53 protein-coding genes, 1 tRNA gene and 1 pseudogene (1 of these 55 running past the window's edge) are annotated in these 57,671 nt (G+C 29.0%); 34 read left to right on the forward strand and 21 right to left on the reverse strand.

From position 1 onward, the window contains the following. On the forward strand, positions 1-951 hold a 951-nt coding region (locus L8X28_RS06330), incomplete at its 5' end, for a hypothetical protein (protein ID WP_263665841.1). A gap of 49 nt (positions 952-1,000) precedes the next feature. Next, positions 1,001-1,273, forward strand: coding sequence for a hypothetical protein (locus L8X28_RS06335; protein WP_133319257.1), 273 nt, complete (start codon positions 1,001-1,003; stop codon positions 1,271-1,273). Positions 1,274-1,298: 25 nt separating this feature from the next. On the opposite strand, the gene L8X28_RS06340 is transcribed toward L8X28_RS06335, so the two are convergent. Then, positions 1,299-1,375, reverse strand: a tRNA-Ile gene (locus tag L8X28_RS06340). 52 nt (positions 1,376-1,427) lie between these two features. After that, on the reverse strand, positions 1,428-2,537 hold the full coding sequence (locus L8X28_RS06345) for an FtsW/RodA/SpoVE family cell cycle protein (RefSeq protein ID WP_263665842.1): 1,110 nt from the start codon (positions 2,535-2,537) through the stop codon (positions 1,428-1,430). A 72-nt stretch (positions 2,538-2,609) separates the two neighbouring features. Between L8X28_RS06345 and L8X28_RS06350 the strand changes: the two genes are divergently transcribed. The 16 genes from L8X28_RS06350 (at position 2,610) to L8X28_RS06425 (ending at position 20,608) form a co-directional block, all read left to right on the forward strand. After that, positions 2,610-3,572, forward strand: coding sequence for an RluA family pseudouridine synthase (locus tag L8X28_RS06350; RefSeq protein ID WP_263660618.1), 963 nt, complete (start codon positions 2,610-2,612; stop codon positions 3,570-3,572). Continuing rightward, entirely contained in the window at positions 3,526-4,734 is a 1,209-nt protein-coding gene (locus L8X28_RS06355) for a ferrous iron transporter A (RefSeq protein WP_220566341.1), read from the forward strand. The genes L8X28_RS06350 and L8X28_RS06355 overlap by 47 nt, the downstream gene beginning before the upstream one ends. Beyond that, complete coding sequence (trmB, locus tag L8X28_RS06360) at positions 4,734-5,924, forward strand: tRNA (guanosine(46)-N7)-methyltransferase TrmB (RefSeq protein WP_263665843.1); 1,191 nt, start codon at positions 4,734-4,736, stop codon at positions 5,922-5,924. The genes L8X28_RS06355 and trmB overlap by 1 nt, the downstream gene beginning before the upstream one ends. A 46-nt stretch (positions 5,925-5,970) precedes the next feature. Further along, positions 5,971-6,627: a cell division ATP-binding protein FtsE gene (locus tag L8X28_RS06365; RefSeq protein WP_039625813.1), complete on the forward strand. Its 657-nt coding sequence runs from the start codon at positions 5,971-5,973 to the stop codon at positions 6,625-6,627. Further along, on the forward strand, positions 6,614-7,420 hold the full coding sequence (locus L8X28_RS06370) for an ABC transporter permease (protein WP_263659928.1): 807 nt from the start codon (positions 6,614-6,616) through the stop codon (positions 7,418-7,420). Before L8X28_RS06365 ends, L8X28_RS06370 begins: the two co-directional genes overlap by 14 nt. Beyond that, the gene (locus L8X28_RS06375; protein ID WP_263665844.1) at positions 7,417-8,592 is read left to right on the forward strand and encodes a murein hydrolase activator EnvC family protein; all 1,176 of its coding nucleotides are present in this window, start codon (positions 7,417-7,419) and stop codon (positions 8,590-8,592) included. The genes L8X28_RS06370 and L8X28_RS06375 overlap by 4 nt, the downstream gene beginning before the upstream one ends. Before the next feature lie 55 nt (positions 8,593-8,647). Then, a complete protein-coding gene (pyrH, locus tag L8X28_RS06380) occupies positions 8,648-9,373 on the forward strand; it encodes a UMP kinase (protein WP_133319251.1) in 726 nt (241 codons plus the stop codon). 9 nt (positions 9,374-9,382) lie between these two features. Further along, positions 9,383-9,601 carry a DNA-directed RNA polymerase subunit omega gene (locus L8X28_RS06385; protein WP_133319250.1) on the forward strand — a complete coding sequence of 73 codons (219 nt, stop codon included), beginning with the start codon at positions 9,383-9,385 and terminating at the stop codon, positions 9,599-9,601. After that, positions 9,585-11,774 carry a RelA/SpoT family protein gene (locus L8X28_RS06390; protein WP_133319249.1) on the forward strand — a complete coding sequence of 730 codons (2,190 nt, stop codon included), beginning with the start codon at positions 9,585-9,587 and terminating at the stop codon, positions 11,772-11,774. The genes L8X28_RS06385 and L8X28_RS06390 overlap by 17 nt, the downstream gene beginning before the upstream one ends. A 13-nt stretch (positions 11,775-11,787) precedes the next feature. Next, positions 11,788-12,990, forward strand: a complete 1,203-nt coding sequence (gene tyrS, locus L8X28_RS06395) for a tyrosine--tRNA ligase (protein ID WP_220566337.1) — start codon at positions 11,788-11,790, stop codon at positions 12,988-12,990. After that, positions 12,990-14,087: a nitronate monooxygenase gene (locus L8X28_RS06400; RefSeq protein ID WP_263665845.1), complete on the forward strand. Its 1,098-nt coding sequence runs from the start codon at positions 12,990-12,992 to the stop codon at positions 14,085-14,087. Before tyrS ends, L8X28_RS06400 begins: the two co-directional genes overlap by 1 nt. Further along, on the forward strand, positions 14,080-16,020 hold the full coding sequence (locus L8X28_RS06405) for an N-acetylmuramoyl-L-alanine amidase family protein (protein WP_263665846.1): 1,941 nt from the start codon (positions 14,080-14,082) through the stop codon (positions 16,018-16,020). The genes L8X28_RS06400 and L8X28_RS06405 overlap by 8 nt, the downstream gene beginning before the upstream one ends. Beyond that, positions 16,017-17,852 (forward strand): bifunctional tRNA (5-methylaminomethyl-2-thiouridine)(34)-methyltransferase MnmD/FAD-dependent 5-carboxymethylaminomethyl-2-thiouridine(34) oxidoreductase MnmC, encoded by a 1,836-nt coding sequence (mnmC, locus tag L8X28_RS06410; RefSeq protein WP_263665847.1) that lies wholly within the window; start codon positions 16,017-16,019, stop codon positions 17,850-17,852. The genes L8X28_RS06405 and mnmC overlap by 4 nt, the downstream gene beginning before the upstream one ends. Positions 17,853-17,911: 59 nt before the next feature. Next, complete coding sequence (locus L8X28_RS06415) at positions 17,912-18,418, forward strand: PAS domain-containing protein (RefSeq protein WP_220566630.1); 507 nt, start codon at positions 17,912-17,914, stop codon at positions 18,416-18,418. Between the two features lie 550 nt (positions 18,419-18,968). Beyond that, positions 18,969-19,766, forward strand: coding sequence for a methyl-accepting chemotaxis protein (locus L8X28_RS08450; protein WP_263662238.1), 798 nt, complete (start codon positions 18,969-18,971; stop codon positions 19,764-19,766). An 11-nt stretch (positions 19,767-19,777) separates the two neighbouring features. Beyond that, the gene (locus tag L8X28_RS06425; protein WP_133319242.1) at positions 19,778-20,608 is read left to right on the forward strand and encodes a hypothetical protein; all 831 of its coding nucleotides are present in this window, start codon (positions 19,778-19,780) and stop codon (positions 20,606-20,608) included. Here the strand turns inward: L8X28_RS06425 and rseP are convergent. Genes rseP through murJ form a run of 9 tightly spaced genes read right to left on the reverse strand, consistent with a single transcriptional unit; the run spans position 20,605 to position 30,899 of the window. Beyond that, on the reverse strand, positions 20,605-21,711 hold the full coding sequence (gene rseP, locus L8X28_RS06430) for an RIP metalloprotease RseP (RefSeq protein ID WP_263665848.1): 1,107 nt from the start codon (positions 21,709-21,711) through the stop codon (positions 20,605-20,607). The genes L8X28_RS06425 and rseP overlap by 4 nt on opposite strands. Beyond that, the gene (pgsA, locus tag L8X28_RS06435; RefSeq protein ID WP_133319240.1) at positions 21,708-22,244 is read right to left on the reverse strand and encodes a CDP-diacylglycerol--glycerol-3-phosphate 3-phosphatidyltransferase; all 537 of its coding nucleotides are present in this window, start codon (positions 22,242-22,244) and stop codon (positions 21,708-21,710) included. Before pgsA ends, rseP begins: the two co-directional genes overlap by 4 nt. A 38-nt stretch (positions 22,245-22,282) precedes the next feature. Then, complete coding sequence (locus L8X28_RS06440; RefSeq protein WP_263665849.1) at positions 22,283-23,062, reverse strand: enoyl-ACP reductase; 780 nt, start codon at positions 23,060-23,062, stop codon at positions 22,283-22,285. Continuing rightward, positions 23,062-23,958 (reverse strand): 4-hydroxy-tetrahydrodipicolinate synthase, encoded by an 897-nt coding sequence (dapA, locus tag L8X28_RS06445; RefSeq protein ID WP_133319239.1) that lies wholly within the window; start codon positions 23,956-23,958, stop codon positions 23,062-23,064. The genes L8X28_RS06440 and dapA overlap by 1 nt, the downstream gene beginning before the upstream one ends. Further along, positions 23,948-25,201: a M16 family metallopeptidase gene (locus L8X28_RS06450; protein ID WP_263665850.1), complete on the reverse strand. Its 1,254-nt coding sequence runs from the start codon at positions 25,199-25,201 to the stop codon at positions 23,948-23,950. Before L8X28_RS06450 ends, dapA begins: the two co-directional genes overlap by 11 nt. Next, a complete protein-coding gene (locus L8X28_RS06455; RefSeq protein ID WP_220566636.1) occupies positions 25,198-26,256 on the reverse strand; it encodes a quinone-dependent dihydroorotate dehydrogenase in 1,059 nt (352 codons plus the stop codon). The genes L8X28_RS06450 and L8X28_RS06455 overlap by 4 nt, the downstream gene beginning before the upstream one ends. 50 nt (positions 26,257-26,306) lie before the next feature. Beyond that, complete coding sequence (locus L8X28_RS06460; RefSeq protein WP_133319340.1) at positions 26,307-28,070, reverse strand: ABC transporter ATP-binding protein; 1,764 nt, start codon at positions 28,068-28,070, stop codon at positions 26,307-26,309. Further along, positions 28,063-29,445, reverse strand: a complete 1,383-nt coding sequence (gene cysS / locus L8X28_RS06465; RefSeq protein ID WP_263665851.1) for a cysteine--tRNA ligase — start codon at positions 29,443-29,445, stop codon at positions 28,063-28,065. The genes L8X28_RS06460 and cysS overlap by 8 nt, the downstream gene beginning before the upstream one ends. Continuing rightward, a complete protein-coding gene (murJ, locus tag L8X28_RS06470; protein WP_263665852.1) occupies positions 29,445-30,899 on the reverse strand; it encodes a murein biosynthesis integral membrane protein MurJ in 1,455 nt (484 codons plus the stop codon). Before murJ ends, cysS begins: the two co-directional genes overlap by 1 nt. Before the next feature lie 124 nt (positions 30,900-31,023). Here murJ and L8X28_RS06475 point away from each other — a divergent pair, with 124 nt between their 5' ends. From L8X28_RS06475 to L8X28_RS06500, 6 genes are read left to right on the forward strand one after another with little or no spacing between them, the layout of a single operon-like run. Further along, positions 31,024-32,880 carry a FapA family protein gene (locus L8X28_RS06475; RefSeq protein ID WP_263665853.1) on the forward strand — a complete coding sequence of 619 codons (1,857 nt, stop codon included), beginning with the start codon at positions 31,024-31,026 and terminating at the stop codon, positions 32,878-32,880. Further along, positions 32,877-33,428, forward strand: coding sequence for a Holliday junction branch migration protein RuvA (gene ruvA / locus L8X28_RS06480; protein ID WP_263665854.1), 552 nt, complete (start codon positions 32,877-32,879; stop codon positions 33,426-33,428). Before L8X28_RS06475 ends, ruvA begins: the two co-directional genes overlap by 4 nt. Before the next feature lie 16 nt (positions 33,429-33,444). Next, complete coding sequence (locus L8X28_RS06485) at positions 33,445-34,485, forward strand: D-alanine--D-alanine ligase (RefSeq protein ID WP_263665855.1); 1,041 nt, start codon at positions 33,445-33,447, stop codon at positions 34,483-34,485. A 2-nt stretch (positions 34,486-34,487) separates the two neighbouring features. Beyond that, positions 34,488-34,703 carry a type II toxin-antitoxin system Phd/YefM family antitoxin gene (locus tag L8X28_RS06490; RefSeq protein WP_087699049.1) on the forward strand — a complete coding sequence of 72 codons (216 nt, stop codon included), beginning with the start codon at positions 34,488-34,490 and terminating at the stop codon, positions 34,701-34,703. Positions 34,704-34,705: 2 nt separating this feature from the next. Continuing rightward, positions 34,706-35,449 (forward strand): alpha/beta fold hydrolase, encoded by a 744-nt coding sequence (locus tag L8X28_RS06495; protein WP_263665856.1) that lies wholly within the window; start codon positions 34,706-34,708, stop codon positions 35,447-35,449. Beyond that, positions 35,442-36,842, forward strand: coding sequence for a Mur ligase family protein (locus tag L8X28_RS06500; RefSeq protein ID WP_263665857.1), 1,401 nt, complete (start codon positions 35,442-35,444; stop codon positions 36,840-36,842). The genes L8X28_RS06495 and L8X28_RS06500 overlap by 8 nt, the downstream gene beginning before the upstream one ends. Positions 36,843-36,853: 11 nt before the next feature. Here L8X28_RS06500 and flgH read toward each other — a convergent pair whose 3' ends face one another. Further along, positions 36,854-37,555, reverse strand: a complete 702-nt coding sequence (gene flgH / locus L8X28_RS06505) for a flagellar basal body L-ring protein FlgH (RefSeq protein ID WP_133319229.1) — start codon at positions 37,553-37,555, stop codon at positions 36,854-36,856. 85 nt (positions 37,556-37,640) lie between these two features. Here flgH and pta point away from each other — a divergent pair, with 85 nt between their 5' ends. Next, positions 37,641-39,110 (forward strand): phosphate acetyltransferase, encoded by a 1,470-nt coding sequence (gene pta / locus L8X28_RS06510; RefSeq protein WP_318529638.1) that lies wholly within the window; start codon positions 37,641-37,643, stop codon positions 39,108-39,110. 8 nt (positions 39,111-39,118) lie between these two features. Next, complete coding sequence (locus L8X28_RS06515; protein ID WP_263665858.1) at positions 39,119-40,300, forward strand: acetate kinase; 1,182 nt, start codon at positions 39,119-39,121, stop codon at positions 40,298-40,300. Positions 40,301-40,331: 31 nt separating this feature from the next. Here L8X28_RS06515 and L8X28_RS06520 read toward each other — a convergent pair whose 3' ends face one another. The 9 genes and pseudogenes from L8X28_RS06520 to aspS form a co-directional block, all read right to left on the reverse strand. Then, positions 40,332-41,102 carry a MetQ/NlpA family ABC transporter substrate-binding protein gene (locus tag L8X28_RS06520; RefSeq protein WP_263665859.1) on the reverse strand — a complete coding sequence of 257 codons (771 nt, stop codon included), beginning with the start codon at positions 41,100-41,102 and terminating at the stop codon, positions 40,332-40,334. Between the two features lie 72 nt (positions 41,103-41,174). Further along, positions 41,175-42,380, reverse strand: coding sequence for a glycosyltransferase (locus L8X28_RS06525; protein WP_263665860.1), 1,206 nt, complete (start codon positions 42,378-42,380; stop codon positions 41,175-41,177). Between the two features lie 9 nt (positions 42,381-42,389). Next, positions 42,390-43,046 (reverse strand): annotated as a pseudogene (locus L8X28_RS06530) (methionine ABC transporter permease); the annotation flags it as partial. 2 nt (positions 43,047-43,048) lie between these two features. Further along, positions 43,049-44,005, reverse strand: a complete 957-nt coding sequence (locus tag L8X28_RS06535) for a methionine ABC transporter ATP-binding protein (RefSeq protein ID WP_263665861.1) — start codon at positions 44,003-44,005, stop codon at positions 43,049-43,051. 3 nt (positions 44,006-44,008) lie between these two features. After that, positions 44,009-46,621, reverse strand: coding sequence for a valine--tRNA ligase (locus L8X28_RS06540; protein ID WP_263665862.1), 2,613 nt, complete (start codon positions 46,619-46,621; stop codon positions 44,009-44,011). A 74-nt stretch (positions 46,622-46,695) separates the two neighbouring features. Further along, positions 46,696-47,733 carry a hypothetical protein gene (locus L8X28_RS06545; RefSeq protein ID WP_263665863.1) on the reverse strand — a complete coding sequence of 346 codons (1,038 nt, stop codon included), beginning with the start codon at positions 47,731-47,733 and terminating at the stop codon, positions 46,696-46,698. Between the two features lie 36 nt (positions 47,734-47,769). Beyond that, positions 47,770-48,288, reverse strand: a complete 519-nt coding sequence (gene ppa, locus L8X28_RS06550) for an inorganic diphosphatase (protein ID WP_220566652.1) — start codon at positions 48,286-48,288, stop codon at positions 47,770-47,772. Positions 48,289-48,298: 10 nt separating this feature from the next. Then, on the reverse strand, positions 48,299-48,871 hold the full coding sequence (locus L8X28_RS06555; protein ID WP_263665864.1) for an adenylate kinase: 573 nt from the start codon (positions 48,869-48,871) through the stop codon (positions 48,299-48,301). Further along, complete coding sequence (gene aspS, locus L8X28_RS06560; RefSeq protein WP_263665865.1) at positions 48,868-50,619, reverse strand: aspartate--tRNA ligase; 1,752 nt, start codon at positions 50,617-50,619, stop codon at positions 48,868-48,870. The genes L8X28_RS06555 and aspS overlap by 4 nt, the downstream gene beginning before the upstream one ends. Before the next feature lie 85 nt (positions 50,620-50,704). Between aspS and L8X28_RS06565 the strand changes: the two genes are divergently transcribed. The 8 genes from L8X28_RS06565 to L8X28_RS06600 form a co-directional block, all read left to right on the forward strand. After that, positions 50,705-51,535 carry an NAD(+)/NADH kinase gene (locus tag L8X28_RS06565; protein WP_263665866.1) on the forward strand — a complete coding sequence of 277 codons (831 nt, stop codon included), beginning with the start codon at positions 50,705-50,707 and terminating at the stop codon, positions 51,533-51,535. Further along, positions 51,535-53,049 carry an AAA family ATPase gene (locus L8X28_RS06570; protein ID WP_263665867.1) on the forward strand — a complete coding sequence of 505 codons (1,515 nt, stop codon included), beginning with the start codon at positions 51,535-51,537 and terminating at the stop codon, positions 53,047-53,049. Before L8X28_RS06565 ends, L8X28_RS06570 begins: the two co-directional genes overlap by 1 nt. A 67-nt stretch (positions 53,050-53,116) precedes the next feature. Beyond that, complete coding sequence (locus L8X28_RS06575) at positions 53,117-54,361, forward strand: diguanylate cyclase (RefSeq protein WP_133319215.1); 1,245 nt, start codon at positions 53,117-53,119, stop codon at positions 54,359-54,361. Then, positions 54,352-55,149 (forward strand): TatD family hydrolase, encoded by a 798-nt coding sequence (locus L8X28_RS06580; protein ID WP_263665868.1) that lies wholly within the window; start codon positions 54,352-54,354, stop codon positions 55,147-55,149. Before L8X28_RS06575 ends, L8X28_RS06580 begins: the two co-directional genes overlap by 10 nt. Beyond that, on the forward strand, positions 55,149-56,300 hold the full coding sequence (locus tag L8X28_RS06585; protein WP_263665869.1) for a lytic transglycosylase domain-containing protein: 1,152 nt from the start codon (positions 55,149-55,151) through the stop codon (positions 56,298-56,300). The genes L8X28_RS06580 and L8X28_RS06585 overlap by 1 nt, the downstream gene beginning before the upstream one ends. Then, on the forward strand, positions 56,236-57,075 hold the full coding sequence (locus L8X28_RS06590) for a septal ring lytic transglycosylase RlpA family protein (protein ID WP_133319212.1): 840 nt from the start codon (positions 56,236-56,238) through the stop codon (positions 57,073-57,075). Before L8X28_RS06585 ends, L8X28_RS06590 begins: the two co-directional genes overlap by 65 nt. A 4-nt stretch (positions 57,076-57,079) precedes the next feature. Continuing rightward, positions 57,080-57,568, forward strand: a complete 489-nt coding sequence (locus L8X28_RS06595; protein WP_133319211.1) for an HAD hydrolase family protein — start codon at positions 57,080-57,082, stop codon at positions 57,566-57,568. Next, positions 57,559-57,671 carry the 5' portion of a hypothetical protein gene (locus tag L8X28_RS06600; RefSeq protein WP_263665870.1) on the forward strand. Its footprint extends 394 nt past the window's final position, so 113 of the gene's 507 nt are visible here — the first part of the coding sequence; the start codon lies at positions 57,559-57,561; its stop codon lies off the right edge, out of view. Before L8X28_RS06595 ends, L8X28_RS06600 begins: the two co-directional genes overlap by 10 nt.

Consider the following 57,671-nt stretch of genomic DNA (forward strand, 5'->3'; position numbering starts at 1 on the left):
ATGGGTAAAAATTTAAGTAAAGAATTAAATTATAAGAAGATTCCAATTCAATTAACTCTTGGTAAAACAAGGCTAAATCCATATTTGCTTGAAGCTGTCAGTATATTGGCAAAAGGCACTCCTTATGCAAAAATAAAATGGAGCATTGTCGGCGATGGAGTGCTTCCAAAAGAAGATCTAATTCCAAAATATTTTGATAGTAAAGGTGTTGCACTAACTAAGTTTAGAACAATTAATCCTGTTGCTCGTTCGGTAACAGTAAGCGTTGAATATGAAGATGGAAGTGAAAAAGCTAGTGAAACAGCTGTATTTGATGGTCCAATTCGTCCAAGAATAAATGTAAATAATATTCCATTTGATACAGGAACAACTATAGAGCTATATGGACTAATTCCAAACTCTAGTGTAGATGTTCAACCAGATCAGTATCTTGGTTATACTAATTTTGTAAATAAAGGCACGCTTCATACTGATGATAAAGGTTCAGTTTATTTAAATTTTAAACCTATTGGAAAAGTTACTGAACACACCGGTAGAATTTTTAGTCTTAAAGTGAAATATAAAGAATGGGATGGAGCTGATTCTGAAGCAATTGTAGGAAGTATTGAGGTGCAAAAACGCATTCATGCAATATATGATACTTGGAAAGATCCTGCTTCATGCTACACCAGTGCAACTTTAACATTAACCGATGGAATTGCAGGAGAAAAAGTTGATTTTAGTGGAACTAATCTCTTAGTTGGCCTTGGTCAAACTGTGCCAATTATACAAAGATGGGATAAAGAATTTGATAATTCTGGTGAGGCAAAAGTTGTAATATCAACTACATGGTGCACTAAACCATTGACCGATACTCCTACTTTTACAATGAGATTTAATACTTTAGGTGTAAATGTCACAGAAACACGAGCGGTTACTTTTGGTGGTGGAGATCATGAAAGATTTTATTAGTCGGATATATAGGCACATTTTATAATGTTGTGGAAAAAGAAAGAAATATATGCCACTGTATAATTTTGCACAATTTCTATCTCTGTTAGCCCAGCTTTCAGAGGTAGATATTAAAACTCTTATGGAATATAAAGATTTATTGTTAAAAGCGTTATCACCTTTAAACGAAGTAGAAAGATTTAATGCAAAAGAATGTATGCAACTTATTAACACTCTTGAAGAAACTTTTTTAGATAAACTCCAAATAGAAGAAAGCAAAAAGAAAGAAATTTGTAAAAATATTATCAAAATACTAAAAAATCATTGGAAAATGTTTTTTTGAAAATCAAGTTGTAATGCAAAATAAATGGTGGATTTAGCAGGACTCGAACCTGCGACCAACCGGTTATGAGCCGGTTGCTCTAACCAACTGAGCTATAAATCCGCCAGAAGTTAAAATAAAAATGTTATTATATCTTTATTTCCTTAATTTAAATTTAGAATTTTATTTTTACCGCTTTTTCTATTGCTAAATATCTAAAGGTTATTAAATTTTGTAAAATTCCAAAGAAAATCATAAAAGTAGCAAAAGAACTTCCCCCATGACTAAAAAATGGCATAGGTATACCAACAACAGGAGCAAAACCTATGGTCATTGATATATTTACCGCTACATATATGAAAATAAATAAAGCAATGCAATTTGTCACCACTCTTGTAAAATAATCATCTTTGAGCTTATAATTTAAACTCAATAAATGAAAAATGAGTAAGGTGTAAAGTAGTATGATTACAACTGCACCGATAAAACCAAATCTTTCAGACAAATATGCAAAGATAAAATCACTCGTAGAAATAGGTAAAAATTTAAAATGTGTTTGTGTAGCTTCATCTGCTTTTTTTCCGCTCAAACCACCGCTTCCTATAGCGATGATGGATTGTTTTACATGGTAACTTGGCTCTTCAGCTAAGAAGTCATGAATTCTTTGTTTTTGATAAGGCTTTAAAAAATCACTATAAATAATAGGTGAGGCTATGGCTATAGCTAAAAAAATACTAAGCCAAATTTTATAATTTACCCCTATGACAAAAAGCGTTCCAAAGCCTACTATTAAAAGTACCAAAGCTGTTCCCAAATCAGGTTCTCCTGCTATAAGCAAAAACGGAAGCAAAATATAAAAACTTAGCTTTAAAAATTGTTTTAAGCCATAGCCATTAGGCGGTGGAGGATTTTGATAAATCAAATAAGCTAACATTAAAATAAAAGAGGGCTTAAAAATTTCAGAAGGTTGTATGGTAAAATGCGTAAAAGGTATTTCAAGCCATCTTCTAGCTCCAAGTTTTTCAACACCAAAAATATCCACACTTAAAAGTAAAGCTATATTAATCCAATATAACACAGGTATAAGCCACATTAGTCTTCTTAAGGGTAAAAAGAAAAAAAACGCAAATCCTGCAAAACCCACTAAAGTATAGATAAATTGTTTTTCAGCTAAGCGCGTATTTGCCTCATAAATTAAAAGAAAAGATATAGCTATGATAGGTAACACTAAAAGAGGTTGCACAAAGTCAAAATGTGTTAAAATTCTTCTATCAAGTTTTATCAAAGCTACCCTTTTTTATAAAATATTACATAATTATATGCTAAAATTGCAAATTTTATCACAAGGAAATATAATATGCTAAAAATTTCATCACTTTGTGAAGAAAGATTGGATGTTTTTTTATCAGATATACTTAAGCAAAGTCGTTCGCAAGTTGCTAAATTAATCAAAGAAAACTGCATATATATTAATGAAAAAATAGAAAATAAAAGTTCTAAAAAAATAAAACAAAAAGATGAAATAAGTATTTTTTTACCTTTAGTAAAAGAAGCCAAAGAAAGCTACACGCCTGAGTTTGATATAGAAATTTTATATGAAGATGATGATGTTTTAGTTTTAAACAAAGCTCCTAATGTTGTCGTACATGGTGCAAGTAGTGTTAAAGAAGCGACTTTGGTGGATTGGCTTTTGCATAAGGGCTATGCTTTGTCAAATTTAAATGGAGAACATAGAGCAGGGCTTGTGCATAGACTTGATAAGGGCACAAGTGGAGCTATCATCATAGCTAAAAACAATCAAGCACATCAATTTTTAGCAAATCAGCTTTTGGATAAAAGTATGGGCAGATTTTATCTTGCTTTGAGTGAATTACCTTTGAAAAATGATAAAATGAGTAATGAAAAAGCTATTATGCGTTGTCCTAGCAATAGGCTTAAAAAAATTACTACAAATACTAAAAATCCTTTAGCAAAAAATGCAAAAACAGATTTTATAAATTTATTAAGTGCTAAAAATTGCTCTTTGATAGCTGCTAAGTTATACACAGGAAGAACTCATCAAATCAGGGTGCATTTAGCAGATTTTAATCGATATATTTTAGGAGATCAATTATACGGATATAAAGGAAAAATAAAGTATAATAGAGTAATGCTTCATGCGTATTTGATTTATTTTATTCATCCTAGGACTAAAGAGTTGATGTTTGTAAAAGCTCCTATGTTTGATGATTTTTATCAAATTTTAAAAGAAAATTTTACACAAGGAGAGATAGATGAAAAAACTTCATTGGATTATCTTAAGTTCTGCTTTAGCTTTTAGTGCTTGTAGTGTAAGTTCACCACAAATTGCTCAAGTAAATGATACTTTACCAAAAATATCAAGTATTAAAAGTATAAGTGATATTACAAGTATAGCGTTTGAATGGGAACCTTTGTATGATCAAAATATAGCAGGTTATTATATTTATAGAGCAAATGCAGCTGGTGCACCTATGGAGCTTATAGCAAAAATCAAAAATAAATTTCAAACTCACTATACTGATACAAATTTAGCACCAAATACAAGATATTATTATTCTATGAAAACCTTTAATGAACTTGGACAAGTTTCTCAAGATGGTGTAAGCATAGAAGCTTTTACAAATAGAGTGATTGATCCAGTGCCTTTTGTGCAAGCTATTGTAGGGTTGCCAAATCGTGTGAAAATAGTTTGGAGACCACATCCTGATGTAAGAGTAAATTCATACATCATTGAGCGTGCAAATATGAAAGATATGAAATTTAAAGAATTAGCTAGAATCAAAAATCGCTTAAGTGCTGAATATATAGATGATTCGCTAAAACCTGATGAAAGTTTTCAATATAGAATCATAGCTTTAACTTATGATGGTATTAAAAGCACTCCAAGTAAAATAGTAGAATCAACTACCAAAGCCCTTCCTCCTATGGTAAGTAATTTACAAGCAAGTAAAGACGCACCAAGAAAAATCATTTTAACTTGGGATAAAATTGATTATGCTGATTTTGCTTATTATAAAATTTATTCAAGTTCAACTACTTTTTTACCTTTTAGTGTGGTAGCTAAAACTTCTGAAAATACTTATGAAGATGTGGTTAAAGGTGTGGCTGAAAAAAGATATTATAAAGTTAGTATGGTCGATAAAGATGGCCTAGAAAGTCCTATAGCAAGTGAGCCTGTGGAAGGTATTACCCTAGGAGCACCATTAGCGCCAAGTATTGTTTTGTGTGCTGTTGAAGATGATGGTATTAGAGTAGAGTGGATTGATAATGATGATAGAGCTAAAGAATACATAGTTAAAAGAAGTGGTGGTGGAAGTAATGCTGTGTTTAAAGAGATTAAATCTAAACAATTAAAAGATATTACTGCAGCTCCTGGAAAAGTATATAGTTATGAAGTTATTGCAATTGATGCAAATGGCATAGAATCAAAAGCTTCTGATAAATTTACGGCAGTAAAATAATGCCAAATTTTAAGTGTAAAATTTTAAAAGAAATTCAACTTCCTTTTGAAAAAGATGGAGTTGAATTCTTATGGCTTGCTAAAGGTGAAAATGTTGATTTGCTTTTTACGCGTATAAACCAAGAAAAATTTTTTTTACAAATTAAAAAAGATGAAAAAAGTCAAGAATGGCTTATAAAGGGTGAAAAACATACTAAGCCTTCGCAAATTGGGTATTTGCAAAAGGCTTTACTTGTATTTAAAGAAAATTTTACTCAAGATGTAGTTTGTGAAGCTGTGGCGCTAAAACACACAAGGTTAATCCAAAAAACACCTTTAATTGCTAATGATTTAAAAGAAATTTTAGAACAAATAAAAAATAAAAAACAGATTTATATTGAAATAGGTTTTGGAAGCGGTAGACATTTACTTTATCAAGCTAGGCAAAATCCTAATGTACTGATAATTGGTATAGAAATTTACACTCCTGCATTAGAACAAGTAGCTAAACTTGCTTTAAGTGAAAATTTAAACAATGTTTTATTAATAGAAACTGATGCAAGATTATTATTAAGCGTACTTGAATCTAATCTTGTGGATAAAATCTTTTTGCATTTTCCTGTTCCTTGGGATAAAAAGCCTCACCGTAGAGTAGTGGGGTTAAATTTTGCAAATGAATGTGCTAGGGTTTTAAAAGAAGATGGACAATTTGAACTTAGAACGGATAGTTTTTTGTATTTTGATTTTACTTTGGAGACTTTTTTAACTTTCCCACATTTAAAAGCTTTAATCAAAAAAAATGAAAATTTAGAAATTTCAAGTAAATATGAAGATCGTTGGAAAAGACAAAATAAAGATATATATGATTTAATCATTAGTGGTTTTAGCAAGAGTAAAAGCTTGAATAAAAATCAAAAATTTGCTATTGAGGATTTAAAATTAAATACAAAAGAATTAGCTTGTATAAAAAAGAATTTTAAAAATGAAGTTTTTAAAGGCGAAGATTTTTTCTTGCATTTTGAAAAAATGTATATTAAAGATGAAGAACTTGTTATTAAAATAGCTTTTGGTGCTTTTTATAAACCTGAACATGTTTATATAGTATTAAACTTACAAAAGATAGAATTTATCTTTGAGCAACCTTTTAAAACTAAAGAAAATTTAAAAGCTATAGAAAAATTAAGAGAAATATTGTATTCTTATATTAAATAATAATGATTTAAATAATTATCAAACAAATGATAAGGAAAAAGCAGTGATGATAGAAGCCAAAAAGCTTTGTCTTGGTTATGATGAGCTTGTTATAGAAAATGCTAGTTTTTCGCTAAAAGATAATGATTTTGTTTTTATCACAGGAAAAAGTGGTAGCGGAAAATCAACTTTGTTAAAATCTTTTTATGGGGATTTGGAGCCAATAAGTGGAAATTTAAAGGTTTGCAATAATGATTTAGTGGATATTTCTAATGCTGAACTTTTGCAGCTTAGACAAAAAATAGGAATTATTTTTCAAGATTATCGTTTGGTTCAAGAATTTAGTGTAGAAAAAAATGTAATGTTACCTTTGATGATTAAAGGTTATAGTAAAAATGTATGTAAAGAACAAGCCGCAAAGCTTTTAAAGCATGTAAATTTAACTTTCAAAGCTGATAAAAAGCCAGCTCAACTTTCAGGTGGAGAGCAGCAACGCGTGGCTATGGCAAGAGCCCTAGCACATAATCCAAAATTACTCTTATGTGATGAGCCAACGGGAAATTTAGATGAGTATTCTTCAGATATTATATGGACTTTGTTAAAATCAGCTAGAGAAATACTTGGAACTTGCGTGGTAGTTGTTACACATAGAATTCCTACTAATTTAAGACTTGATTATCGTCGTTTTAATATAGAAAATGGGAGAATGAATGAAATCTTTTAAAAATCATCTTTCTTTAATATTTGCTTTAATGGTGATGATGTTTGCTTTTGAGTTTTTGATTATCACAAATAAAACTATTGAATATTATGAAAAACTTTTAAATAAAGATTATAATATCATTTTAGTAGGAAAAACTCACTTAGATAAAAAAAGCATAGAAGAGCAGGTTAGTCATTTTCAGTCTTTAGAAATTTTAAATCCAAATGAAATGATAGATAGACTTAAAAATGATATATCAGCTAAAAACATAGAGGTTTTAAAGGCTACATTGCCAAAATTTTATACTTTGAAGCTTAATAAGCTTTTGTCAGAAGATGAGTTAAACATTTTAAAAGATAAACTTTTAAAAAATCCTAACATTACTAGAGTGGAGACTTTTGCAAAAACGCATACAAAAATTTATAAACTTTTAGTTTTAGTGAAATTTTTATTATGGTTTTTCTTGTTTATTATAATATTGCTTAGTTTTGTATTATTGCTTAAACAAATGAAAATTTGGCTTTTCGAGCATACTCAAAGAGTGGAAATCATGTGCTTGCTTGGCGCCCCATTTTGGTTTAGATCTTTTATGCTTTATAAGATAGTTTTTATTGATTGTTTTATAGCATTTTTATTGCTTGTATTATTTTTTACCCAAGTTTATGATCTTGAATCCATTAAACTAGCTTTACAAAGTGTAGACATTAGCTTACCTAAAATAAGTATTTTCACGCATTTATTTTTGATTTTTTTAGCAATGCTTTGTGTTTGTTTTGCTTGTGTGAATTTTGTGATGTTTAAGGTTAGAAAATGAAAAAATGCTTTTTGCTTTTTTTATTTTCCTTTTCTGTTTTATTTGCAAATGAAATTGCACAAAAACAAAAAGATATTAAAGAAAATGAACGCATAGTAAAGCAATTATCTAAAAAATTAGAAGATTTAGCTAGTGAAATTTTAGATAATGAGAAAAATTTAAAAAAAATTGCTTCAGAAATTAGCACCTTAACTTCAAAAACTTCTAAACTTGAAGGATCTGTGAAAACTCAAATAAAAGCATTAGAGCAGCTTAATACACAAAATAAAGATCTTTTGCAAAATAAAAATAAGATCGAAGGAAAAATAATTGATTTAATTGCTAAAGATTTTGCTTATGATTTAGCAATCCCTAAAAATTATATTGAAAGTGAAGATAGTATTATTGCTTTGGAGTTAGTTGGGGTTTTGGATAAAATTTTCAAAGAAGAATTTTATCAAATTTCAAAAGATTATGAAGATGTGAGCAAAAAAATAGAAGAAAAGCAAAGACAAATTACTACAATTAATAATAATTTAAAAGTTTATAAAGATCAAATTGATGAGCTCAAAAACCTTAGAAAAAAACAAGAGCAAGAAATAGCTAAACAAAAAACTGATAAAGAAATTTATACTAGAAAACTTTCTAATTTGCAAGCCCAACAGCAAGAATTAAGAAAAACACTCAATAAATTAAAAATTATCAAAGAAAAAGAAGAAGAAAAATTAGCACAAAAAAAGGATGATCAAAAGCCAAATTCAAACATAAAACAAGTGGGTTCAAGCTATCAAACAAGCAGTGTTAAGCGATATAATGGTCCTAAGACAATAGCTCCTTTAGAATCTTATACAGTAAAGCAAAAATTTGGAAATTATATAGATCCTATTTATAATATTAAGATCTATAATGAAAATGTAGTTTTAAAAAGTGATAGTGCTAATGCTGCGGTAAGAAATGTCTTAGATGGAAAAGTAGTTTTTGCAAAAGCAACTCCAACTTTAAAGCAAGTTGTGATTGTTGAAAATAAAGATGGTATACATACTATTTATGCACATTTAGATAAAATTGCTCCTGGGGTTAAAGTAGGTAGAAATATCAAGAAAGGTTATATTATAGGTAGGGTTGAAAGTGATTTAACTTTTGAAGTAACCCAAAAGAATTTTCATATCAATCCTTTGGAAATGATTAAATAAATTAGTTTTTTTTAATGCGAATTTTGATATAGTTTTAAATCAAAGGAGAAATTTAATGAACAATAAAAGAAAAAGAGTATTGGTTAAATTTTCTGGAGAAGCTTTGGCTGGAGAAAATGGATTTGGTATAGAAAATTCTATTTTAAAATATATAGCTTCTGAAATAAAAAGTTTGATTCATGAAAATGTTGAAGTAGGTATTGTAATAGGTGGTGGTAATATCATTAGAGGGGTATCTGCTGCAAGAGATGGACTGATAAAAAGAACAAGTGGCGATCATATGGGTATGCTTGCTACTGTAATTAATTCTATAGCTATGCAAGAAGCATTAGAAAGTGCTGGACTTGATGTGAGGGTTCAAAGTGCTATCCAAATGGAAGCATTTTGCGAAACATATATTATGAGAAGAGCACATAGACATTTAGAAAAAGGACGCATAGTTATTTTTGCTTGTGGTACTGGCAATCCTTATTTTACTACAGATACTGCTGCAACTTTAAGAGCGGTTGAAATTCAAGCAGATATGATCATTAAAGCAACTAAGGTAGATGGAATTTATAACAAAGATCCTAAAAAATTTGATGATGCTATTATGCTTAATGAGTTAAGTTATGAAAGAGCTTTACATGATAATATAAAAGTTATGGATGATACGGCAATAGCCCTAGCTAAAGATAATGCTTTACCTATTGTGGTATGTAATATGTTTAAAGAAGGAAATTTATTAAAAATTATCCAAGGCGATATGAGCTTATGCTCTATTGTTAAAAATCAAGATTAAAGGTAAAAAATGAGAGTAGAACAAATAGCTGCAAAGGCATTAAAAAAATTAAAAGATGATAGATATAAATTAGCTCTTGTAGTAGCTAAAAGAGCTGAAGAGCTTGCAAATGGTGCAGAACCTTTAGTAAATTTAGATAAAAATAAATATAAATATACTGATATTGCTTTATATGAAATAGCAGAAGATAAAATCGTATTAGAGGGATTTATTGAAGCTGGTAAATGATGAGTTATTGCTAGATAAACTTGTTGATGATGTAAAAAATTGCAAGGATTTACAAAGAGCAAAAGAAATTCTTTTTATGGTTTTTCCACAATCTGCTGTTTTGGAAAAAGCAGTGGAGTTTTGTATCCAAAAACACGAAGGACAATTTAGAAAGAGTGGAGAACCTTATGCGGTTCATCCTATATTGGTAGCTTCTTTTGTAGCTTTTTTAAGTCCTATACAATCTATGATTATAGCCGCATTATTACATGATGTATTAGAAGATACAAATTGTAATGAAGAAGAGTTAAATGCAAATTTTGGTGAAGAAGTAACAAAATTAGTTCAAGGTTTAACTAAAATAGTTAGTATTAGAGAAGATCATCTTACTCATTCTAATTCCAATGAGAAACTTGCAAAATCTGCTCTGACTTTTAGAAATATGCTTTTAGCGGGTGTTGAAGATGTGAGTGTGCTTGTAATAAAGCTTTGTGATAGATTGCACAATATGCTTACCTTAAATTATTTACGAGAAGATAAGCAAAAAAGAATTAGCGAAGAAACCTTAGTGGTATATGCACCTATAGCTCATAGACTTGGAATTTCAAGTATAAAGAATTTACTTGAGGATTTAAGTTTTAAATTTTTGCTTCCTGATGAATATGCACAAATTGATAATTATATAAATGCAAAAGATCAACAAATTCAACTTGGATTTAATGAATTTATTTCAAAAATAGAAATGTTATTTTTGGAAAATGGGTTTAGACAAGGTAGTTTTGTTATACATAAAAGAATTAAACATAATTATTCTATTTATTTAAAGATGCAAAGAAAAGGTGTGGGGCTTGATGAAGTTTTAGACCTTTTGGGTGTAAGAATTTTGGTTGAAAAAGTTTATGATTGTTATTTGGCTTTGGGAATTTTACATACGCATTTTAATCCTTTGATTTCAAGATTTAAAGACTATATAGCCTTGCCAAAACAAAATGGTTATCAAACCTTACATACAACACTTTTTGATGCAAAAAATATCATAGAGGCTCAAATTCGCACCTTTGATATGCATAAAACTGCTGAATTTGGCGTTGCAGCACATTGGAAATATAAAGAAGGAAATATTGCAACACCAAATTTAGATTGGCTTGAAGATATTTCTATGCATGGTAAAGAAGAAGGAAATAATATACAAGATTGTGATGCTATTGAGCTTTATGAATATGCAAAGGATAGTTTATATATTGAGGATATAGCAGTATATTCTCCTAAAGGTGAAATTTTTACCTTACCGCGTGGAGCTACGGCTTTGGATTTTGCATATGAGGTTCATACTAAAGTAGGACTTCATGCAAAAACCGCCTTTGTAAATCGTATGAGAGTTCCGCTTTTAACTGTGCTTAAAAATGGAGATATAGTTAGTATTGAAACTTCAGAGGAAGAATTTTTTAGATGCTCTTGGATAGATAGTGTTAAAACAGGAAAAGCTAGAGCTAGTATAAGAGATTTTTGTAAGCAAAAGAAAAAAGAATTAAACAATAAAATTGCCATTAATCTTTTATCTACGGCATTTAATAAAGATTCTAAACTTATAGAAGAATGGCTTGAAAAAGAAAAATTTAATAAAAAGCTCAGACAAATTGCTTTAGATTTTAATTATTTTAAAGAGGTAATTATAGCTCTTAGAAAATATGTAGGACAAAATCAAGCAGCTAAATTTGAACAAAATGAACAAAAATTTGAAAGCATAGTGATTGGTTCTAATTATAAAATAACTACGATTAATTTTGATTATTGTTGTAGACCTAAAAGAGGAGATGAAATCATCGCTTTTAGACATTCAACTAGTGCTACAATACACCATAAACTTTGCGAACAAGCAATGAAGATGATAGAAGATAACAAAGAAATGGTTTTTGTTTCTTGGAATGATAGCTCGATAAAAAGTTACAAAATCATTGTTTCTATAGAAAATAAAAAAGGCTCTTTAGCGGATTTTCTAACTACTTTGGCTAAAATGCAGATTAATGTTTTAAGTATTAATTCAGCCGATTCAGAGCCTGTGGTGGCAAATTATTTTGAAGTGCAAGTTGAATTACCTAATAATATAGATGTTGAAAATGCAAAAGAAAGATTAAAAGCTAGGTATAAGATTTTAGATTTTACATCTTTAAATGATGCATATAATAATCACTAAAAAAGGTTTTATAATGAATATTGAAGAAATTATTAAAGAAATTAAAAGAGGAATAGCAGAAATTATTGATGAGGAAAGATTGATTTCTTTGGTAAAAAATTATTATGAAAAAGGCGAAAACTTTTTTGTAAAAGCTGGTTTTGATCCTACGGCCGCTGATTTGCATTTGGGTCATACTGTAGTTTTAAGCAAGATGGCTTTACTTCAAAAGCATGGAGCTATAGTGCAATTTTTAATAGGTGATTTTACTGCTCAAATAGGCGATCCAACAGGAAAAAGTGTCACAAGAAAAAAACTTGATAAAGAAGAAGTGCTTAAAAATGCTAAAACTTATGAAGAGCAAGTTTTTAAGATTTTAGATCCAAGTAAAACTCAAATTCATTTTAATTCTAAATGGCTAAATGAGCTTGGTGCTGCTGGTATAGTAGAACTTACTTCGACTTTTAGTGTTGCTAGAATGCTTGAAAGAGATGATTTTACTAAGCGTTTTAAAGAGCAAAGTCCTATATCAATTTGTGAGTTTTTATATCCACTTTTACAAGGTTATGATAGCGTTGCATTAAAAAGTGATATAGAAATGGGTGGAACGGATCAAAAATTTAATCTTTTAATGGGTAGACAGCTTCAAAGAGTATATAATTGCCAAAAAGAGCAAGCGGTGATGATGATGCCATTGCTTGAAGGTCTTGATGGTGTAAATAAAATGAGTAAAAGCTTAGGAAATTATATCGGTGTAACAGAAAATGCTAAAGATATGTATGCTAAGGTTTTGAGTATAAGTGATGAGTTGATGTTTAGATATTATGAGCTTTTAAGTGAAAAAAGCTTAAATGAAATTTCACAAATGAAAGATGATATTAAAAAAGGCTCATTACATCCTAAAAAAGCTAAGGAAAATTTAGCTTTAGAAATAACAGCTCGTTTTCACTCAAATGAATGTGCTTTAAAAGCTAAGGAAGAATTTGACAAAGTTCATAGTGCAAAAGAGCTTCCTAGTGATATGCCAAGTTTTACTTTAGAAGGTAGTATTTGGCTTGCAAAAGCTATAGTGGAATGTAAAATGGAAAGCTCTACTTCAGCTGCTAGAAGATTGATTAGTTCTAATGCAGTAAGTATTAATGGAGAAAAAGTTCAAAATGAACAATACCAACTAGAAAGTGGAGAATATATTATACAAGTTGGAAAAAGAAAATTTGCAAAATTAAAGGTAATATAATGAGTTTTAAAGCTTTAAAAATTGGAAAGCATGAGATAAAATATCCTATTTTTCAAGGTGGAATGGGGCTTGGTATAAGTTGGGATAAGCTTGCTTCTGCAGTTTCTTTAAATGGTGGTTTAGGGATTATTTCTTCAGTGGGAACTGGGTATTATGAAAATAGAACACATATAGATAAAGAACTTAATGCAAAACCTTATGGTAGTGATAATTTTTACTCAAAAGCAGGCTTAAAAGCTTTGATAGATAATGCTAGAAAGGTTTGCAAAGACGCACCTTTGGGCTGTAATATTTTATATGCAAGTAATAATTATGCGCAAATTGCTCGTAATGCTTGTGAGGTTGGTTTTAATGTGATAGTTTCAGGAGCAGGACTTCCTACAAATTTACCTGAATTTACACAAGATTATCCTGATGTTGCTTTGGTACCTATTGTATCATCAGCTAAGGCTTTAAAAATTATTTGTAAAAGATGGCAAGGTAGATACAATCGCTTACCTGATGCAGTTATAGTTGAAGGACCAAAAAGCGGCGGACATCAGGGTTTTACTTATGAGCAATGTTTAATGGATGAATATCAATTAGAAAATGTGGTGCCACAAGTTGCGCAAGAAATTAAAAATTGGGGCGACATACCACTGATTGCTGCAGGTGGAATTTGGGATAAGCAAGATATAGAAAAGATGATGTCTTTAGGAGCAAGTGGCGTTCAAATGGGAACTCGTTTTATAGGAACTTTTGAATGTGATGCGAGTGATGATTTTAAACAAGTATTACTTGATTGTAAAAAAGAAGATATTGAGCTTTTAAAATCCCCGGTTGGTTATCCTGCAAGAGGAGTAAGAACCAATCTTTTAAATTTAGTAGATAAAAGAATGGGGCCAAAAATTTCTTGTGTGAGCAACTGCGTTGCACCATGTGGTAGAGGTAAGGAAGCTACTAAAGTAGGTTATTGTATAGCGGATAGATTATACGATGCTTGGAGTGGCAAAAAAGAAACAGGTTTATTTTTTACAGGAGCTAATGGGTATAGATTAGATAAACTTATTAGTGTAGAAGAACTAATGAAAAAATTAGTTTATGGTGAAGATGCTTAGAATATTTTTTATTTTTTTATTATTTTATATTGGTGTTTTTGCTAATGTAGAGGTTAAAAAATTTGATCAAAACTTTTTAACCTCTAATGCAGAAGAAAAATTGCAATTACATCAACAACTAAAATCTTTATATATACAAAGCGTAATTAATGATAATAATGAAGAAAAAAATGAGATTTTAAAAAGATTAATCATTAGTTCAAATTTTTTAGGTTTTGATGATAAGGCTTATGTGCAAGAGCTTAAAGAAAGCGGAGTAAGTGAAGAAGAAATTTCGCGTTTAAAAAATGCTTTAAAAGTTATACAAGATCAAAAAATAAAAAAAGAGCTAGTAAAAAACGAAACTAATACTACGGCTTTTACTAATAAAAAAGAAGATAAAAAAGAAGATAAAAAAGAAGATAAAAAAGAAGATAAAAAAGAAGATAAAAAAGAAGATAAAAAAGAAGATAAAAAAGAAGATAAAAAAGAAGATAAAAAAGAAGATAAAAAAACTTCGGCACAAAAAGAGCTTTTTATTCTTGATGTTAAAAAATTAGATAATGGTGTTTTGCTTGATTTGAGTGAAAAAATTAGCCAAAAAGATATAAAAAATTTTACTTTAAAAGGTGATAATTTTCGTTATGTTGCAGATTTTGATGGAATTTTAAAAGGGCCAAAGAGAAATTTTGAATTTAAAGATTTTGATATTATTGTATCACAATTTAATCCAACTAGCATGCGTTTAGTTTTGAGTTCTAAAAAAGAGTTAAAAGTAAAAATAGAGCTTAAAGATCAAAGTCTTTTTATGGGACTTGAAAAAATAGAAAAAAAAGAAGAACCTAAACCTATAGTTAAAAAACAAAGCGAGATTAAAAAAACAGAAGTTAAAAAAGAAGTTGTTAGAAATGAACCTTTATATATTTTAAAATCAAGTAAAGATAAAAGTGGTGTTAATTTAAAATTAAACAATGATATTGATATTGAAGATATTAAAATTAACTCTTTTAAAGATGGTAAAATGTATCGCTCTATTGTGAGTTTTGAAGCTATTCTAGAAGGTGATAGAAAAAAAATTGATATTAATAAAAATCAATCTATCACAATAGTGCAGTTTAATAAAACTACAGTAAGAATTGTTTTAAATTCTACTAGTGATTTTAAGACTAGTCTTGATTTGGATGATGATGAGCTATTTGTAGGATTTGAGAAAAAGATTAAAAAAACACCAGTAAAAAATACTTCAAAAGCAGCAAAAGCTACTATCAAAAAATCAGGCAAAATTATAGTAATTGACCCAGGTCATGGAGGTAAGGATCCAGGAACTTTAGGAGATAAGGGTGTTAGAGAAAAGGATGTAGTTTTAAGTGTGGCTTTAAAACTTGGAAATGAGCTAAAAAAAAGAGGATATAAAATTTATTACACAAGAAGTACTGATAAATTTATAAACCTTAGAGATAGAACTTCCATGGCTAATGAGAAAATGGCAGATTTGTTTATTTCTATCCATGCAAATGCAGCACCAAATAAACAAAGAGCTAAGACTTTGCAAGGAATTGAAACTTTCTTTTTATCTCCTGCAAGAAGCGAAAGAAGTAAAAAAGCTGCTGAAGCAGAAAATCAATCAGATTTTGAAGAAATGAATTATTTTTCCAAGCAAACATTTTTAAATTTTTTAAATCGTGAAAAAATAGTTGCTTCAAATAAATTAGCTATCGATGTGCAGAAAAAAATTTTGAGCAATGTAAGAAAAAAATATAAAGTTGTTGATGGTGGGGTTAGAGAGGCTCCGTTTTGGGTTTTAGTAGGAGCACAAATGCCAGCGATTTTGATTGAAACAGGTTATATTAGCCATCCTAGTGAAAGAAATAGATTGACAAATAAAAATTTCCAAGAATTATTAGCCATTGGTATTGCCAATGGAATTGAAAGTTATTTTTATAAGAATCAATGAAAAAAGCAAATATTATTATAAAAAATAATGCGCCTTTTTCTTTGGATTTTGATGATTATTATTTTAATTCTAGTGATGGTTTAAGTGAAAGCAAATTTATATATACAAATGCTTTTGACTTTGAAAACAAACAAACTATTGTAGCAGAACTTGGTTTTGGTATAGGCTTAAATTTCTTTCTTACATTAAAGCGTTTTTTAAAAGAAAAAAAACACAATCAAAGACTTTTTTATCTTAGCTTTGAAAATTTTTATATAGAAAAAGATAAATTAAGAGAAATTTATAAAAAACTTGGTTTTTATGAGGAATTTAAAGAAGTTTTAGAGCAATTTTTAAATTTTTATCCTCCATGTAAGGATGGAGTTTATAGGTTTTATTTTCAAGATTGTTTTTTAGATTTGGTGTTTGGTGATGCTAAAGAAAATCTACAAAATTTAGACTTTAAGGCAAATATTTGGTATTTAGATGGTTTTTCACCTTCTAAAAATCAAGATATGTTTGATGATAATATTATAAACGATGTTGCTAAAAACTCAAAAATAAATGCTAAGGTTTTAACTTTTTCTTCTGCTAGTGTTTTAAAAAAGGCTTTAATTAACAACAATTTTCAAGTGCAAAAGATAAAAGGTTTTAGAAAAAGAGAAATGATACAAGCCATTTTTAATGGTTTAGAATTTGAAGATAAATTTGCATATTTTAATACCCCATCTTTAAAAAAAGAGATTCAAAAAATAGCTATTATCGGAGCAGGTATAGCCGGAGCAAGCATGGCTTATGAGCTTTCTTTAAGAAATGTTCAAGTAGATGTTTTTGAAAAAGAAAATTCATTAGGAAAAGGCGCTTCTGGAAATATCAATGGAATTTTAAGCTCTTTGATTTTAAAACCCGATGTTTTATTGGGTGAGTTTTCACAATATGCTTTTTTAGAAGCAAGTAGATTTTATAGACAAATTTTAAATTTAACTCCACAAGGGGTTTATGAGTTTGCTCATAATGAGCTTATGCAAGAGCGTTTTGATAGTCAAAAAGATAATGTTTTATTTGAAATTATTAACAATCAAGCCTTTTTAAAAGATGGATTTTGTATAAAACCTCAAGAGCTTGTGAAGACACTTTTGCAAAAAAGCAAGGCTAGGGTATTTTTTGAGTATGAATTTAAAGATTATTCTTATAAAAATGAAAAGTTTTTTTTAAATTTTAATAATCAAAAAATTTTAAAAGATTATGATGTGTTAATCTATGCTCAAGGTGCTGATGCTAAGAAATTTTTAGAGTATAAATATATGAAATTAAGTAGTGTAAGAGGTCAATGTACTCATTTAAAACCATTTTTAAAAAACCCGCATGCCTTATCTTCTAAAGGATATATTTGTCCTATTAATGTGGAGCTTAATTTACAACTTATTGGCGCAAGTTATGATAGGCTTAATCAAGATGCAACGCTTTTAAAAAATGATGATTTGCAAAATATTGAAAATGTAAAAGAGTTTTTGCACGATGAAAATTTAGAGATAATGGGCGGTAAAGTAGGATTTAGATCATATTCTAGTGATAGATTTGCCATAGCAGGTCAAGCCTATGATGAAAATTTTTATATGCAAAATTATAAAGCACTTTTATGGCATAAAAATAAAAATCAAGTCATACCAAATGATTTTATTCCTTTGTATTTTTCTATTGCTCATGGATCTAGAGCTTTTGCTAGTGCTATTGTTTGTGCTAGAGTGATGAGCTCATTGATTTTTGATGAGCCAAGAATAAAAAAAGAATTTTTACATGCCTTACATCCTGCAAGATTTTTAATTAGAAAGCTTAAAAAAGGACTTATTTAATCCTTGATTTATTAATTTTATATATTGGTATATTAAAATTAATATTTTAAGGAGGGTATATGAAAAGAAAAATTTTGCCAAATAATAATCAAAAATTTTTCAATGACGGACAAATGATTATTTCCAAAACAGATACTACAGGAAAAATCATATATTGCAATAGAATCTTTATTTCTCTTTCGGGCTATAGTGAGGAAGAATTATTGGGAAAACCTCATAACATAGTGCGTCATCCGGATATGCCAAAAGTTGTTTTTGAATTACTTTGGGAAAGACTTAAGAGTAAAAAAGAGATTATAGCTTATGTTAAGAATCTATCAAAAGATGGATCATTTTATTGGGTTTTGGCTTTTGTCAGTCCTTCGTTTGATTCCAAAGGAGAAGTTGTTGGGTATTATTCTATGCGTTTAAAACCCAAAAAAGAAGCAGTTGAAAAAATAGAAAAATTATACAAAGAGCTTTTGATTGAAGAGCAAAAAGGTGGAAAAGGTGCATCAAGGAAGAAACTTGATGATTATTTAAATACAAAAGGGATGAGTTATGAAGAATTGGTTTTATCAATATAATATCAATCAATCTGTAAATTATTTTGCTTTATTTTTATTTTGTTTGATGGCAATCTTGGAAATAGTAGAAAATAATATTTTTGGTTTTATTTTTTGTGTGATTGGAACTTTAGTGGTGTTATTTGGACTTGCTAGTGCTTATTATAGAAATAAAGAAGTTTTAAGGATTACTCAAGTTTTAAATGAGCTTACAAAAGGAAATTTGGAAGCAAGAATTACTCATATAGCTGTTCCAAAATCTGGAGTAGGAAAATTAAGTTGGGTTGTGAATGATTTAGCTGATCAAATGGAGGCTTTTAATAGAGAAATTCTTAATGCTATTTTAGCTGTAAAAGAACAAAGATTTTATAGAAAAGCAAGATTAGAAGGCTTAATGGGTACTTTTGCATATAATGCTAAAATTATTAATGAAGCTACTTTAGAAATAGAAAAAACTCAAAATTTATCCATAAGAAGTATTGTCGTTGAAAATGTTTCTAAGGATATGTCAGATTCTTTGCAAAAAGAATTAGCTTTGATTAATGTGAAATTAAATGATAATGCAAGCACCATGCATGATATATATGAGCAAGCAAATGATATTTCTACTCATTCTTCAAAAAGTGCCAAAAATGCAGAATTAATTTCAGTCGATTTGCAAAATTTAGGCGAAAATATCACTCAAATTCATACTTTAATGGATACTTTTTCACAGCAAATTAATAATGTTTCTTCTTTTATATCTATTATAGAAGATATTACAGAGCAAACCAATCTTTTAGCATTAAATGCAGCTATTGAGGCAGCTCGTGCAGGAGAGCATGGTAGAGGTTTTGCGGTAGTTGCAGATGAGGTAAGACATTTAGCTGAAAAAACTCAAGAGGCCGCCAAAGAAATTTCTGTGATGATTAAAGTATCAATAGAGCAAATGAGTAATATTAAAAATATAACTAATGAAGCTTATAAAGTTGCTAAAAAATCTAACTCAAGTTTAGAAGAATTTCAAGAGGTGTTTACCGGTGTTGATGAAAAAGCTAAAATTTTATTAGATGAGATTTCTAAGACAAGTGTTGATACTAATAAAATATTGCTTTATTTAGAGTGTTGCTTAAAAACATATCTAGCTTGCTCTTGTGTGATTAATTCCAAAATAGAAGATATAGAAGATAAAAATTTAGCCAAATTTGATTCTACAAGTAATATTTATGTTTTAAATCAAAATTTAAATTCTTATATAGAAAAATTATTTGATTATATAAGAAACAATCAAATAGTCAAAGAGGAAAGAAAAATTTATGCACATATTAAGCAAATTCAAGATATAAATGAAAAAATGATAAGCGAAATAGAGCATAAAAAACATATTTAATAAGAGGTTAAATGAAAAAATACATTTTTTTAAGTTGTATATGTTTAAATGTGCTTGCTTCTAATTTAGAAGAAAGCTTAAGTGAGGGTGATGTTAATATAACTAAAGAACAAAAAACAAATGCAATTTCCAAACAAGTATTTTTTCAAAAACCGCAGGAGTATCAAGCTCAAAATGTTGATTTTGGTACTTTTGCTAGTAATTCTTTAGCACAGGTTTTAAATTTAAGCTCAAAGGATAAAACAGAAGCTAGTTTAGATTATAACGCTTTAAATGTAAATATTAAAAATATCAACTCAATTTTAGATTATGATAATGCTACTTTACTTTTAGAAAAACAAGCAAGAATAGGGCAGTTAGAGCAAGCTTATTCTTTGGGAATTATTAATCGTTATGAATTTGATGAAATCAATTTTGGTTTTAATTATTTTAACGATCAATATAAACAAGCTTATGCAAAAAATAGTTTTGGTGCTGAATTGCAATTTAGTCAATATTTTAAAGCATATGCTAATCATTATGATATAAAAGAAAATAATAGTGATGATAGTACAGAGTTTGGGGTTATATTTGATTTACCTTATTTAAATGTTTTAAATGTAAATTCTAACATGAAAGAAACACAAAATCAGTATAACATTACTTATTCTCCAATTTCTATTTTGGATTTATCACTTAATTATCAAGATGAAAAAACAAGTGCAAAAGATCAAACGGCAATGTGGGTTAAGTTTAGACTAAATTATGAACAAAGTTTAAGTAAGCAATTTTATAATAGCTTTTATCGTAAAAATAGTATAGCCGAGTTTAATCGCTATGATTTTGCTACTAGGACTTATTAATTGCTTATAAAACGAGTAATGTCGTTGTAAGTTACAAATACCATTAAGCTTAAAAGTAAAGCCATGCCAAAATAACTAAGATATTCAAAACATACTTTTGGTACTTCTTTTTTAAAAATTAATTCATAAAGATTAAAAAGTATATGTCCTCCATCTAGTGCTGGTATCGGAAGTAAATTTAGTACTCCAAGATTGATGGAAATTAAAGCTGTGATTAAAAATAAAACTACTATACTAGTATTTGCTGCTTTGGAGGTTATATCCACCATAGTGATGATTCCACCCATATTTTTAGCATCTAATTCCCCACTGATGATTTTAGCAAGACCTTTAAAAATAAGCAAAGAAGCATCTATGCTTTCTTCATAAGCATATTTTAAACTGCTAATTCCTGAGTGATAAATAGTAACAAACTCACCCTTGGGTGCTATACCAATAAGAGGTTTTTGAACTTTTTGATAAAACTCATTATAGCCTTGGTCAATTTGCGGTGTTAAAGTGATATTGATAAATTTATTATCGCGTTCTATATCAAGCAGGGTTGGTTTTGCGTGAACAAGTTTGCCAATTTCTTCAAAACTTTGAATTTGAACCCCATCTATAGCTAGGATTTTATCACCAATTTGTAAATTTGCTTTTTGTGCAGCTGAGTTTGGCGCTATATCTCCAACAACAGGCGCAAGTTTTTGAACTCCTAAAAAACCTATGGCTATATAAAGTAAAAATGCTAGAAAAAAGTTAAAAAATGGTCCTGCAAAAAGTATATAAATTCTAGCTAAAGGACTTAAAGTGTTATAGCTATTTGGCTCATAATTTTTTTCACTAGGATTTAAATCATCTTGTCCTTTAAGCTTAACATAACCACCAAATGGTAGGGCGGATAAGCGATATTCTGTATTTTTGTAAGTTTTTTTAAAAATAGCTTTTCCAAAACCTATGCTAAAAATTTCTACATCAACTCTCATATGTTTTGCAGCTAAAAAATGTCCTAATTCGTGAAAAAAAATTAAAAAAGATATCACTAAAAGTGTTATTAAAAAACTAAAAGAATAAAATTTAAAACCAATAGCTAAGATAATAAATAAAAATAAATATGATTTCAATTTATACCTTTTTTTAAATGTTTTACATAAGCTAGTATGTATTCAAAAGCTGAATAAAGTGTAAGCACTAAAGCAATAAATAACAATGTATTGGCAAAAGGCCATTGCATGATTAAAAATATAATAGCTATCATTTGAAAGGTTGTTTTTATTTTGCCTGCAAAAGAAGCACTTACATCAAATTTTTCACTTACCATAACCACTCTAAAGCCGGTGATGAAAAATTCTCTTACTAAGATAATGTAAACCATCCATGGATCAGCTTTTTGCGTAAGTAATAACCCTAAAAATGCAGCTAGAATAAGCATTTTATCTGCTAAAGGATCTATAATAGCTCCAAGTTTAGTAGTTTGATTCCAAGTTCTTGCAATATAGCCATCGAAAAAATCAGTTAAAGCAGCTATGCTAAAAATAACACAAGCAAAATAATCTACCCAACTAGGATGGATATTTTCAAAATCATTAATAAGTAAAAAAAACAAAAGTGGAGCTAATAATATCCTTATAAAAGCTAAGATGTTGGGTAAATTCATACTTTTAAAATCCTTTATAAAGCACCCTTAAGGTAATATTACTTAAAGGTGGTGCCACCATCTACGATCAAAGTATGGCCTGTGATCCAATTTGCCTTATCAGAGCATAAAAATAAACATGCGCCAGCTAGATCTTGTGGCTGTCCAATGCGGTTTAGCGGACTAAGATTGATAGTTGCATTTTTTACCTCTTCATAATTTGTAAATGCTTTAAGCGCGTCAGTATCAATTGGTCCACCGCTAACTACATTTACACGGATATTTTTAGAACCAAGCTCGGTTGCAGCATATCTTGCCATAGCTTCAACCGCTGCTTTAGCTGTACCATGACCAGCATAATTTTCAATATGAACTAAATTTCCTGTTGAAGAAATAGATAATATACTACCCCCACCAACTTTTTCCATTCTTTTTGCCGCTTCTTGCGCTCCAATAACAAAAGCATTTACGGTTGCTGTGAAAATATTATTAATACCTTTTGGCTTTAATTTCATAAATTTAGTATATCCACCTACAACAGCACGACCTGAAATGATAGCATTAGAGATGAAAAAATCTATTCTATCAAAATCTTGATCAATTTTTTCAAACAACTCTTTATATGTTTCTGGTTCAAGTATATTAAATTCATAAGCCTTTGCTTTGATTTTATAATTATTTTCTAAATCTTTCACAATTTCTTGAGCTAAATCTGCATTAGAATTATAAGTAAAAGCTACATTGGCTCCTGCTTTTGCAAACTCATATACAATAGCTTTACCAATCCCTCTTGTTCCACCGCTAATTACTAAAGTTTTATTTTGAAAAAAAGTATCCATTAAAATCCTTTTATATTATAGTTTTTCATAATCGCTTCTATTTTTGTTAAATTGCAATCACTAGGTTTGCAAAGTGGCAAACGATATTCTAAAGTAGGGGTTAAGCCTGCTATATACATTGCCGCTTTAATAGGTATAGGATTGCTTTCACAAAATAAAATTTTATTAATATTATATAACTCATCATTGATTTTTTTAGCTTCAATGTATTTTTCTTTTAAAGCTAGATGAGTTAATTTTGAAATCATATCAGGAAGTAAATTTGAAGTAACTGAAATCACACCTTTACCGCCATTTGAAAGTATAGGATAATTAATCGCATCTTCCCCGCTTAAAAGTATCATTCTAGGTTCATGCGCTAGCAAATCAACGCATTTATCAATGCTTCCACTAGCTTCTTTTACTCCGTAAATATTTTCACAATCTCTAAATAATCTTATAATAGTTTCTGTTTGAAGCTCACACCCTGTTCTTCCTGGGACATTATATAAAAGTACAGGTATATCTATACTTTTTGCTATTTCTTTATAATGAAGATATAAACCTTCTTGTGTGGGTTTGTTATAATATGGAGTAACGCTTAAAATTCCATCAGCTCCATGCTCTTGTGCAAACTTAGCTAAACTTACAGCTTCATGTGTGGCATTGCTTCCTGCTCCTGCTAAAACCTTACAAGAACTTCCTTTGCATGCATCTAGTGCTATTTCTATACAAATTCTATGTTCTTCATGGGTTAAGGTGGCACTTTCTCCGGTTGTTCCAACAGGCACTACTACATCAATTCCATTTGCGATTTGTCTTTTGATAAGTTTATGGTAAGTTTGCTCATCTAATTTTCCATTTTTAAATGGAGTTATTAAAGCTGTCATTGCTCCTATGATGATGTTATTGTCCATTTTCGCCCCTTTTTAAGATTATTGTTGTAGATTTGTCTTCATTGAAGTATTTTCTAGCACAATGAATTAAATCATCTTTGCTTAGATTTTCTATATTTTTTTCATAATCAAGCAAAGGTTTTAAATCACCCTTTGCAAGATAAGATCCATAAATATTTGCAACGCTACTTGCATTGCTTAGTGAAAAAATAAAATCACTTTTTACGGTATTTTTGATTTTTTCCATGATAGTATCATCAAATTTGGCATTTTTTACATCTTCAAGAATTTTCAAAAGCTCTTTTTCAACATCTTCTGCTTTTATACCTTCATTACAAACACAAATAAATATAAATAAATTCTCATCTATATTTTCACTTGCATAGGCATAAAATTCATTGATTAGTTCTAATTTATCAATTAAAATTTCACTTATTAAAGAACTTTTTCCATTTCCTAAAAGCTCACTCAATGCGCAAAGTTTTGGCATATCTTTATGATTAAATGCAGGAATTTTGTATGCAAGTGCTAGTAGTTGCGTATCGCTTTCTTTGTGCAAGATCACGCGTTTAGCACCATCTTGTTCAGGTTCTTTTTCATGAACTATAGGGATTTCTTTGGTGTTTTTTATATCTTGAAAATGTTTTTTAGCAAGATTGAAAACTTCATCTTCATTAATATCGCCACTCACAAGCAAAATAGCATTTTTGGGTTGATAAAAAGTTTGATGAAAATCTTGTATATCTTCTATTTTCCAATTTTGTATATCTTTAAAAAAGCCTATTGGAGTCCAATGATATGGATGATGTAAAAAGGCATGATTGTATAATCTAAAATATAAATATCCTAAAGGATTATTATCAGTTCTCCAACGCCTTTCTTCTAAAACTACATTTCTTTCAGGCTGAAACTCATCATCTTTTAAATTTAAATTACGCATTAATTCAGCAAAAAGCCACAAAGATTTGTCTAAATTTTCACTAGAGCATTTTATAAAATAATGCGTATAGTCAAAACCAGTACTTGCATTATCCACTCCACCAAAACCCTTGACTATCTCATCAAATTCGCCTGCTTTTAAATTTTTTGTACTTTTAAAATTTAAATGTTCAAGCATATGAGCTATGCCACTTTTTCCCATTTTTTCATTTCTTGAACCAACTTTATAAAAAATATCTACACTTATAACCCCGCTTTTTTTATTCACAGGTAAAGTATAAATTTCAAGTTCATTTTCAAGAGTGATTTTTTTATAATTAATCATTTAAAATTAACTCCTATAGCTTGACTAATATGATTAAAACCATCTTGTTTTAAAAGTTCAATTAATCCTTGATTGATATTTTTAACAATGCTTGGTCCTTTGAAAATCATAGCTGTATAAATTTGAACCAAACTAGCCCCATTTTTAATGCGTTCATAAGCAAGTTCAGCACTATCTATACCACCGCTTGCTATTAAAATAGTATCTTGATAAATTTCTTTAGCTACTTCTTTAAAAAATGTCGCACTTTTTTGAGTGATTAATCTACCACTAATTCCACCAAAGGTTCTTGTATTATCAATTAAAGAATAATCTATACTAGTATTTGCCATGATAATACCATCAGCTTTTGCACTAATAGCACTTTTGCAAAGTGAAATTGCACTATCTATACTCATATCTGGAGCAATTTTTAAAATCACAGGTTTTTTTGTGATTTCTTTTGCTTGATTAAATAGGGTGCTTACAAATTCCTCACTTTGTAAATCTCTTAAATTTTTGGTATTTGGAGAGGATATATTAATCACAAACAAATCGCACAAATCTTTAAATTCTTTTAATAAAATAATATAATCATTAATAGCTTCTTCATTTGGAGTGATTTTATTTTTACCTATATTTGCTACTAAAGGTATGCTAAAAGGATAGACTTTTTTTACTTCTTTTGCGATAGCATCTTTACCTTTATTATTAAAACCCATAGCATTTTGAATACTTTCTTGTTCAACAAGTCTAAAAAGTCTAGGTTTTTCGTTGCCATTTTGAGGTTTTGGGGTGAAAGTTCCATATTCTAAAAAACCAAAACCTAAAGCACTTAGCGGTCTTATCATAGTTGCATTTTTATCAAAGCCACCTGCTAAGCCCACAGGATTGTAAAAATTTAAATTAAAAATTTCTTGATTTAAAATTTCATCATTTATTATACAATCTTTTGCAAAAAAACTAAGCCCTCCAGGAAATATACAATCTAGCGTTCGCATACTAAATTCAGCTAAAGCATGGGCATTTTCTGGATCTAATTTATATATTAAAGGTTTTAAACTTTCATAAGTCATATTTTTCCTTTTTTACAAAATAGCATATTTTACTAAAAAAATGATAATTCTTAGTTTTCATTTTCTTTAACTTTATCAGTTTTTTGTGCTTTTTGTTTTAATTTTTGATAAATTTCACAATGTTGCATTAAATAAGCATCATTTCCTATAGAAGCTATTTTTCCTTTATCAAGCACAGCAATTTTGTCAGCATTTTCTATAGTGCTAAGCCTATGAGCGATGATGAGTATTAAGCGATCTTTTTTTAAGCTTTCTATGGTTTTTACTATGGCTTTTTCACTTTCATTATCAAGTGCTGAGGTTGCTTCATCAAAAATTAAAATTTGAGGATTTTTATATAAAGCCCTTGCTATGGCAATGCGTTGTTTTTGTCCGCCGGAGAGATTTTTTCCATGTTCTTTTAATTCAGTATGTATACCACCAAGTTCTTGGACAAAATCATAAGCATTAGCTTGTTTTAAAACCTCTATCACGCGTGTTTCGTTATATTCTTTAGCATAAGCAATATTTTGAGCTATAGTGTCATTAAATATATAAATATTTTGAGTTACCAAAGAAATATTTTCTCTTAAACTAATAATATCAAAAGAGCTAATGTCTTTTTGATTGATTAAAATCTCACCACTATCTTTTTCAAAAAAATACATCAAAAGATTGATAATAGAAGATTTTCCTCCACCACTTGATCCAACTAAGGCTAGAATTTCTCCTTTATCAAAAGAAAAATTTACATCTTTTAATACCGTTTTATCTTTTTGATAGCTTAAAGAGACATTTTTAAAATGAATATTTTGGATATTTTCTGTAAGTTTTTCATCGCCACCTTTAATTTGTGGTTCTAAATCAGTTAGATAAAAAGTTCTCTCACTAGCTGCTACTGCATTTTGCAATCTTGTATAAAGTGAAGAAAGTCTTTTAATAGGAGTATAAGCCATAAATAAAGCTGTAGTAAAGCTAAAAAAAGAACCTATGCTTAAACTTCCATCAATTACTTCTTTACCACCTATTATAATTACTATTGCAAAGCCAATTGAACCCATAGATTCCATTAAAGGGCTACTTAAAGCTTCAATTCTAATGCCTTTTAAGGAAAGTTTACAAACTTCGCTATTAGTTTGGCTGAATTTTTGCATTTCATTTTTACCTGCATTAGAAGCTTTAATAAGTTCTATATTAGAAAAGATTTCACTTAATCTTGAAGTAAGATCAGAATTTTTTTCTTGAGTATTGCGTCCTATTTTTTTGATCTTTTTAGCAAAAATAGCGAGAGGGTAAATTGCTAAAGGTAAAATAACTAAAGCAAAAAAAGCAAGTTTTGGACTTTGATAAATTACCACACTTAAAAGTCCAATCGCGGTTAAACTTTCTCTTAAAATTTCAGGTATTATAGTAGAAACTATATTTTGTAATGCTCCAATATCAGAAGTACATCTGCTGATTAATTCTCCACTTCTGTATTTATGAAAAAAGCTCATATCTAAGCGCAAAAGATTGCCAAGAACTAATTCTCTTAATCTTCTTAAAATATCTGTCCCAACATAAGATATATAATAAACTTGCATATAAGCACCAAGATTTTTTAAAGCATAAATTAAAACAACAAGTAAAGGCATGTAATAAAGCAAATCAACATTTTTTTCTATAAAAATTTTATTTAAAATAGGCTCTATGATGTATGCACTAGCTGCTGTGCCACCACTAGTTAAAAGCATGCCAATAATAGCTAAGACAAAATAAAACCAATAATCTTTATAATAAGGCTTAAAGCGAGTAAAAACTTCTTTAAGTTTCATTTCTTTGTAATTTTTATCCATTTTTCTCCCATACTACACCATTTGGTGTATCCATTAAAAGAATATTTTCTTTAGCTAACTCATCACGAATTTGATCTGCTAAGGCATAGTTTTTTTCTTGCTTTGCCTTATTGCGTAGAGCGATTTTTTCTTCTATTTCTTGACATTTTTCTTCACTAATGCCAAATTGAAAATATTTTATAGTATCCATAAAACCTATACCAAAAATAAAAGCGAGTTCTTTTAAGGTTTTTTCTAATTGTATTTTATAAGCTTTGTCTTTTAGATTTTGATCTAAGTAAATATTACTTTCATTGATAAACTCATCAAGTAAAGCCAAGGCTTTAGAGGCATTTAAATCATCATTTAAAACTTCTAAGATATTTTTAGCTACTTCACTTTCTATGGTAGTTTTTTCATCTATAAAAGCATTTAAATTTAAGCGTTTTTTTAAGCGATAAAATTTATCAAGTCTTTTTTTAGCAGCTTGTAAGTCTTCCAAAGCATAGTTAAAATGTGCTCTATAATGCACACTTAAAAGATAAAATCTCAAAACCTCTCCACTAAAAAGCTTTAAAGAATCTTTTAGAAAAAAGCTATTTCCCAGGCTTTTGCTCATTTTTTCACCATTAATTTGCACAAAGCCATTATGCAGCCAAAAATTAGCCAACTCATGATTGTTTTTACAACGACACTGACAAGCTTCATTTTCATGATGAGGAAAAAGTAAATCTATGCCTCCTGCATGAATATCAAGTTTATCTTTAAAAATACTTTCTATCATCACAACACATTCTGTGTGCCAGCCTGGTCTTCCTTTGCCAAAACTTGCAGGATAAAATTTTTCATCAAATTTCCATAAAACAAAATCGCTATCATTTTTTTTAGCCACGCTTTCTTCTAGGCGTGATTGGTTATCTTCTAAATTTCTTTTAGAGATATAAAAGTATTTATCATCTTTGCTGGTATCAAAATAAATTCCATCTTCAAGTTTATAAGCTAGGTTTAATTCTAAAAGTTTTTCTATATATATAATCATTTGCTCAATATAAGCTGTAGCCTTTGGCTTAAAGTTAGGTTCTAAGATATTAAGCGCTTGCATATCTTCTTCATATCTTTTAATATAAAAATTTGTAATTTCTTCTAAACTTTTACCACTTTCTTGTATTTTTTTTAAAATTTTATCATCAATATCAGTGTAATTTCTAGCAAAAATCACTTCATAATCACTTGCTAGTAAAACTCTTCTTAAAAAATCAAAACAAACACTACTTCTTGCATGTCCTAAATGTGCATCATCATATACAGTAGGCCCGCATAGATAAATGTTTGCTTTTTTTGCCTCATTTGGGATAAATTCACATTTTTTCTTTAAAACACTATCAAAAAAAACCATTAAAATAAACCTTTAAAAAAATGATAAATTTCAATTAAAAATTGTATTAAAATATCTTTAATTTCAAATAAGCCTAGAGCAAATAAACTTAAAAATACTATACTAATAAGCCAAAATTTAATCCTAAAAATACCCCAAAGATTTTTAAAGCCAAATTCTTTAATATTAGCATATAATAAATAAAAAGCACTAATAGATGAAGCTAATGCAATGCCTAAACTCTTATAAGCTTCTTCTTTGATAAGTAAAATAATCACTATGCTAAAAAATGCTGAAATAAAAAGTGTTTTAAAGGCTATTATAGCGGCTATTTTTTGTTTAAATTTAGCATAAAGCCACAAAGAGAAAAGTTTTTGCAAACCAAAAGGTAAAAGTCCTAAAAGATAAGCTTGTAATAAAAATGCAGTGATTTTTGTATCTTCTTGATTAAAATTTCCTCTTTGAAATAAAAACTCCACAATTTCTTTAGCTAAGATAATCCCAACTATACTAGCTAAAATCAAAAGCACACTTAAATATTCAAAAGCTTTTTGCATAAAAGCTAAGGCTTTTTGTTCTTCATTTGCTTTTAAATGTCTTAGTATTTTTGGAAAGCTTACTTGACTTAGAGCGATTGCAAAAAGAGCTAAAGGAAGCTGAAAAACTCTGTTAGAATAATACAAATATGAAATACTTCCAGCCATTAAAAAACTAGCTATAGTAGTATCTAATAATGAACTAATTTGATTTGCCGAAGAGCCTAAAAGTCCATGGGTAAAAGTAGAATGAAATTTATCTAAATTGGTCTTTGTTTTTTTAAGTTTTATGCTTAAATACATACTTTTTAAAATTCTAGTGTTTTTTAAAGCAAAAATATGCCATATAAGTTGAGCTAAACCACTTAAGACAGTCGCATATGAAAAATAATACAAGGCCTCTAAAGGCTCATCTTGATTGACAAAAAAACCTGCAATCACAACAAAAAGATTAAAAAATGAAGCAGAAAAAGAAGTGATGAAAAAATTTTGCTTATAATTTAATAAAGAGCCTAAAAAAGTTACCAAAAAAATAAAAAACAAATACCAAAAATTAATAGAAACCAAAGGCGCAGCTAGAATAATCGTTTCTTTATTAAAGCCAAAAGCAAAAATCTTTGTAAAAAATTCAGCAAAAAAACTCACTAAAATACAGGTTAAAAAAACAATTATACTAAATTGCAATAAAACATTTATACAAAAAGCACCTTTTTTACTTGCTTTTAAAAAACTTGGTAAAAAAGCTTGTCCAAAGGCCCCTTCTGCAAAAATTCTTCTAAAAAAAGCAGGCATTTTTAAAGCCACAAAGAAAATATCGCTATAAATTCCAGCTCCTAAGTACAAAGCTAAAACAATATCTCTTAAAACGCCCATAATCCTAGAAAATAAAATTCCTAAGGCATTGATGATGAAATTTTTAAAAACAATATTTTTTCTCATTAATTTTCATTCTTTAAACATTAGTTTGAGTATTATAAAATTTTTAATAGAGCTAATTTTAACTAAATTTTGATTTTATTTTTGCTAAAATCAAAATTTTATATATAATAAGGAAGCTTAAGCTATGGAAGAAAAGAAAATTTTATACACTAAAGACCCTTATAGAGAGCTTTTAATATTTGCTTCTGAAAATAAATGTGAAGTTGATGAACTTGATTTTAGGTTGTTAAGTTTTAGTACTTCTTATACTTATGATAATCAAGAATGGATAAAAGTTAATGAAAAAGAGTTGAAAATTTTTGAAGAAGATGAGAAATTTTTAAATCATGAATTAAATATAGAACAAGAATATAAAATAGAAATTTATTTTAAAAAATTTGCACGCATTTCAACTTTTGAAGTTAGCTTGCATGCTAATGAGCTTTGTACTTTATTAAAAGCTAGTGTTAGAGCTAGTGAAGCTATTACTTTTCATGATAAATTAGCACTAGAGCTTTTAGAAGCTATTTATAAAGTGATGATAAAAGAAAAATATTTGCTTGGGCTTAGAATTTTTGATTTTAAAAAGCAAATTATTGATTTTAATGCTAAGGTTAAAGAGAAGCAAAAATTTGATTTTGAAGTTGAATTTGAAGTATGTAAAGGAATTAATCCGCAAGAGCCTACAAATGAAGAAATAAAATATCATTATTTAGAAAATCTAAAAAAGTATAATGATGTGATGAATAGAAACTATGTAGCGCCTATAGGAAAAGACGAGGTGGCTATTGAGAGAATTAAGCCAAAAGAGGGTAGCGATGGCAAGGATTTAAGATTTAAAATTTTAAAAGCACTTCCACCAAAAATAAACAAAGAAAAAGTTATTTGTTCTGATAAATTTGAAGTTAAAGAAGATGATGAGAGTATAAAATATATTGCTAAAAAAGATGGTTTTATTATACAAAGAAAATCTATTTATGAGATAGAAAATTATTTAGAATTTAGTAAGGTTGATTTTAAAAGTACAGGTTCTATTTGGGCGGGTTTTGATAAGCAAGTTATTATTGTGATTAAAAATACAAACACTCTAGAAGATGCAATAGGTCCTAGAATTACTGTTGAGGCTCAGGAATTAGAAGTTACTGGTAATATGGCTCAAGATTCTGTTTTAAGAGGTAAAAAGATAATTCTTAAAGGCAATATGCATCATAAAAGCACTATTATAGGACAAAAGGTTGAGGTTAATATCTTAAGAGGATATTGTGAGGCCGAGGAGGTTTTTGCTGAAACTTTGGAAAATGGCTCTATCAAGGCTAAAAAAGTAAATATTAAAAAGGCTATGGGTGGAGAGATTATTGCTGATGAAATTTACATACAAGAACTCGGCGGAAATTGTTTATGTAGTGCTAAAAGTTTAATCCATGTTGAAAAAATTCAAGGCAGTGGAAATAAATTTATAATTCAAGATCTTAAAGCTTTTGGAGAAGAAAAAAGCGGAGAAGAGATACTAATACATGTTGATGGATTGAAAAAAGAACAAGAAAATTTAGCTAAAGAAATAGAAGAGACTAAACACACAATCAATATAAGTAAAGACTCCATACGAATTTTACAGCAAAAAGTAAAAGAATTAATGAGTGCAAAAAGAGCTATACCGCAAGCTTATAAAGCTACTATTAAAGATTTTAATCAAAAGATTGAAAATCTAAGTATTTTTGCCAATAAAATAGAATCTTTAAAAGAAGAAGAAAAAGCAAACATAGAAAAGCTTAAGAAAATTCAAGAAAAACTTTTAAAATCTAAGATTATTAATAAAAGTGGAAAATGGATGGATTTAAATGAAATTAAATTCATTTTGTTAAACCCTAGAAAAGAATTAAGCTATTATCCTCATGATGAAGAAAAAATTCAATGTTTTGAGCTTCAAAAAATTGATACAGAAAATGAGATGGAACTTTTTGAAATTCGTGCTATTAGCAATTACAAGGAAGAAACTAAATGATAGTGGCAATTGAAGGAATAGTGAGTAAAAAAGAACCTACTTTTGTAGTTTTGAAAACTTCAAGTGGGGTAAGTTATGGTGTTTTTGTTTCGCTTTTTTGCTCAAGTAATTTTGAAAAAAATCAAAAGATTGAGTTTTTAATCACACAAATTATCAAAGAAGACTCTCATAAATTATATGGATTTTTAGATATAAATGAGCAAAAAATGTTTGAATTATTAATCAAAATTAGTGGTATAGGAGCAACTACTGCTATGGCACTTTGCTCAAGCTTAGATACTAATACTTTTTATGCGGCTTTACAAAATGGCGATGAGAATGTATTTAAAAAGGTTCCTGGTATTGGTCCAAAAAGTGCAAAAAGAATTATAGCTGAGTTAAGTGATGCAAAAATCAATATAGAAAATTCTAATCAAGACCAAGCACAAGCTTTGGCAGCTTTACTTTCACTTGGTTTTAAACAAGAAAATATTTTAAAGGTTTTAAGAACTTGTGAGAGTAAAAATACTAGTGAGCTTATTAAAGAGGCTTTGAAAAAATTAGCATAATAAAAGGAAAAATATAATGATATATGGTGTAATTTTTGGTGCAAATTCTTATGAGCATGAAATTAGCATTGTAAGTGCTGTGGTATTAAAAAAAGTACTTAAAGCACAAAAAAAATTTATATTTTGTGATAAAAATAAGGAATTTTTTCTTATAGATGAAGAAAAAATGAATGCAAAAACTTTTAGCAGCGGTGCTTATAAAAAAGAAAAAGCCTTGGTGCTAAAGCAGGGTGGGTTTTTTATAAAAACTATGTTAAGTGAGAAAAAACTTGACATTGATATAGCGATAAATATCATACATGGAAAAGATGGTGAAGATGGCAAAATAGCTGCTTTGCTTGATTTTTATGGTATAAAATACATAGGCCCACGCATAGAAGCTAGTGTTTTATCTTTTAATAAGGTTTTAACTAAACTTTATGCACAAAGCGTAGGGGTGAAAACACTTGATTATAAGGTTTTAAATTTGCATAAAGAGCAAAATGTATCTTTGGATTTTCCTTGTATTTTAAAGCCTGCAAGATTAGGTAGTAGTATAGGTATAAGTATAGTTAAAGATGAAAGCGAGCTTAAGTATGCCAAAGATGTTGCTTTTGAATTTGATGAGGATGTTGTGGTAGAACAATTTGTAAGTAATATTAAAGAATATAACTTAGCAGGTTGTATGATAGATGAAAAAATGGAATTTTCTATTATTGAAGAGCCTAGAAAAAATGAAATTTTAGATTTTGAACAAAAATATTTAGGTTTTTCAGAAAGTTCTAAAGTAAGTGAAGCAAATATTAGTGAAGAATTAAAACAAAAATTAAGGGATAATTTTATTAGAATCTATAATCCTTTATTTAAAGGAGCTTTGATTCGCTGTGATTTTTTTGTGATAGATGATGAGGTTTATTTAAATGAGATCAATCCAAATCCAGGATCTTTAGCAAATTATTTATTTGAAGATTTTACTAATGTAATTAATAGTCTAGCTAAAAATATAGAATTTGAAAAGCAAATTAAGATTGATTATGCTTTTATTCATAGTATTAATGGACAAAAAGGTAAGCTATAATCATGGCTACTTTTAGCAAAGATGAAATTTATACTGCAACTGAAGTGGTAAGAAATTTCAGCACTATGCTTGAAAAAACAAAAAAAAGTGAAAATGGTAGAGTAGTGATTGTAAAAAACAATAAATTTGAAGCTGTACTTTTGAACTTTGAAGAATATGAGCGTTTAAATGAAGCTGTGATGCTTTTAGAAAAGATTTACAAAGATAAAAAAGGCTAGAAATGGCAAAAACTAGAGTATATTCTAATGGGTATTTTTATAATTTAAGTTATGAAATCATCAATCCAAAATGTGAAAAAATAATTCTTATTTTACATGGTTGGGGTGCTAATAAAGAGCTTATGAAACAAGCTTTTGAAAAGCCTTTGAGTGATTTTAAGCAAATTTATTTAGATTTACCTGGTTTTGGAAATTCAAGTATAGATGCACCTATGGATTCTTATGCTTATGCAAAGGTTGTAGAAGACTTTTTAACTACGATAGAGCAAAAAGCAGATTATTTAATGGGGCATTCTTTTGGCGGAAAAGTTGCGACTATTATGTGCCAAAATGCTAATTTTCAAGGTTTGATTTTGCTTTCTAGTGCAGGCGTGGTTTTACCAAAAAGTTTTAAAGTGAAGTTTAAAATAGCCTTGTTTAAAATTTTGAAAAATCTCCCTTATGGGGATTTTTGGAGGAAATTTTTTATTAGTAAAGACGCTCAAGGCATGAATGAAGTGATGTATGAAACCTTTAAAAAGGTTGTTAATGAAAATTTAGAAAATGAATTTCAAAAGCTTAAAAATCCTATTTTGATTTTTTGGGGTAATGAAGATAAGGCTACACCTTTAAAAAGCGGAGCAATTATCCATTCTTTAGCACAAAAAGGGAAATTTTTTGCATTAGATGGGGATCATTTTTTCTTTTTAAAACATGCTGATTTTATAAATGAAAAAATACATGAGGAATTTTTAAAAAATGATTAGTATGATAGCTTTTTTAAGTTTGAATTTTTTACTTGGATTTTATCTGATTTTAGCCTTACAATGGTATTCTTATAAATTTTCACGCATAATTTTACACTTTCCCAAACCTTTATGGCATTTGTATTTTTTAATAATTCCTTATTTTGCTTTTGTGTTTTCTTTGTATAGTGGAAATTTTTATTTATATTTTATAGTTTTTGCTCTATCTTTACTATATGGTGGATATTTATATAAAAATTTAGATAAAAAGCTAGTTTTTACTGCTAGGATTAAGCGTTATTTTTTATTTTTGTTACTTTTTAGCTTGATATTTATGCCATTTTTTTGGATAGGTTTAGAAGCTTTAGTAGTTACATTTTTATTAAGCTTTTTTGTGGAAAAAATTAATCAGAAAAGTTTTATAAAAAAAGCAAGTAAAAAGATTTGTGATAATCCAAATTTAAAAATTATTCTAATAACTGCAAGTTTTGGAAAAACAAGTATAAAAAATTTTTTATACGAACTTTTAAAAGATGAGTTTAAGTGCTATAAGACTCCAAGAAGTGTTAATACTTTTATGGGTATAGTAAAAGATATCAATGAAAATTTGGAAAATAATACTGAAATTTATATCGTAGAAGCTGGTGCAAGAGAGCAAAATGATATTTTAGAAATTACAGAGTTTTTAAATCCTCAAATTTGCATAGTAGGTGAGATTGGTTTGGCACATTTGGAATATTTTAAAACTCAAGATAATATCCGCAAAGCTAAGTTGCAAGCTTTAAAATCCAAGCGTTTAGAAAAATACTTTTTACACTCAAGCACCTTATATGAAAATGAATTTTATGATGAGTATTTAAGTGATGTTAGGGCAAGTTTGGAAGGATTGGATTTTAAAATAAGATTAGATGATAGTATTTATGATTTTCATGCAAATTTACTAGGTGCTTTTAATGCTTATAATATTAGTGTGTGTATTTTGCTTGCACATTATTTAGGAATTAAAATAGAAAATATTACAAAAAGCGTATCGAATTTAAAGGCAGTAGAACATCGCTTGCAAGTGATTTCTAAAGAGCCTAAATTTATCATAGATGATGGCTTTAATGGAAATTTTAAGGGTATGAGTCAAAGCTATGAGCTTTGTAAAAGCTATCAAGGAAGAAGAGTTTTAGTAACTCCTGGTATAGTTGAAGTTAATGAAGAAGAAAATATAAAATTATGTAAAATTATTAATGAATGTTTTGATTTTGTGATTATTACTTCAGAGGCTAATAGCGCGATTTTACAAAAACATATCACATTAGATTTTTATGTATTAAAAGAAAAATCTCAACTTGTGCAAACTTTATCAAGATTAACTCAAAATGGGGATTTGATTTTATTTTCCAATGATGCGCCAAGTTTTATGTAAAACCATTTAGCTTAAAAAGGCCAAATGGTCTCCATAAATTTTGTCCCCCAAGGCTTGCGTGTAGATTTGTCTATATCGCCTTCTGTTTTATAAAGAATCTTTGCATCAGCTATATATTTACTATCTATCATATTATCTTGAGAAATATCATAAGGTCTTATAACCCCACTTAGTTGAATGATTTGTTTTTCTCCATTGATTAAAAGCTCACGACTTCCTTCTATAAAATAATTTCCATTAGATAAAACCTTAATTACTCTAGCAGAAATTGTAGTTTGGAAATTTTCACTTCTAGTTTGGCTTCCTGTGCCTTGATATTGTGAAGTACTTGCTGTGGTATAGCCTATATTTGTATAGTCATTAACAAAATCTCTAACTTTGCTAAGTCCAGCACCTGTAGTTATTTGTCCACCGCCTAAATTTACATTGTTGTTTTTGCTTGTAGATTTAGAGCCTTGTGAATTTTGTGTAGCATTTTCTCTAATGACTACGGTTACCAAGTCATTTACATTCATTGCTTTTTTATCAGAAAATAAAGGGTTATCTCCTTTACCAAACAGCGATCCAGGATTGCTTTGAGTATTATGATTTTGCTTAGGAGCTAGTTCTTCTACATAAGTAGGTGGTTTCATATTAATATGTGGATCAACTGTGGCACTACAGCCAAACATTACAAAAGGTAACAAGTAAAAATTAACATTTTTAAATTTCATAGCTTTATAACCTTATATTATTATGATGAATTTTAAAATAATTATATTATAAAAAACAATTATTTTGTTAAATAAAGAGGAAAAAATGAAATCTATGTTTTTATTAAACTGCATTGATGAAAAATTTTTGCAGCAGTGTTTAGAAAAGGTACGAGGTAAAATAGCTTTTTACTTTCCTGTTTTTTGTGAAAAAAATAAAGAAAAAATTACTTCATTTTGCACAAAAAGAAATCTTAAAATAGATTTTTTTAGTAGTTTTGAAAAAAATGAGTATCAAGGTAAATTCACTCAAAATTTAAATGATTTTTTTAAAAAAATTATTGAAGATTTTGAGAAAACAAAAAAAGAAAATGATTTTACTATGGTAGTTGGAGTAGATGATTTTGGCTTGATGGGGGATTTAAATTTGAATATAGCCTTAGCTAAAGAGCTAAACACTCCATTGTATGCAAAAAGTCAAGATGAAAATCATACTATGTTAAATTTTTTACTAAGCCAAAAGCTTAGCGACTTTGTTTTGTTAAAAGAAAATGAAGATTTTACTCAAGATTTATTACAAGAATATACTTATAAAACTCAGGCAAGATTTTCTTATGAGCTTTTTGAAAAAGCAAAAGCAGATAAAAAAATAGTAGTTTTACCTGAAAGTTTTGATGAAAGAGTATTAAAAGCTAGTGAATTTTTGATACAAAATGAAATTGTTGATTTGATTTTGCTAGGTGATAGCAATGAAATTTGTGCGAAAGCCAATAGTTTAAATATCAATATCGATGGTGTGCGTATTATAAATCCTAAAAATTCTCAATATAATGAAGAATTTGAAGAGCTTTTATATGAAGCTAGAAAAAGCAAAGGTATGAGTAAAGAAGAAGCTAAAAAACTCGTGCAAGATAAAACTTATTTTGCGACTTTACTTGTGCATACTCAAAAAGCTCATGCTATGGTAAGTGGTGCAAGTACAACTACTGCTGAAACTATTCGTCCTGCCTTGCAAATTATCAAAACAAAACCTGATGTGAGTTTGGTTTCTGGTATGTTTTTTATGTCTTTAGAAGATAAGGTTTTGGTTTTTGCTGATTGTGCTGTTATGCCAAATCCAACCCCTGAACAACTCGCTGAAATTGCTTATGTGAGTGCAAATAGTGCTAAAGCTTTTGGACTTGAACCTAAAGTGGCTTTACTTTCATATTCTAGTGGAGATAGTGGGAGTGGAGCTAGCGTGGATGCAATTAAAGAAGCTAGTAAAATAGCTAAAGAAAAATATCCTCAACTTGAGCTAGAAGGTCCTATACAATTTGATGCAGCATATGATATGCTAACAGCAAAAAGTAAAATGCCAAATTCTAAAGTAGCAGGAAAGGCAAATGTATATGTGTTTCCTGATTTAAATGCGGCAAATATTTGCTATAAAGCAGTACAAAGAACAGCAAATTCTTTAGCTATTGGCCCGATTTTACAAGGTCTTAAAAAGCCAATTAATGATTTAAGTAGAGGTTGCTTGGTGGAAGATATTGTTAATACTGTGATTTTAAGTGCTATTCAAGCACAAGAATAAGGATAAAAATGAAAATATTAGTTTTAAATTCAGGTTCATCTTCAATTAAATTTAAGCTTTTTGAAAAAGATGAAGCCCTAGCATCTGGTTTAGTAGAAAAAATAGGCGAGCAAAGCTCTAAAATAGAACTAAAAGATCTAAAAAGTGGTCAAAAATACCAAAAAGAATTAGCAATTAAAGATCATGAGCAAGGTATTGAATTAGTAAATGAATTATTTGCTCAAAGTGGAATTTTACATGATTTAAATAAGCTTGATGGGTGTGGACATAGGATAGTTCATGGAGGTCCAAATTTAACTAAACATTGTTTAGTAGATGATGAAATTTTAAAAGAAATTGATAGGGTTTCTCATATAGCACCTTTACATAATCCTGCACATTTAATAGGTATTAAAACTATGATAAAAGCAGCTCCAAAAGTTCCCAATGTGACAGTTTTTGACACAGCTTTTCATCAAAGCATGCCTGATTATGCTTATATGTATGCTTTGCCTTATGAGTTTTATGAAAAACACCAAGTTAGAAAATACGGCTTTCACGGTACTTCACATTCTTATGTAAGTAAACAAGCTGCACATATACTTGGTAAAAATATTAATGAATTTAATGCAATTAGCGCTCACCTTGGAAATGGTGCGAGTGTTTGTGCTATAGAAAATGGAAAATGCGTAGATACTTCTATGGGTTTTACTCCACTAGAAGGTTTGATTATGGGAACTAGATGTGGTGATATTGATCCTGCTGTATTGCCATTTTTAGCAAAAGAATTAAATTTAAATCCATCTGATTTAGATACTATAATGAATAAAAAAAGTGGTGTTTATGGAATTTGTGGGTTTAATGATTTTAGAGATATTGAAGCGCAAATTGAAGAAAATAACGAAAAAGCAAGACTTGCTCTTGATATGTTTTGTTATCGTTTGAGTAAATATATTGGCTCATATTTTGCGATTTTACCTAGAGTCGATGCGTTGATTTTTACAGCTGGTATTGGAGAAAATGATAATATTGTTAGAGCAAAAGTTTGTCAAAGACTAGCACATTTGGGATTTGATATAGATTTAGATAAAAATACACAACTTAGAAATGGTGAGATTAGTAAAAAAGACTCTAAAATTAAAATTTTAATTGTTCCAACAGAAGAAGAATTAGAAATAGCTAAAATTACCACAGAACTTATTAAAAAATAAATAACCTTGAGTTTTAAACTCAAGGTTTGTTTTAAAATGCAGGAACTACAGCACCTTGGTATTTTTCATTGATAAAATCTTTTACTTTTTGACTTTGCAAAGCCTTTATTAAAGCTTTGATTTTAGGATTATCTTTATTATCTTGTGTAGTTACTAAGATATTTGCATAAGGACTTTCTTTACTTTCTATTAAAATAGAATCTTTTACAGGATTTAAATTTGCTGATAAAGCATAGTTTGAATTAATCACTGCAAAATCAACATCATCTAAAGCTCTTGGAAGTTGTGCTGCTTTTAACTCTTTAAATTTGATATTTTTTGGATTATCTTTAATATCAAGTGGAGTTTTTAATGCGATATTTTTAAAACTAACTAGTTTAGTACTAGCGATAATATCTAAAGCTCTGCTTTCATTTGTCGGATCATTTGGTACAGCTATAGTAGCATTTTGTGGAAGATCTTGGATATTTTTATATTTTTTAGAATAAACAGCCATTGGTTCGATGTGAACTTTTGCAACGCTAATTAATTTTGTGCCTTTATTGGCATTAAACTCATCCAAATAAGGTTGGTGTTGGAAGAAATTCGCATCAAGTTCTTTGCTATCTGTACTAAGATTTGGTAAAACATAGTCATTAAATTCTTTAATTTCTAATGTATAACCTTCTTTTTTTAATAAATCTTTAGTTTGTTTTAAAATTTCAGCATGAGGCACAGGTGTTGCACCTACAGTGATAACTTCATTAGCAAATAAACTTGCACCTAAAATTGTGCTTGCAGCGAGCAATTTTAACAATTTCATATTAACTCCTTTTTTATAGTTTTTTAAAATGTTTGATTATATTGTAAAAATATTAATAAGATGAGAAAAGTTTTATTTTTGTTTGTTTTTATATTCTTTAGAAAAGCATTTAAGTTCTTTTATAAATTTTATATAACCACCTTTATACCAACTTTTTTGAGCATTAATAAGGGCTTTTCCAATTTTATAAGAATAAGTATTTTGATTTTTAATACCCTCGCTTTTGTAATCATCATAGCTTGATAAAGGTGGAAGTTTAAGGTAAGGTTTTGTTTTCAAATCTTTTTGGTATTGTTTAGCTAGTTTTGTGTGTTTGTAATAAATCTTTAGTAGAGTAAAAGGTAAAAAAGGAATTTTTTTCTTATTCTTAGTGCACTCTATAAAGGCATAACCTAGTTTGTATGATAAATGATATCTTGTGCGTTGGATGGATTGCTTGTTGTCTTTGTGAAAAGAGCCTATATATTTACTTCCTCCAAGTTTTAACCATTTTTCATAATATTCTTGCCATTTAGGCCATGTTTGATTGCAAAATTTACTATTCCAAAAACGACTGTTGGTGCCACAAGCATGAACTATAGAAGCATTTTGTGTAAGATTTGTAAGATAATGAGTACTTCCCGTGTATTTGTCTTTTAAATTTTTGACTTTAAAGTGATTTTCATAAACCATTAAGGAAAAAATTCCTTGATCTTGCCAATTTTTAGTATTTTGTGAAAGATAATTATAAATGAATTGATAACACTGTAAAGGATTTGGTATAAGATTGTTAAAGACTAAAATTCCTGTTTGATATACACGCTTATTAAGATATTTTTTTTCTAAAGGCAGTGCTGTGTGAATTAATGTTTTACCTAATCTTGCACCAAAATGATATTTTCTAGCTCTTAATTTACTAAGTTCATCTATACTTTTTAAAAGTAAAACATCAAAATCAAGATAGATAATACTTTCGCATTCATCTAAAAACCTAAAAGCTTCAAATCTTGCAAAAGCCATATGCGTCCATCTTTTTAAGAAAAATAAATTATTAATATCGTTTTGATTTTTATCAAGAGTGGTTAAAAAATCTTCTTGGGTAAAAAGAATAAATTTAATTGTTTTGTTTTTAACAATTTTTTGCATGATATTTTGATCGTTCAAGCTAAAACCATCATGTAAAATGTAAAACACATCTACCTTTTCACCCATAACATCCATGATATTAATGAGCAAGGTTCCTATGGTAAAGCTTGAATTTTTAGTCGCAGCTAGTAAAATACCAAGTTTATGCTTCATTGTTTATCTTTTGGTGATTTTATAAAGAATATTTCCTATAAATTGTATGATTTGCACTAGTATAATTAAAATCACAACAGTTTGAATCATAATATCAGTTCTAAAGCGCTCATAACCATAGCGAATAGCCACATCACCCAAACCACCACCACCAACAGTTCCTGCCATAGCAGAAAAACCAATAACAATAATCAAAATTAAAGTAATACCATTAATAATACTTGGTAAAGCCTCGCTAAACATAACTTTAAAGATAATTTGTGCTTTACTAGCTCCATAAGATCTTGCTGCTTCAATGATAGCAGGATCAATTTCTTTAAAAGCACTTTCTATCATTTTGGCTAAATAAGGCGCAATTCCTATGGTAAGTGGTACTATGGTAGCAGTTGTTCCTATGCTAATACCAATGAGATATTTTGTAAAAGGACTTAAAACTACAATAAGTACTAAAAATGGAAAAGATCTTAAAATATTGATAATAAAATCAAGCACGCTATAAATGCTTTTATTTTCACATAAGCCACCTTTATCAGTAACAGTAAGTACAATTGCAGGGATAAGCGCGATTAAAAAGGCTAAAAAAGTGGCTGTAAAACTCATATAAAGAGTTTCTAGTAATGCCGGATAAAGTATATTTTCAAAATTTCTTAAAATTGTTTCTAAGTTCATTACACAAGCTCCCAAATAACGCCATTTTCTTGTAAATAATTTAAAACTCTTTCTTGATCTTTGGCTTCTATATTGATCACCAAATTTCCTAAAGCATTGTTGTTTAGTTTTTCTATCTTACCCCAAACTATATTAAAATCAATATTTAAACTTCTAGCCATATGAGTGATAATGCTTTGGTTTGCTTTTTCTTTGCAAAAATATAAACGCACATTAACTCCATTTTGTGGTAAAAAATCACTCTCACCTAAGAATTCACGCATTTTTTCACTTGGTTTTAAGAATAAATCTTCGATTTTCCCTTGACCTATAATTTGTCCATGCTCTAGCAATACAGCCTTTTGTGCTATTTGTTTTACTGCTTCCATTTCATGAGTTACTAATACTACACTGATGTTAAATTCTTGATTGATTGTGGCAATAAGTTCTAAAATATTATTTGTAGTATTTGGATCAAGCGCAGAAGTAGCTTCATCACTTAGTAAAATTTTAGGATTTAAAGCAAGGGCTCTGGCTATGGCTACCCTTTGTTTTTGCCCACCACTTAGTTCATTTGGATATGCCTTGCTTTTGGCTAAAAGTCCCACAAGATCTAAAAGCTCATTAACTCTTTTTTGAATTGTACTTTTGTCAAAATTATGAATTTCTAAAGGCATAGCTACATTTTCAAATACATTTTTTCTACTCATAAGTGCAAAATGCTGAAAAATCATTCCTATATCTTTTCTAAATACTCTTAACTCTTTTTCTTTTAAAGTAGCTATTTCTTTACCAAAAACTTCCACACTACCGCTTTGATAATTTTCCAAACCATTAATACATCTTAGCAAAGTTGATTTTCCTGCCCCGCTATGTCCAACAAGAGCATAAATTTCTCCTTCTTTAACTTCTAAAGAAACATCATTTATAACTAGTTCTTTGCCATAATATTTTTTAAGATTTTGTATTTTTATCACTTATTAGCCTTCTAAATTAGAAATTTCATCATTGATTTTTTCAAGTTGAGCTTTAATATTTTCAAGTTGAGTTTTATTTTGCTCAACAACCACAGCAGGTGCATTAGAGATAAATTTTTCATTTTTCATCATAGCATCTAGCTTGTTAAATTCTTTTTCAAGTTTTGTTTTTTGACTATTAAGTCTATTTAAAACACCGCTTAAATCAAGATCTTGAGTTGGTATAAATACTTCTAAATTCTCGCTTACATCTCTAATGGATTTTTCCAAATTTGTATTGATAAACTCGATGTTTTCACATTTTGCAAGTGTTGAGATGAAATTAGTGTAATTTTTTAACTCAGCCATTAAACTCTCATCGTTTAATTTTATACAAGCTTTTTGAATTTTTGCATTTGCAAGTTCTACTAGGGTTTTTGCACGACGTAAGCTTACTATACTTTCTATAATGATATTAAATAATTTTTCGATTTTTTCATCTCTAGAATTAAATTTAGGATATTTTGAAATCATTATAGATTCATGAGTTTGGATAGAAGTTTTACTTAACTCATGGTATAAATACTCACTAATAAATGGCATAAAAGGATTTAAAAGCTTTAATGCTTCTTTAAAAATGCTTCCAAGTTCTTTTATACTTGATTTTTCAGCCTTACTAAGCTCGATCCCCCAATCACAAAATTCATCCCAGAAAAATCTATACAAAGTATTTGCCGCATCATTAAAGCGGTAATTATCTAAATTTTCTCTTGTTTCTTTTACGCATACTTCAAAACGAGATAGCATGTATTTTGCCAAGTTAGTTTGAATTTTGCTTTTATCTAAATCTTCAAATTTTTCTTCATTTAAGAGTAAAAATTTACTTGCATTATAAAGCTTGTTGGTAAAATTTCTAACTTGTATGAGTTTGTCATTGCTTAACTTTATATCTCTACCTTGGATAGCTAAAAGAGCAAGAGTAAAACGCAAGATATCAGCACTATATTCATCCACGCTTTGCACAGGATCAATGACATTACCTAAAGACTTACTCATTTTTCTACCTTGCTCATCTTTAACCAAAGCATGCAAATATATATCTTTAAAAGGAAGTTCACCTAAGGCATTAGTGCTTTGAAACATCATTCTAGCAACCCAGAAAAACAAAATATCAAAACCAGTGATTAATAAAGAATTTGGATAAAAATCTTTTAAATCATCTTCATGCCAAAGTGTATTTTTACCCCAGTCTTTATTACCCCAACCTAAAGTACTCATAGCCCAAAGACCTGAAGAAAACCAAGTATCTAAAACATCAGGATCTTGTTTGAAATTAGTGCTTTGGCATTTTGGGCATTGGCTTGGAGTTTCTTCGCTTGCCCATTCATGAGAGCATTCACAGTAATACACAGGAATTTGATGACCCCACCAAAGTTGTCTTGAAATACACCAATCTTTTAAATCCCTCATCCAAGCATTAAAACTATTAATCCAATGTGCAGGGTAGAATTTACTTCCACCAAGATTAACTTTTTCTATACTTTCTTTTGCGATTTCATTTTTTACAAACCATTGTTTAGAAATATATGGCTCAACCACATTTTTACAACGATAACAATATCCTACTTGATTAGTATAATCTTCTATTTTTTCAACAAAACCTTTTTCTTGTAATTCTTTTATAATAACATCTCTTGCTTCTAATCTTTCTAAGCCTTTAAAATGCAAGCAATGTTCATTTAAAATACCTTTTTCATCAAAGATGGTAATAAATTCAAGTTTATGTCTTAAGCCTACTTCATAGTCATTATGATCATGTGCTGGGGTTACTTTCACAAAGCCTGTACCAAATTCCATATCCACATGCTCATCAGCAATAATAGGAATTTTTCTATCTATTAAAGGTAAAATGACATTTTTGCCTATTAAGTGTTTAAATCTTTTATCGTTTGGATTAACCATCACAGCACTATCGCCAAAATAAGTTTCTGGTCTTGTGGTAGCTACTATGATGTATTCTTGAGAATTTTCTAAGAAATATTTTAAATAATATAATTTTCCTTTATTTTCTTTATGTTCTACTTCTATATCGCTTAATGCTCCATCATGAGTGCACCAATTTACCATGTAATTTCCACGCACAATAAGCTTTTTATCATAAAGATCTACAAAAGCTTTTTTTACTGCATTTACCAAACCCTCATCCATAGTAAAACGCAAACGACTCCAAGCAGGAGTGATACCCAAAATTCGCATTTGCTTAACTATGGTACCACCGCTTTGCTCTTTCCATTCCCATACCTTTTTTACAAATTCTTCTCTACCGAGTTCTTCTTTTTTAATGCCTTGAGCTAAAAGTTGTTTTTCTACAACATTTTGTGTTGCAATCCCTGCATGATCAAGTCCTGGCTGATAAAGAGTTTTGTAACCATCCATTCTTTTATAACGTGTTGTGATATCTTGTAAAGTACAAGTTAGAGCATGACCTATATGCAAAACACCTGTTACATTAGGTGGTGGCATCATAATACAAAAGTTTTTACCTTTTTTTTGAATTTTTTCATTACCATTGATTTCAAAATATCCGCGTTCTTCGCAAATTTTATAATATTCTTTTTCTAGTGATTTATCATACATAATTGCTACCTTGAGAATGAAAATAAATTGTTATGTTAGCTTAAAATTGTTAAAGAAGTTTTGAAATTTAGAAATTAGTTATAAAAACTAATTTCTACTTTACGATTATTTTGTCTTTGAGAATCAGACTTATCTTTAGTAGGATAGGTGTCTTTTCCCAAAGATTCTATTTCTATAACCTCAGTAAAACTAAAGAAATGTTTAGCCACATTCATTGCTCTATTTAATCCTATCATATAGTTTGCAAAAGTGCTACCTCTATCGTCTGTATAACCTTGAATTTTAACTCTTTTGAGTATATCTTCTCTTGCTAGATTTTGATTGATTTTTTCAAGTAGATTTTCATTGCTGTATTCACTATATCCATTTCTTTCAAATAAAAATTTTAAATCAGAAATTTTAACATCTACATAATTGTATTTTTTCTTATTTTTAGCAAAAACAATATCTTTATTATATATGCTTAATTTCATATTGTCATTTGAAAGCATATCGATAAAAATAGTTAAATTGTAATCTTGAGAATTAATTTTAACAGGATTAATCATTTCTTTTAACATATCAACCCTATAATCACTTAAACTTTTTCCATCCAATACATAAACTTTAACAAAATCATTACTTAATCTTGGTTCATATCTGCTAGTTTTGCCTTTTGCAATGTATTCTTGCATAGTATTTTTATATTTTGTTGTTTTTTCTTTTTTTATGCTTGTTTGTTTGTTGTTTTCAACGAGAACTTTTTGTTCTTCTTGGGCTACTTTAGGAGTAATAGTTTCATTTTTAGAAACTTCAGCTATATTTGTTTGGGTTGTTGGCGCGACTTCTTGAGTGCTTGTATTTTCATCTATGATAGGATTATTTTGTACCGGAATTTCTTCTTTTAAAGACTCTGAATTTATTTGTTGTGATGGATAATAAGTATTATCACTTATATTATTTCTTTCTTGATTGTATTGAGTACTTGGCGGAGTGTAGCTTTGATAAGAACTACTTTTTTTATAATCATATACATAAGTATTTGAATCATCTTCAAAATACCACATATAAAAACCAATACTAGCGCCTATTAGCACCACAAAAGCTATACTAAAAGCAATAATACTTTTCATTTTTTATCCTTTGTGAAGTCCTCAAAAGGACTTTGATTATTTATAATTTTTAATAGAATTTTCTAAAATTTCACTTGCTTTTTCAATACCTGCAAATTCTTTTACTTTTACCCATTTGTTTGGCTCAAGCATTTTATATGTTTCAAAGAAATTTTTGATTTTATCTAGGCTTGCTTTTGGTAAATCATCTAAACATTTAATATTATCATATCTTGGATCTATTTTACTTACAGGAACAGCAAGTAATTTTTCATCCATACCGCTTTCATCTTCCATTAATAATACCCCTATTAAACGACAAGGAATCACAGCTCCTGCTTGGATAGGGTATTCATTTAATACTAAAATATCAATAGGATCGCCATCATCTGCAAGAGTATTTGGTATAAAACCATAGTTTGCTGGATAAAACATAGCTGAATACATCACGCGATCAACCATGATGGCTCCGCTTTCTTTGTCAAGTTCGTATTTAATGTTTGATCCATAAGGAATTTCAATAACTGCATTAAGTTTATTTGGTACTTCTCCAACTTTGATTTTGCTAATATCCATTTTTTATCCTTTATTTTAATAAATCATTGATTAAATTTTTCATATCAGCTACGATAGCTTCAATACTTCTTTCACCATTGATTACATGGTGGATATTTTCTTTAGTATAAAAATTTGTTATTTCTTCTAAAGGTTCTAAATAAACTTTCATTCTATTATTAAAAACTTCTTCGTTATCATCAGCACCTCTAGCACGCCCTAAAACTCTTTCTCTAGCAACTTCTTCGCTAACTTTAACTTCTATCACACCTTTTAAAATTACTTCACTTTGATTTTTTAATACATTATCAAACTCAAGCATTTGCTCAACACTTCTTGGATAACCATCTATTAATATAGTATTAGTTGGTGCATTTTTTAAAGCAGTGATGATAGTATTAACTACCACTTCCAAAGGAACCAAATTTCCTTTAGAAATAAAACTATCAATAGTCTTTCCAAGTTCGCTTCCACTAGCCACTTCTGCTCTTAGCAAATCACCTGTAGAATAATGAGTAATGCTCGCATCATCTGTAGCTATGATGCTTGCATCGGTTGTTTTACCACTACCTGGTGCACCTATGATTAAAAATAATTGTTTCATTTAGTATTCTCCCTTAATCTTATACCTAATTCTCTCATTTGTTCATTGCTTACTTCACTTGGAGCTTGAGTCATAAGACATTGCGCTCTTTGTGTTTTAGGAAATGCTATAACTTCTCTAATACTTGAAGATTTTGTTAAAAGCATGATAAGTCTATCAAGGCCTATTGCTATACCACCATGTGGTGGTGCTCCAAAACTTAATGCATCAAGTAAGAAGCCAAATTTCTTTCTTTGTTCTTCTTCATCAATATTTAAAAGCTTAAATACTTTTTGTTGGATAGGACTTTTGTGAATTCTTATACTACCACCACCTAATTCTACACCATTTAACACTACATCATGTGCAATAGAATTAATTTCTTCTAAGTCTTGCTCATCAATATTTTTTGGCATAGTAAATGGATGGTGCATTGCAGAATAGCTTCCATCATCATTTTGCTCAAACATAGGAAAATCAATAACCCATAAGAATTCTAATTTATCCTCATCGATAATTTTCATTTCATCGGCAAGGAATAATCTAAATCTGCCCATATAATCAAGCACAGTTTTTTTAATCCCTGCGCCAAAAAATACTACATCACCAACTTCTAATTCACATCTTTGGATTAAAGCATTTAAGTCCTCTTCGCTAAAGAATTTACAAAGTGGGCCTTTAGGACCATCTTCTTTCATTTGTATAAATGCAAGTCCTGCTGCTCCAAATTTACGCACAAATTCTTCAAATCTTTGCATTTGGCGTTTAGAAAAAATCGTATCGCCTTTTGGAACTCTTAAAGCTTTAATGCGATTTTTCTTCGTGTCTTTTGCAATATTTGCAAAAATTTCATTATTTGATTTTGCAAAAATATCAATCACATCAATAAATTTCATATCAAATCTTAAATCAGGCTTATCAGAGCCATAATTTTCCATAGCTTCCTTGTAACTCATTTGTCTAAAAGGTATGCTAATTTCTTTTCCGCAAGCTTTGAAAATATCTTTAAGTAAATTTTCTGCCATAGCTATGATATCTTTTTGTTCACAAAAACTCATTTCTATGTCTATTTGAGTAAATTCAGGTTGGCGATCTGCTCTTAAATCCTCATCTCTAAAACATTTTGCAATTTGAAAATATCTATCAAATCCTGAACACATTAAAAGTTGTTTGAAAAGTTGAGGGCTTTGAGGTAGGGCATAAAATTCACCTTGATGTACGCGTGATGGTACTAAATAATCCCTTGCGCCTTCTGGGGTAGCTTTGGTTAAAATAGGGGTTTCAACCTCTAAAAATCCCATTTTTGCTAAAGAATTTCTTGTTGCTATACAAGCAGTTGATCTTAGAGCAAAATTATCATAAAGTTTTTTGCTTCTTAAATCTAAAAATCTATATTTCAATCTTAATTCTTCATTTACACTTTCATCGCCTATAGCAAAAGGTACTACAGCACTTTCATTTTCAATAGTAAGTTTATTTATAACAACTTCTATTTCTCCGGTTTTTAATTTTGGATTTACAAGTCCTTCACCGCGTGGGCGAATTTTTCCTTGTGCTATTAAAACATATTCATTTCTTACTGATGAAGCTATATTATGTGCTTCTTGATTATCTGCTGGATCACATACTAATTGTATAAGTCCGCTACGATCTCTAAGATCGATAAAAACTACACCTCCATGATCACGGTAAGAATTTACCCAACCACATAATGTTACTTCCTCGCCAACATTTTGTATGTTAAGCTCTGTATTATAATGAGTTCTCAAAATTTTTCCTTAGCTTAATTTTGTTCAATTTTGTTATTATAGTATTTTATTCTTTTGCTTAGCTAAGTTTTGTTATAATTTTTTTATGAAAAAATGTATAAATATAGAAAAAATTCAAAAAGTAGGCTTATTTTGCAGGTTAAATACAAATTTAAATGAGCAAATTGCTTTTTTAAAAACAATTTTTTTGCAAAAAAATATAGAGCTTGTGCTATTAGATCAGAAAAAAAATAATCTTAAAGATTTACAGAAATTAGATTTTTTAATTTCTCTAGGTGGGGACGGCACGCTTTTGTCTTTATGTAGGCAAGCTTATCAAGCAAAAAAGCCTATTTTAGGGATAAATGCAGGAAATTTAGGTTTTTTAACTGCTTTTTCTTTTAATGAAGTAGAAAGTTTTTTTAAAGATTTTTTTAAAAATGATTTTAAAATAGAAAAAGCTACAATGCTTCAAATAACGCTTTGTAAAAAGAATAAAATCATTAAAAAATTTGCTTTTAATGACGCGGTTTTTTCTCGTGATAATGCTTTAATGGCAAATGTGGAAGTTTTCTTTGAAAATAAACTTTTTAATGCTTATTATGGAGATGGTTTAATCATAGCTAGTTCAAGTGGTTCAACTGCTTATAATATTAGCGCAGGTGGGCCTATAGTACATCCTTGGAGTGAAATTTTTGTTCTAACTCCGGTTTGTTCTCATTCTCTAACTCAAAGGCCTATAGTTTTGCCTTATGGTTTTGAGCTTGAATTAAAAGTTGAGCATTGTTTACTGTATTTAGATGGGCAAGAAGTGGTTGATCCTAAAGAATATGATAAAATTCTTATAGGACTTAGTAAAAAAGAACTTAGTTTTATACATAAAAAAGATAGAGATTATTTCCAAGTTTTAAAAGAAAAGTTAAATTGGGGTAAGTGATGATAGAAAGTATTTTAATCAAAGAAAATTTAGGTTTTAAACAAGCAAAATTAGACTTAGAAGCGGGACTTACTGTCTTTACTGGTTTAAGTGGTGCTGGAAAGTCTGTGCTTTTTAAGGCCATTTTGGCAGCTTTTGCTTTAAGTGAGAGCGAAGCTAAAATGGTGGAAGTTTTATTAAATGATGAGCTTGAATTAGATGAGTTTGGCATTGAAAATGAAGAATTAAATGTATTTAAACTTTTAAAAGATAAAAGCTCGCGTTATTTTGTCAATAATCAACTTATTTCAAAAAAGAATTTAGCCTTACTTTCTAAGAAATTTGTAAAATATCTTTCAGCTAAGGAAAATAATGAGTTTTCAAATGAAAGATTTTTAAACTTACTTGATTTTATGCAATCAAAAGAAGATAAGAAATTTAAAGATTTTTTAAATGAATATAAAAATGTTTATAAAGAATATATAGAAAATAAAATTAAATTAGAAAAAATTCAAGAAGAAGAAAAAAAGGTAGAAGAATTAAAAGAATTTACAAGCTTTGAAATACAAAAAATCCAAAGTATTAACCCAAAAATAGGCGAATTTGATGAGTTGATGAGTTTAAAAAAAAGGCTTTCTAAAAAAGACAAAATTGATGCAGCTTGGAACAGGGCAAGCAAAATTTTTGAATTAGAATCAGCAGTGATTGAAGCTTTGCAAATTAGTGATGTTGATAGTTCATTTTTTTCAGAGTGTTTAAATGAACTAAGGGTGGTGTGGGAAAATCAAAGTTTTGATGATTTTGATTTTGATATAGAAGAAGTGCTTGATAGGATAGAAAAACTTTCTTCTTTGATTTCAAAATATGGAAGTATAGAAGAAGCTTTAGAAGCTTTAGAGAAGAAAAAAGCAGAATTAGCTCATTATGAAAATTTAAGTTTTGAAAAAAAAGAATTAGAAGAGAAAGTGCAAAATGCTAAAATACTTTTAGATGAGAAAAGCCAAAAATTAAGTACTTTGCGCAAAAAAAGATTAAAAGAGCTTGAGAAATTACTTAATTTTTATCTTGAAAAACTTTATATGAAAGAGATTAAATTAGAGCTTAAAGATTGTGCTTTGAGTATTTTAGGTAAAGATGAAGTGAATTTAAATATAAATGAAGCTAGTTTGAAAAATTTAAGCTCAGGTGAGATAAATCGTTTAAGACTTTCTTTTATCGCAACTGAATGTAATGTTACTAATAAAGCTAGTGGGATAATATTTTTAGATGAAATTGATGCAAATTTAAGCGGTAAAGAAGCAATGAGTATAGCTGAAGTTTTAAAAGAGCTTGCTAAGTTTTATCAAATTTTTGCAATTTCACACTTACCACAGCTTTCATCAAAAGCAAGCAATCACTTCCTAGTAGAAAAAATAGGAAATGAAAGTAGGGTAAGAAAGATAGAAAAAGAAGAAAGAGTAAAAGAACTTGCTAGAATGGTAAGCGGGGAAAATATTACCCAAGAAGCTTTAGAATTTACTAGAACTTTGCTTTAAAAACAAAAAGTAAATTTCAATATGATATAATTAGTTTTTTAAAATTATTTAAAGAGAGTGTTTTACCATGGAAGAAAAAATTTTAATCATTGATGATAATAAAATGCTAACTAAACTTTTAGCAAAAAAAGTAGAAAATACTTTAGGATTAAAGGTAGATGTTGCTTTTGATATGAATAGTGCAAAAGATTTATTGAAAAATGATTATTTTATGGCTTTTGTAGATCTTTGTTTACCAGATGCTCCTAATGGTGAAGTGGTTGATGTAGTTTTAGAAAAAAATATCCCCGCTATTGTTCTTACAGGAAGTAATGACGGACAAACTCGTAAAAAATTTATGGAAAAAGATATTATTAATTATATTCAAAAAGAAAGTGAAGATTGTATTAATGAAATGTTAAATTCTATTAGAATGCTTCAAAAAAATAATAAAACTAAGATAATTTTAGCAATTGCAAATGTAACTTTACGCGCAGAAATGAAGAAAAACTTAAACAATCAGCTTTTTAATGTTTTAGCAGCAGCTCATGGGGAAGAGGCACTAAGCTATTTAAGCGATCATCCTGATACAAAATTAGTAATTTGCGATGCTACTATGCCGGTAATTAATGGGGAAGATTTACTTGTAGAAATTCGCTCAAAATATTCTAAAATAGAACTTGGTGTGATTATGGTTGGGGATAAAGATGATGCATTAGAAGCAAGAGCTTTTAGAAAAGGTGTGAATGATTATGTGATTAGACCTTTCCAAAAAGAATCACTTAATTGTAGAGTAAATAATTGTTTAGATTATATGCAAAAATGTGTTTTGCTAGATGAGTATAGTTTAGGTAAAGATTTATTAACAGGACTTGATGATTATGCTACTTTTGAAAAAAGATTTTTAGATTATTTAGAAGATATACAAGAAAATGAAGAAATGGCGTTGGCTTTGATTGATATTGATAATCTTGCAACAATTAATTATGAATTAAGTTATGATTGCGGTGATGGAGTGATAAAACATACAGCCGAAAAGATTAAAGATCAAATTCGTGGTATGGATTTAGCTACTAGAATTGAAGATGGTAAATTCTACATTGCTTTAAAAAATATAAGCAATAAAGAGGCTTTAAAAGCTTTTTCAAATATAAGAGTTAATATTTCCAAAGAAAGCGTTTTGATAGCTTTAGACGAGGTTGATTATAGCATCTCTGTGGGGGTTGCTTTTGGTAGCAAAGGAAGCCAAATGCAAGATTTGCTCAATAACGCACAAAAGGCATTAGATTTAGCTAAGGCTAATGGAAAAAATAGGGTAGAGGTATGTTTTTAGATTGTGATTTTAGTGAAAAAATCATAGATACTCATTGTCATCTAGATAGCCAAGCTTATTTTGGATATTTAGATGAGATGTTAACGCATGCATTTGAAAATGGTGTAGATAAAATCATTATACCAGGTGCAGATATAAAAGATCTACCAAGAGCAAGAGAGATAGCACATACTTATGATAATGTGTATTTTTCTTGTGGGGTGCATCCTTATGATATAGATGATTTTGATTTAGAAGTTTTAAAAGAATTTATAGATGATAAAAAATGTATCGCAGTGGGTGAGTGTGGGCTTGATTATTATCGTTTAAATACTAATGATGATACTATCAAAACAAGACAAAAAGAAGTTTTTATAGCTCAAATACAACTAGCTATTGAATATAAAAAGCCATTGATTGTGCATGTGCGTGAAGCTAATGAAGACAGCTTTAATATTCTAAAAACATACTCAAAAGAATTACAAGGCGGTGTTTTGCATTGCTTTAATGCAAGCGAGCTTTTACTTCAACTAGCAGATGAAGGATTTTATTTTGGCATAGGTGGGGTTTTAACTTTTAAAAATGCAAAAAAATTAGTGGAAATTTTACCTAAAATTCCAAAAGATAAACTTGTTTTGGAAACAGATGGGCCTTATTTAACTCCAGAACCACATCGTGGTAAAGTAAATGATCCTATTTTAACGCATTTTGTAGCACAAAAAATATCTGATATTTTAAAATTATCTAAAGTTGAAGTAGTAAAACTTACGAATTTAAATGCTAATCGTTTGTTTTTTCAAGGTTTATAATGAAAAAAAACTTTATATTTTTTATATTAGTATTATTATGTTTAAATGCTAAAGCCTTGCAGGTAACTCCTGAATATTATACTCAGCAAGCTCAAATTCTAAGAAATTTAGACATAGAAGCAAGCTATCTTAGTGATATGTTATTTTTAGAATTTAAAGAATCTTCTTTAAATATGCATTCTAAAACTTTAGTTGATACTATGAGAGAATTTTATAAAATCACTCCAATTATCCGTAAAATTTTAGAAAAAGAAAATATTCCTCAAGAATTTTTATATTTGGCAATTGTAGAATCTGGTTTAAAAATTCATAGTGTTTCTAGAACTAAAGCAGTAGGTGTTTGGCAGTTTATGAAGCCAACAGCACAAACTTTAGGTTTAAGAATAGATCCTTATGTTGATGAGAGAAGAGATTTAGTCAAATCAACTTATGCAGCCATTGCTTATTTAAAGCAATTAAAAGAGCAGTTTGGAAAATGGTATTTAGCAATTTTAGCTTATAATTGTGGTGATGGTAAATTACGCCAAGCTATAAAAAAAGCAAAAAGTGATGATTTAAGAATCTTGCTTGATCCTGATAAAAAATATTTACCATTGGAAACTAGAATTTTTATTAGAAAAATTCTTACTATGGCATTTTTGGCTAATAATAATGATTTTTTGATTTCACAAGATAGTGCTTTGCTTAATTATGCTCTATCGAGTGAAGTTAAAAAAATATCTGTTCCACCAAGTGTTTCTTTAAGAGAGCTTGCTAAAGTAGCTAAGATGTCTTATAATGAATTTAAGCGTTATAATCCACATTTTAATTATGACTTTACTCCGCCTGATAAAAAAGATTATTATATGTATATTCCTTTAAGTAAAAGTGTGGCTGTGGAAAATGCATTAGAGAATGTAAAGCTAGCTAAAGTGGATACAACTATTCCGCATACAAAAATTTATATAGTAAAAAAGGGTGATAGTCTTTATACTATTGCAAAAAAACATAAAATTAGTGTTGAAAGCATTAAAGAATATAATAAAATCAAAGGAAACTTGATTAATATTAATCAAAAACTTGTGTTAAAAATTAAGGAGAATAACAATGCAAAAATCAAAACTACTCAAAAATTACCAAAAAACTCTCATACAAAAGTCGTTAGTCGTTAGTTGTGTAGGGGTTTTATTTAGTGCTTGTAGTATGGTGCCTATTAGCACACCTACTGTGTATTATCCAGAAAGAGATTTTAAAAGTATAAAGCATAATAATACAGGCTTAAAAGGCACTATGAAACCTTATACTATTAATGGTAAAACATATTATCCAACCGTAGTAGAAGTAGGTGAGACTGCTGATGGTATAGCTAGTTGGTATGGACCGGGCTTTCATGGTAAAAAAACTTCCAATGGTGAAACTTATGATCAGCACGCTTATACAGCAGCTCATAAAACTTTACCTATGAATACTATAGTAAAGGTAACTAATTTAAAAAATCATCGTCAAACTACCGTAAGAATAAATGATAGAGGACCTTTTGTAGCAGGTAGGATTATAGATTTATCTAATATGGCAGCAAGAGATATTGATATGATTCAAGCAGGAACAGCTCCTGTAAGACTTGAAGTAATTGGTTTTGGAACAAGTGCAAATTCAGGTTCAGTGCATACTAATTCTAATTTAGGTAGCAGTGGGGAGATTGCTGATAGTGGCCATATTTTCCAAGGTGGAGCTTTTATGGTGCAAATTGGGGCATTTAGAAATAAAAGTGGCGCAGAGTTAATAGCAAGTAGATATAAAAACTATAATTCTTATACTTCGACTATACAAACAAGTGCTAAAGATGGTTTACATAGAGTATTTTTAAAAGGCTTTAGAAGCGAGCAAGAAGCAAGGGATTTTGTTGATGGTGGTTCTTTTCCTGGTGCGTTTATAGTAAGAGAGTAAAATTATGATAGAGCTTATTTTTTTAGATGTAGATGGTTGTCTAACAGATGGTAAAATCATCTACACACAAAATTATGGTGAAATTAAAGAGTTTAATGTAAAAGATGGCGCAGCAATTGAGGCTTGGCAAAAGCTTGGCAAAAAAGTTGCTATTATTACAGGCAGGACTAGCGAGTGTGTGTATTTTAGAGCTAGAGATTTAAAAATTGATCTAGTATATCAAGGTATTAGTGATAAATTAACTTGTGCTAAAGAAATTTTAGAAAAATTAAATTTAGATTTTTCTCAATGTGCTGCTATTGGGGATTATTATAATGATATGAGCTTACTTGAAGCAGTTGCTTATAGTTTTAAGCCAAAAGATGCGCATAAGGCTTTAAAAACTGATAAAGTTTTAAACAGAAAAGGTGGTAATGGAGCAGTGAGTGAGATGATAGAAATTTTAATTGAACATAATAATATGCAAGCTCAATGGGATAAACTTTGGCGATAAAAATTTTTGCTATATTAATGAGTTTATTTGCCTTTGTTATGGTGATTTTAAGTACTCAAGATCCTTATTTGTTTGCAATAAAACCGCAAAAGGTAGATGTGGC

Source organism: Campylobacter sp. CNRCH_2016_0050h, from assembly GCF_025772605.1.
GTDB classification, from domain to species: domain Bacteria; phylum Campylobacterota; class Campylobacteria; order Campylobacterales; family Campylobacteraceae; genus Campylobacter_D; species Campylobacter_D lari_D.

Excerpts from the sequence above, each read along its gene's own strand:
- mnmC (WP_263665847.1), top strand. The coding sequence starts at position 16,017 with ATGAAAAAAGCAAATATTATTATAAAAAATAATGCGCCTTTTTCTTTG.
- L8X28_RS06545 (WP_263665863.1), bottom strand. The coding sequence starts at position 47,733 with ATGAAAAGTATTATTGCTTTTAGTATAGCTTTTGTGGTGCTAATAGGC.
- L8X28_RS06565 (WP_263665866.1), top strand. The coding sequence starts at position 50,705 with ATGAAAAAATGTATAAATATAGAAAAAATTCAAAAAGTAGGCTTATTT.
- ppa (WP_220566652.1), bottom strand. The coding sequence starts at position 48,288 with ATGGATATTAGCAAAATCAAAGTTGGAGAAGTACCAAATAAACTTAAT.
- L8X28_RS06495 (WP_263665856.1), top strand. The coding sequence starts at position 34,706 with ATGGCAAAAACTAGAGTATATTCTAATGGGTATTTTTATAATTTAAGT.
- L8X28_RS06375 (WP_263665844.1), top strand. The coding sequence starts at position 7,417 with ATGAAAAAATGCTTTTTGCTTTTTTTATTTTCCTTTTCTGTTTTATTT.
- L8X28_RS06370 (WP_263659928.1), top strand. The coding sequence starts at position 6,614 with ATGAAATCTTTTAAAAATCATCTTTCTTTAATATTTGCTTTAATGGTG.
- L8X28_RS06555 (WP_263665864.1), bottom strand. The coding sequence starts at position 48,871 with ATGAAACAATTATTTTTAATCATAGGTGCACCAGGTAGTGGTAAAACA.
- L8X28_RS06405 (WP_263665846.1), top strand. The coding sequence starts at position 14,080 with ATGCTTAGAATATTTTTTATTTTTTTATTATTTTATATTGGTGTTTTT.
- pgsA (WP_133319240.1), bottom strand. The coding sequence starts at position 22,244 with ATGAATTTACCCAACATCTTAGCTTTTATAAGGATATTATTAGCTCCA.
- flgH (WP_133319229.1), bottom strand. The coding sequence starts at position 37,555 with ATGAAATTTAAAAATGTTAATTTTTACTTGTTACCTTTTGTAATGTTT.
- murJ (WP_263665852.1), bottom strand. The coding sequence starts at position 30,899 with ATGAGAAAAAATATTGTTTTTAAAAATTTCATCATCAATGCCTTAGGA.
- L8X28_RS06475 (WP_263665853.1), top strand. The coding sequence starts at position 31,024 with ATGGAAGAAAAGAAAATTTTATACACTAAAGACCCTTATAGAGAGCTT.
- L8X28_RS06415 (WP_220566630.1), top strand. The coding sequence starts at position 17,912 with ATGAAAAGAAAAATTTTGCCAAATAATAATCAAAAATTTTTCAATGAC.
- pta (WP_318529638.1), top strand. The coding sequence starts at position 37,641 with ATGAAATCTATGTTTTTATTAAACTGCATTGATGAAAAATTTTTGCAG.
- L8X28_RS06425 (WP_133319242.1), top strand. The coding sequence starts at position 19,778 with ATGAAAAAATACATTTTTTTAAGTTGTATATGTTTAAATGTGCTTGCT.
- dapA (WP_133319239.1), bottom strand. The coding sequence starts at position 23,958 with ATGGACAATAACATCATCATAGGAGCAATGACAGCTTTAATAACTCCA.
- L8X28_RS06365 (WP_039625813.1), top strand. The coding sequence starts at position 5,971 with ATGATAGAAGCCAAAAAGCTTTGTCTTGGTTATGATGAGCTTGTTATA.
- tyrS (WP_220566337.1), top strand. The coding sequence starts at position 11,788 with ATGAATATTGAAGAAATTATTAAAGAAATTAAAAGAGGAATAGCAGAA.
- L8X28_RS06580 (WP_263665868.1), top strand. The coding sequence starts at position 54,352 with ATGTTTTTAGATTGTGATTTTAGTGAAAAAATCATAGATACTCATTGT.
- L8X28_RS06575 (WP_133319215.1), top strand. The coding sequence starts at position 53,117 with ATGGAAGAAAAAATTTTAATCATTGATGATAATAAAATGCTAACTAAA.
- L8X28_RS06570 (WP_263665867.1), top strand. The coding sequence starts at position 51,535 with ATGATAGAAAGTATTTTAATCAAAGAAAATTTAGGTTTTAAACAAGCA.
- L8X28_RS08450 (WP_263662238.1), top strand. The coding sequence starts at position 18,969 with ATGCATGATATATATGAGCAAGCAAATGATATTTCTACTCATTCTTCA.
- L8X28_RS06350 (WP_263660618.1), top strand. The coding sequence starts at position 2,610 with ATGCTAAAAATTTCATCACTTTGTGAAGAAAGATTGGATGTTTTTTTA.
- trmB (WP_263665843.1), top strand. The coding sequence starts at position 4,734 with ATGCCAAATTTTAAGTGTAAAATTTTAAAAGAAATTCAACTTCCTTTT.
- L8X28_RS06595 (WP_133319211.1), top strand. The coding sequence starts at position 57,080 with ATGATAGAGCTTATTTTTTTAGATGTAGATGGTTGTCTAACAGATGGT.
- pyrH (WP_133319251.1), top strand. The coding sequence starts at position 8,648 with ATGAACAATAAAAGAAAAAGAGTATTGGTTAAATTTTCTGGAGAAGCT.
- L8X28_RS06590 (WP_133319212.1), top strand. The coding sequence starts at position 56,236 with ATGCAAAAATCAAAACTACTCAAAAATTACCAAAAAACTCTCATACAA.
- L8X28_RS06450 (WP_263665850.1), bottom strand. The coding sequence starts at position 25,201 with ATGATTAATTATAAAAAAATCACTCTTGAAAATGAACTTGAAATTTAT.
- L8X28_RS06455 (WP_220566636.1), bottom strand. The coding sequence starts at position 26,256 with ATGACTTATGAAAGTTTAAAACCTTTAATATATAAATTAGATCCAGAA.
- L8X28_RS06460 (WP_133319340.1), bottom strand. The coding sequence starts at position 28,070 with ATGGATAAAAATTACAAAGAAATGAAACTTAAAGAAGTTTTTACTCGC.
- L8X28_RS06540 (WP_263665862.1), bottom strand. The coding sequence starts at position 46,621 with ATGTATGATAAATCACTAGAAAAAGAATATTATAAAATTTGCGAAGAA.
- L8X28_RS06355 (WP_220566341.1), top strand. The coding sequence starts at position 3,526 with ATGAAAAAACTTCATTGGATTATCTTAAGTTCTGCTTTAGCTTTTAGT.
- L8X28_RS06400 (WP_263665845.1), top strand. The coding sequence starts at position 12,990 with ATGAGTTTTAAAGCTTTAAAAATTGGAAAGCATGAGATAAAATATCCT.
- L8X28_RS06485 (WP_263665855.1), top strand. The coding sequence starts at position 33,445 with ATGATATATGGTGTAATTTTTGGTGCAAATTCTTATGAGCATGAAATT.
- L8X28_RS06500 (WP_263665857.1), top strand. The coding sequence starts at position 35,442 with ATGATTAGTATGATAGCTTTTTTAAGTTTGAATTTTTTACTTGGATTT.
- L8X28_RS06385 (WP_133319250.1), top strand. The coding sequence starts at position 9,383 with ATGAGAGTAGAACAAATAGCTGCAAAGGCATTAAAAAAATTAAAAGAT.
- L8X28_RS06490 (WP_087699049.1), top strand. The coding sequence starts at position 34,488 with ATGGCTACTTTTAGCAAAGATGAAATTTATACTGCAACTGAAGTGGTA.
- L8X28_RS06515 (WP_263665858.1), top strand. The coding sequence starts at position 39,119 with ATGAAAATATTAGTTTTAAATTCAGGTTCATCTTCAATTAAATTTAAG.
- L8X28_RS06525 (WP_263665860.1), bottom strand. The coding sequence starts at position 42,380 with ATGAAGCATAAACTTGGTATTTTACTAGCTGCGACTAAAAATTCAAGC.
- ruvA (WP_263665854.1), top strand. The coding sequence starts at position 32,877 with ATGATAGTGGCAATTGAAGGAATAGTGAGTAAAAAAGAACCTACTTTT.
- L8X28_RS06520 (WP_263665859.1), bottom strand. The coding sequence starts at position 41,102 with ATGAAATTGTTAAAATTGCTCGCTGCAAGCACAATTTTAGGTGCAAGT.
- cysS (WP_263665851.1), bottom strand. The coding sequence starts at position 29,445 with ATGGTTTTTTTTGATAGTGTTTTAAAGAAAAAATGTGAATTTATCCCA.
- L8X28_RS06335 (WP_133319257.1), top strand. The coding sequence starts at position 1,001 with ATGCCACTGTATAATTTTGCACAATTTCTATCTCTGTTAGCCCAGCTT.
- L8X28_RS06585 (WP_263665869.1), top strand. The coding sequence starts at position 55,149 with ATGAAAAAAAACTTTATATTTTTTATATTAGTATTATTATGTTTAAAT.
- L8X28_RS06440 (WP_263665849.1), bottom strand. The coding sequence starts at position 23,062 with ATGGATACTTTTTTTCAAAATAAAACTTTAGTAATTAGCGGTGGAACA.